50 protein-coding genes are annotated in these 45615 nt (G+C 69.7%); 38 read left to right on the top strand and 12 right to left on the bottom strand.

Translation table 11 applies throughout. The features are described from left to right. Positions 1 to 443 precede the first annotated feature (443 nt). From EIP85_RS19160 to EIP85_RS19140, 5 genes are all read left to right on the top strand, one after another. Complete coding sequence (locus EIP85_RS19160; RefSeq protein ID WP_127903825.1) at positions 444 to 893, top strand: RbsD/FucU family protein; 450 nt, start codon at positions 444 to 446, stop codon at positions 891 to 893. Further along, complete coding sequence (locus EIP85_RS19155) at positions 893 to 2128, top strand: ROK family transcriptional regulator (protein ID WP_206615590.1); 1236 nt, start codon at positions 893 to 895, stop codon at positions 2126 to 2128. The genes EIP85_RS19160 and EIP85_RS19155 overlap by 1 nt, the downstream gene beginning before the upstream one ends. 110 nt (positions 2129 to 2238) lie before the next feature. Then, positions 2239 to 3549 (top strand): sodium:proton antiporter NhaD, encoded by a 1311-nt coding sequence (nhaD, locus tag EIP85_RS19150; protein ID WP_127903823.1) that lies wholly within the window; start codon positions 2239 to 2241, stop codon positions 3547 to 3549. Positions 3550 to 3692: 143 nt separating this feature from the next. Continuing rightward, positions 3693 to 4679: a deoxyribose-phosphate aldolase gene (deoC, locus tag EIP85_RS19145; RefSeq protein ID WP_127903828.1), complete on the top strand. Its 987-nt coding sequence runs from the start codon at positions 3693 to 3695 to the stop codon at positions 4677 to 4679. Positions 4680 to 4682: 3 nt separating this feature from the next. Next, positions 4683 to 7016 (top strand): aldehyde dehydrogenase family protein, encoded by a 2334-nt coding sequence (locus EIP85_RS19140; protein ID WP_127903822.1) that lies wholly within the window; start codon positions 4683 to 4685, stop codon positions 7014 to 7016. A 352-nt stretch (positions 7017 to 7368) separates the two neighbouring features. Here the strand turns inward: EIP85_RS19140 and argE are convergent, their stop codons facing one another. Beyond that, positions 7369 to 8523 carry an acetylornithine deacetylase gene (gene argE, locus EIP85_RS19135; protein WP_127903821.1) on the bottom strand — a complete coding sequence of 385 codons (1155 nt, stop codon included), beginning with the start codon at positions 8521 to 8523 and terminating at the stop codon, positions 7369 to 7371. A gap of 156 nt (positions 8524 to 8679) precedes the next feature. On the opposite strand from argE, the gene EIP85_RS19130 reads away from it, so the two are divergent. The 8 genes from EIP85_RS19130 to hypE all read left to right on the top strand — a co-directional run bounded on the left by EIP85_RS19130 (position 8680) and on the right by hypE (position 17731). Next, a complete protein-coding gene (locus tag EIP85_RS19130; protein WP_127903820.1) occupies positions 8680 to 11121 on the top strand; it encodes a heavy metal translocating P-type ATPase in 2442 nt (813 codons plus the stop codon). Continuing rightward, positions 11118 to 11513 (top strand): Cu(I)-responsive transcriptional regulator, encoded by a 396-nt coding sequence (cueR, locus tag EIP85_RS19125; RefSeq protein ID WP_127903819.1) that lies wholly within the window; start codon positions 11118 to 11120, stop codon positions 11511 to 11513. The genes EIP85_RS19130 and cueR overlap by 4 nt, the downstream gene beginning before the upstream one ends. 113 nt (positions 11514 to 11626) lie before the next feature. Beyond that, positions 11627 to 13876 (top strand): carbamoyltransferase HypF, encoded by a 2250-nt coding sequence (gene hypF, locus EIP85_RS19120; RefSeq protein WP_127903818.1) that lies wholly within the window; start codon positions 11627 to 11629, stop codon positions 13874 to 13876. A gap of 116 nt (positions 13877 to 13992) precedes the next feature. Further along, the gene (gene hypA, locus EIP85_RS19115; RefSeq protein WP_127903817.1) at positions 13993 to 14334 is read left to right on the top strand and encodes a hydrogenase maturation nickel metallochaperone HypA; all 342 of its coding nucleotides are present in this window, start codon (positions 13993 to 13995) and stop codon (positions 14332 to 14334) included. Next, complete coding sequence (hypB, locus tag EIP85_RS19110) at positions 14334 to 15197, top strand: hydrogenase nickel incorporation protein HypB (RefSeq protein WP_127903816.1); 864 nt, start codon at positions 14334 to 14336, stop codon at positions 15195 to 15197. Before hypA ends, hypB begins: the two co-directional genes overlap by 1 nt. Before the next feature lies 1 nt (position 15198). Then, on the top strand, positions 15199 to 15507 hold the full coding sequence (hypC, locus tag EIP85_RS19105) for a HypC/HybG/HupF family hydrogenase formation chaperone (RefSeq protein ID WP_127903815.1): 309 nt from the start codon (positions 15199 to 15201) through the stop codon (positions 15505 to 15507). Further along, the gene (gene hypD / locus EIP85_RS19100) at positions 15504 to 16640 is read left to right on the top strand and encodes a hydrogenase formation protein HypD (RefSeq protein WP_127903814.1); all 1137 of its coding nucleotides are present in this window, start codon (positions 15504 to 15506) and stop codon (positions 16638 to 16640) included. Before hypC ends, hypD begins: the two co-directional genes overlap by 4 nt. A 68-nt stretch (positions 16641 to 16708) precedes the next feature. Beyond that, on the top strand, positions 16709 to 17731 hold the full coding sequence (gene hypE / locus EIP85_RS19095) for a hydrogenase expression/formation protein HypE (protein ID WP_127903813.1): 1023 nt from the start codon (positions 16709 to 16711) through the stop codon (positions 17729 to 17731). Between the two features lie 3 nt (positions 17732 to 17734). On the opposite strand, the gene iolG is transcribed toward hypE, so the two are convergent. Together iolG and EIP85_RS19085 are read right to left on the bottom strand one after the other, a co-directional pair. After that, positions 17735 to 18739, bottom strand: coding sequence for an inositol 2-dehydrogenase (gene iolG, locus EIP85_RS19090; protein WP_127903812.1), 1005 nt, complete (start codon positions 18737 to 18739; stop codon positions 17735 to 17737). Between the two features lie 101 nt (positions 18740 to 18840). Next, positions 18841 to 19671 (bottom strand): putative nucleotide-diphospho-sugar transferase, encoded by an 831-nt coding sequence (locus EIP85_RS19085; protein ID WP_127903811.1) that lies wholly within the window; start codon positions 19669 to 19671, stop codon positions 18841 to 18843. Between the two features lie 148 nt (positions 19672 to 19819). Here EIP85_RS19085 and EIP85_RS19080 point away from each other — a divergent pair, with 148 nt between their 5' ends. From EIP85_RS19080 to galE, 22 genes are all read left to right on the top strand, one after another. Continuing rightward, positions 19820 to 20152 carry an SMR family transporter gene (locus EIP85_RS19080; protein ID WP_127903810.1) on the top strand — a complete coding sequence of 111 codons (333 nt, stop codon included), beginning with the start codon at positions 19820 to 19822 and terminating at the stop codon, positions 20150 to 20152. 73 nt (positions 20153 to 20225) lie between these two features. Then, positions 20226 to 20540 (top strand): NIPSNAP family protein, encoded by a 315-nt coding sequence (locus tag EIP85_RS19075; RefSeq protein ID WP_127903809.1) that lies wholly within the window; start codon positions 20226 to 20228, stop codon positions 20538 to 20540. Between the two features lie 133 nt (positions 20541 to 20673). After that, positions 20674 to 21018 carry an antibiotic biosynthesis monooxygenase family protein gene (locus EIP85_RS19070; RefSeq protein ID WP_127903808.1) on the top strand — a complete coding sequence of 115 codons (345 nt, stop codon included), beginning with the start codon at positions 20674 to 20676 and terminating at the stop codon, positions 21016 to 21018. Between the two features lie 141 nt (positions 21019 to 21159). Next, on the top strand, positions 21160 to 21573 hold the full coding sequence (locus EIP85_RS19065; RefSeq protein ID WP_127903807.1) for a GFA family protein: 414 nt from the start codon (positions 21160 to 21162) through the stop codon (positions 21571 to 21573). 185 nt (positions 21574 to 21758) lie between these two features. After that, on the top strand, positions 21759 to 23303 hold the full coding sequence (gene ffh, locus EIP85_RS19060; RefSeq protein WP_127903806.1) for a signal recognition particle protein: 1545 nt from the start codon (positions 21759 to 21761) through the stop codon (positions 23301 to 23303). After that, the gene (locus EIP85_RS19055) at positions 23300 to 23848 is read left to right on the top strand and encodes a GNAT family N-acetyltransferase (RefSeq protein ID WP_127903805.1); all 549 of its coding nucleotides are present in this window, start codon (positions 23300 to 23302) and stop codon (positions 23846 to 23848) included. Before ffh ends, EIP85_RS19055 begins: the two co-directional genes overlap by 4 nt. Then, positions 23845 to 24357, top strand: coding sequence for a GNAT family N-acetyltransferase (locus EIP85_RS19050; RefSeq protein ID WP_127903804.1), 513 nt, complete (start codon positions 23845 to 23847; stop codon positions 24355 to 24357). Before EIP85_RS19055 ends, EIP85_RS19050 begins: the two co-directional genes overlap by 4 nt. After that, on the top strand, positions 24354 to 24887 hold the full coding sequence (locus tag EIP85_RS19045; protein WP_127903803.1) for a GNAT family N-acetyltransferase: 534 nt from the start codon (positions 24354 to 24356) through the stop codon (positions 24885 to 24887). The genes EIP85_RS19050 and EIP85_RS19045 overlap by 4 nt, the downstream gene beginning before the upstream one ends. Continuing rightward, positions 24884 to 25405 (top strand): GNAT family N-acetyltransferase, encoded by a 522-nt coding sequence (locus EIP85_RS19040; protein WP_127903802.1) that lies wholly within the window; start codon positions 24884 to 24886, stop codon positions 25403 to 25405. The genes EIP85_RS19045 and EIP85_RS19040 overlap by 4 nt, the downstream gene beginning before the upstream one ends. Positions 25406 to 25534: 129 nt before the next feature. Then, positions 25535 to 25843: a chorismate mutase gene (locus EIP85_RS19035; RefSeq protein ID WP_422067224.1), complete on the top strand. Its 309-nt coding sequence runs from the start codon at positions 25535 to 25537 to the stop codon at positions 25841 to 25843. A 56-nt stretch (positions 25844 to 25899) separates the two neighbouring features. Beyond that, positions 25900 to 26274, top strand: a complete 375-nt coding sequence (gene rpsP / locus EIP85_RS19030; protein WP_127903801.1) for a 30S ribosomal protein S16 — start codon at positions 25900 to 25902, stop codon at positions 26272 to 26274. Between the two features lie 61 nt (positions 26275 to 26335). After that, positions 26336 to 26848: a ribosome maturation factor RimM gene (gene rimM, locus EIP85_RS19025; protein WP_127903800.1), complete on the top strand. Its 513-nt coding sequence runs from the start codon at positions 26336 to 26338 to the stop codon at positions 26846 to 26848. Continuing rightward, complete coding sequence (locus tag EIP85_RS19020) at positions 26848 to 27264, top strand: hypothetical protein (protein ID WP_127903799.1); 417 nt, start codon at positions 26848 to 26850, stop codon at positions 27262 to 27264. The genes rimM and EIP85_RS19020 overlap by 1 nt, the downstream gene beginning before the upstream one ends. Before the next feature lie 77 nt (positions 27265 to 27341). After that, on the top strand, positions 27342 to 28106 hold the full coding sequence (trmD, locus tag EIP85_RS19015) for a tRNA (guanosine(37)-N1)-methyltransferase TrmD (RefSeq protein ID WP_127903826.1): 765 nt from the start codon (positions 27342 to 27344) through the stop codon (positions 28104 to 28106). A 47-nt stretch (positions 28107 to 28153) separates the two neighbouring features. Beyond that, complete coding sequence (gene rplS / locus EIP85_RS19010) at positions 28154 to 28537, top strand: 50S ribosomal protein L19 (RefSeq protein WP_127903798.1); 384 nt, start codon at positions 28154 to 28156, stop codon at positions 28535 to 28537. A gap of 11 nt (positions 28538 to 28548) precedes the next feature. Further along, complete coding sequence (rpmE, locus tag EIP85_RS19005) at positions 28549 to 28770, top strand: 50S ribosomal protein L31 (protein ID WP_127903797.1); 222 nt, start codon at positions 28549 to 28551, stop codon at positions 28768 to 28770. A gap of 404 nt (positions 28771 to 29174) precedes the next feature. Further along, positions 29175 to 29984: a division plane positioning ATPase MipZ gene (locus tag EIP85_RS19000; protein WP_127903796.1), complete on the top strand. Its 810-nt coding sequence runs from the start codon at positions 29175 to 29177 to the stop codon at positions 29982 to 29984. A gap of 424 nt (positions 29985 to 30408) precedes the next feature. Beyond that, on the top strand, positions 30409 to 31452 hold the full coding sequence (locus tag EIP85_RS18995) for an ABC transporter substrate-binding protein (protein ID WP_241560101.1): 1044 nt from the start codon (positions 30409 to 30411) through the stop codon (positions 31450 to 31452). A gap of 73 nt (positions 31453 to 31525) precedes the next feature. After that, complete coding sequence (locus EIP85_RS18990) at positions 31526 to 32416, top strand: ABC transporter permease (protein WP_127903794.1); 891 nt, start codon at positions 31526 to 31528, stop codon at positions 32414 to 32416. Next, positions 32413 to 33198 (top strand): ABC transporter permease, encoded by a 786-nt coding sequence (locus tag EIP85_RS18985; RefSeq protein WP_127903793.1) that lies wholly within the window; start codon positions 32413 to 32415, stop codon positions 33196 to 33198. The genes EIP85_RS18990 and EIP85_RS18985 overlap by 4 nt, the downstream gene beginning before the upstream one ends. Positions 33199 to 33201: 3 nt before the next feature. Continuing rightward, positions 33202 to 34257, top strand: coding sequence for an ABC transporter ATP-binding protein (locus EIP85_RS18980; protein WP_127903792.1), 1056 nt, complete (start codon positions 33202 to 33204; stop codon positions 34255 to 34257). Positions 34258 to 34304: 47 nt separating this feature from the next. Then, on the top strand, positions 34305 to 35324 hold the full coding sequence (gene galE / locus EIP85_RS18975) for a UDP-glucose 4-epimerase GalE (RefSeq protein ID WP_127903791.1): 1020 nt from the start codon (positions 34305 to 34307) through the stop codon (positions 35322 to 35324). Positions 35325 to 35632: 308 nt separating this feature from the next. Here the strand turns inward: galE and EIP85_RS18970 are convergent, their stop codons facing one another. The 6 genes from EIP85_RS18970 to EIP85_RS18945 form a co-directional block, all read right to left on the bottom strand. After that, the gene (locus EIP85_RS18970) at positions 35633 to 35842 is read right to left on the bottom strand and encodes a Trm112 family protein (RefSeq protein ID WP_127903790.1); all 210 of its coding nucleotides are present in this window, start codon (positions 35840 to 35842) and stop codon (positions 35633 to 35635) included. Further along, positions 35839 to 36480, bottom strand: coding sequence for an LON peptidase substrate-binding domain-containing protein (locus EIP85_RS18965; protein ID WP_127903789.1), 642 nt, complete (start codon positions 36478 to 36480; stop codon positions 35839 to 35841). Before EIP85_RS18965 ends, EIP85_RS18970 begins: the two co-directional genes overlap by 4 nt. 26 nt (positions 36481 to 36506) lie before the next feature. Further along, positions 36507 to 37418 carry a thioredoxin family protein gene (locus EIP85_RS18960; RefSeq protein ID WP_127903788.1) on the bottom strand — a complete coding sequence of 304 codons (912 nt, stop codon included), beginning with the start codon at positions 37416 to 37418 and terminating at the stop codon, positions 36507 to 36509. A 168-nt stretch (positions 37419 to 37586) separates the two neighbouring features. Beyond that, positions 37587 to 38150, bottom strand: a complete 564-nt coding sequence (locus EIP85_RS18955) for a hypothetical protein (protein ID WP_127903787.1) — start codon at positions 38148 to 38150, stop codon at positions 37587 to 37589. Between the two features lie 399 nt (positions 38151 to 38549). Further along, entirely contained in the window at positions 38550 to 39053 is a 504-nt protein-coding gene (locus EIP85_RS18950) for a hypothetical protein (RefSeq protein ID WP_127903786.1), read from the bottom strand. A 191-nt stretch (positions 39054 to 39244) separates the two neighbouring features. After that, entirely contained in the window at positions 39245 to 40033 is a 789-nt protein-coding gene (locus EIP85_RS18945) for an exodeoxyribonuclease III (RefSeq protein ID WP_127903785.1), read from the bottom strand. A gap of 96 nt (positions 40034 to 40129) precedes the next feature. Between EIP85_RS18945 and EIP85_RS18940 the strand changes: the two genes are divergently transcribed. Beyond that, positions 40130 to 41389 carry an MFS transporter gene (locus EIP85_RS18940; RefSeq protein WP_127903784.1) on the top strand — a complete coding sequence of 420 codons (1260 nt, stop codon included), beginning with the start codon at positions 40130 to 40132 and terminating at the stop codon, positions 41387 to 41389. 468 nt (positions 41390 to 41857) lie between these two features. Here the strand turns inward: EIP85_RS18940 and EIP85_RS18935 are convergent, their stop codons facing one another. Further along, entirely contained in the window at positions 41858 to 42544 is a 687-nt protein-coding gene (locus tag EIP85_RS18935; RefSeq protein WP_127903783.1) for a response regulator transcription factor, read from the bottom strand. A 170-nt stretch (positions 42545 to 42714) separates the two neighbouring features. Between EIP85_RS18935 and ribA the strand changes: the two genes are divergently transcribed. Together ribA and EIP85_RS18925 are read left to right on the top strand one after the other, a co-directional pair. Then, complete coding sequence (ribA, locus tag EIP85_RS18930; protein ID WP_127903782.1) at positions 42715 to 43818, top strand: GTP cyclohydrolase II; 1104 nt, start codon at positions 42715 to 42717, stop codon at positions 43816 to 43818. Continuing rightward, the gene (locus EIP85_RS18925) at positions 43815 to 44312 is read left to right on the top strand and encodes a L,D-transpeptidase family protein (protein WP_127903781.1); all 498 of its coding nucleotides are present in this window, start codon (positions 43815 to 43817) and stop codon (positions 44310 to 44312) included. Before ribA ends, EIP85_RS18925 begins: the two co-directional genes overlap by 4 nt. 19 nt (positions 44313 to 44331) lie before the next feature. On the opposite strand, the gene EIP85_RS18920 is transcribed toward EIP85_RS18925, so the two are convergent. Continuing rightward, positions 44332 to 44985, bottom strand: coding sequence for a YggS family pyridoxal phosphate-dependent enzyme (locus EIP85_RS18920; RefSeq protein ID WP_127903780.1), 654 nt, complete (start codon positions 44983 to 44985; stop codon positions 44332 to 44334). Positions 44986 to 45071: 86 nt separating this feature from the next. Continuing rightward, a partial coding sequence (locus EIP85_RS18915; RefSeq protein WP_127903779.1) for a porin occupies positions 45072 to 45615 on the bottom strand: 544 nt, incomplete at its 5' end.

Here is a 45615-nt window from a genome sequence, read left to right as displayed (position 1 = left end):
TCGGTCTTGGTGATCAGGCAGGCCTTCACGGGCGCCGCCATCGCAGGCGCGGCCGACATAAGCGCGATCGCCGTCGCGCCCATCAGCGCGCTGGTGGTGAATTTCGTCACGATAGTCCTCCCAAGGTCAGGCCGGGCCACCCTCGGGTCCCCGGCATTTTGGTCGCGGGCAGAACGCATTCCCCTCCCGCGATACTGGCAGGTAAGCCGATTCGGTCAAACCCGTCAATCTAAATAAATCACTCTGATTTATTATTGACAGTCCGCCCAATCCCGCACAGTCTTCCCACAGGGTCCCGGCGTCGCGGGGCCAGGCGGGGCGGGACGCAACCCGCGCCGGGAGGAGATGGCGAAACCGCCCAGGCCGTACCGCTGCCCCGCGCAGCGCGCGGCGGGGGCCGCCCTCTGCCCCGGCGCCCCCGCGGGAGGCAGGGGAACACCAGCATGCTGATCGGATTGCCTGCGCTGCTCGGCCCCGACCTGCTCTATACGCTGCGCGCCATGGGCCACGGCGACGAGATCGCGATCGTGGATGGCAACTATCCCGCGCAGGAACACGCCCGCCGCCTGATCCGCGCCGACGGCCACCGGCTGCTGCCGGTGCTGGAGGCGGTGCTTCAGGTACTGCCGCTCGACCGCGCCGTGGACCGGGCGATCTTCCGCGCCTCGGACCAGGGCGACCCCGCCCGCGCCGCCCCCATTCATGCCGAGATCGACCGCTGCTGCGCCGCCCGCGCCCCGGGCTTCGCCGTCACGCCGCTCTCCGGCGAGGCCCTTTACCCCCGCATCCGCGCCGCGCATACAGTCGTCGCGACCAGCGAACCGGCCCTGTTCGCCAATGTCATCCTCCGCAAGGGCGTGATCCTGCCGCCCGGCGAACCCGAAAGCGCATGATGCCGGCGACAGAGCCCACGCCCCTTTCCCCATCGGCCTCCGAGCGCCCCGCCGAGGGCGGCCTGCGCGGCTCCAACCAGGCCGGCATCCGCGCGCATAACGAGCGGCTGGTGCTCTCTATCCTCCGCCGCCAGGGCGCGCTTGCCAAATCCGACATCGCCCGCATCACCGGGCTTTCCGCGCAGACCGTCTCGGTCATCATGCGCGCGCTGGAGGCCGACGGCCTCCTGATCCGGGGCGAGCCGGTGCGCGGCCGCATCGGCCAGCCCTCGGTGCCGATGTCGCTCAATCCCGAGGGCGCCTTCTTCTTCGGGCTGAAGATCGGCCGGCGCAGCGTCGACCTGGTGCTGACCGACTTCCTCGGCCGCATCACCGCCCAGCGCCGCCAGACCTACCGCTACCCGACCCATGACGCGGTGGTGGATTTCGTCGCCCGCGCCCTGCCGGAGATGATCGCGGCGCTGCCGCCGCCGCTGCGCGCCCGCGTCGGCGGGCTCGGCATCGCCATGCCGTTCCAGCTCTGGAACTGGGCCCAATACCTCGGCGCGCCCCAGGCCGAGATGGACGACTGGCGCAACCGCGACATCCAGGCCGAGATCGCCGCCTTCTCTCCCGTGCCGGTCTATGTCCGCAACGACGCCACCGCCGCCTGCGGGGCGGAGCTTGTCTTCGGTACCGGCGAGCGGCCGAAGGATTTCCTCTACTTCTTCATCGCCTATTTCATCGGCGGCGGGCTGGTGCTGAACGGCCAGCTGTTCACCGGGCGGACCGGCAACGCCGGCGCGCTCGGCTCCATGCCGGTGCCCGGGCCGGACGGGGCGATGCGCCAGCTGATCTCGGTCGCCTCCATGGCCTCGCTCGAAACCTACCTGTCCGAGGCCGGCCTCTCCTCGGACGCGCTCTGGGACACGCCGCCCGACTGGACCATGCCCGAGGCGATCCTCGACCGCTGGCTGACCGAGGTCGCCGCCGGCCTCGCCCACGCCACGCTGGCTGCCGCGAGCGTCGTCGATGTCGAGGCCGCGCTGATCGACGGCTGGATGCCGCCCGAGGTGCGCGCAAGGCTGGTCGAGCGCACCCGCAGGGCGCTTGCCCGGCTCGATGTCGCGGGGATCGAGCCGCCCCCGATCCGCGAGGGCAGCGTCGGCGCCCAGGCCCGCTCGCTCGGCGCCGCCTCGATCCCGCTCTCGCAGCGCTACCTTGTCGACCAGAACGCCTTCCTGAAGGAGGGCTGAGCCCACCTCCCCCCGCGCCCCCGCACGCCGACAGCGCCAGGCCGGCCAAAGGGCCTGTGACTTCCCGCCCCCGTGGTGTAAGCGAAGGCACGACCAAGGGGAGGGACTACATGCTCGATCTGACCGGCCACTGGGCAGGCCTGCTGTCACTGGTGATCTTCGTGGGCGCCTATATCCTCGTGATCTTCGAGGAAAGCACCCAGATGCGGAAGTCGAAGCCGGTGCTGATGGCGGCGGGGCTGATCTGGGGGCTGATCGGGGTCGCCTATGCCATGGCCGGCCACCAGGCGGACCTCCATGCCGAGGCGACCGGCGTGATCGAGGAATACGGCGAGCTGTTCCTCTTCCTCCTCGTCGCGATCACCTACGTCAACACGCTGGAGGAGCGCCGCGTCTTCGACGTGCTGCGCGCCAAGCTGGTGGCCCTCGGCCTCAGCTACCGCCAGCTTTTCTGGCTGACCGGGATCCTCGCCTTCTTCCTCTCCTCCATGCTCGACAACCTGACCACGGCGCTGATCATGGGCGCGGTGGTGGTGACGGTGGGCCGGCGCTCCACCCGCTTCGTGACGATCGGCTGCATCTCCATCGTCGTCGCGGCCAATGCAGGTGGCGCCTTCTCACCCTTCGGCGACATCACCACGCTGATGGTCTGGCAGAAGGGTAAGCTCGACTTCACCCAGTTCTTCGACCTCTTCCTGCCCTCGCTGGTGAACTGGCTGGTGCCGGCGCTGATCATGTCCTTCGCCCTGCCGAAGACCCGGCCGGAACCGGCGGCGGAACGCGTGCGCCTGAAACCCGGGGCGCAGGGCGTGATCCTGCTCTTCGCCGCGACCATCGTGACGGCGGTCTGCTACAAGAACTTCCTCTCCCTCCCCCCGGCCGTCGGCATGATGACCGGCCTTGGTTACCTGCAGATCTGGTCCTACTACCTGCAGATCCGCGGCAAGCGGCGCGACGACGCCGACATGGTCCTCGACAGCTTCGCCCAGGTCGCGCGGGTCGAATGGGACACGCTCTTGTTCTTCTTCGGCATCATCTTTGCGGTCGGCGGGCTCGGCGTGCTGGGCTATCTCGCGCTCAGCTCGCAGGTGCTCTACGCCGGCCTCGGCCCGACGGCCGCCAACACGATCATCGGCGTGCTGTCCTCCATCGTCGACAACATCCCGCTGATGTTCGCGGTGCTCACGATGGACCCGGCCATGTCGCATGGCCAGTGGCTGATGATCACGCTGACCGCCGGCACCGGCGGCTCGATCCTCTCCATCGGCTCGGCCGCCGGGGTGGCGCTGATGGGCCAGGCGCGCGGCACCTATACCTTCATGAGCCACATGAAATGGGCCTGGGCCATCGCGCTCGGCTATGCCGCGGCGATCGCCGTCCACATGCTGGTCAACGCGCCCCTGTTCCTCAAGCCGGTCTGAGGCCGCAGGCGGGGGCGCCAGCCCCCTCCCCCGCGCCCTCCGGCAATTCCTGACCAAACGGTCAAAACGCCTTGCGCGCTCCCATCCGCCATGCGAGGGTCGCGCCAGCCCTGCGACGGGAGGAGCCCTTGCAGACCGACAGCCTGAGCCCGGCGAAGACCGCGGCGCATCAGCTACCGCAACTCGCCCATGCCCGGAACCCCGGCACCGGGCTCGATCTCGACTGGGTCGCCTCGGTCCAGGCCAACACCTCGGCGATCGAGCGCCGCGCGGCCACGCTGCCCGGCCGGCGCTCGGTGAAAAAGGCCTATCAGGCCGCCTGGCTCTGCAAGGCGATCAGCCTGATCGACCTCACCACGCTCTCCGGCGACGATACCGAGGGCCGGGTGAAGCGCCTCTGCGCCAAGGCGCGCCAGCCGGTCCGCGCCGACCTGCTGGAGGCGCTCGGGATGGAGGGCCTGACCACCGCAGCCATCTGCGTCTACCACGAGATGGTGCCCACCGCGGTCGCAGCCCTCGAAGGCACGAATATCCCCGTCGCCGCCGTCTCCACCGGCTTTCCCGCCGGCCTCTCGCCCCTGAAGACCCGGATCGCCGAGATCGGCGAAAGCGTCCGCGCCGGCGCGCGAGAGATCGACATCGTCATCTCCCGCCGGCACGTGCTGACCCAGAACTGGCAGGCCCTCTACGACGAGACCCGCGCCATGCGCGAGGCCTGCGGCGAGGCGCATATGAAGACGATCCTCGCCACGGGAGAGCTCGGCACGCTGAGGAACGTCGCCCGCGCCTCCCTCGTCTGCATGATGGGCGGGGCGGATTTCATCAAGACCTCCACCGGCAAGGAATCCGTCAACGCCACGCTCCCGGTCTCGCTGACGATGATCCGCGCGATCCGCGACTACGAGGCGGCGACCGGCTTCAAGGTCGGCTACAAACCCGCCGGCGGCATCTCCAAGGCCAAGGACGCGCTGACCTACCTTGCCCTGATGAAGGACGAGCTGGGACACCCCTGGCTTCAGCCGGACCTCTTCCGCTTCGGCGCCTCCTCGCTTCTGGGCGATATCGAGCGCCAGCTGGAGCATCACGTCACCGGCCGCTATTCCGCCGCCAACCGCCATGCGATGGGCTGAGCCATGACCACCCGAGAAATCTTCGACGCCATGTCCTACGGTCCCGCCCCCGAATCCGCAGCCGAGGCCATGGCCTGGCTGGACAAGCACGACCGCCGCTTCGGCCCCTTCATCAACGGCGCCTTCGCCGCGCCGGGCGAGACCTTCGCCACGAAGAACCCCGCCACGGGCGAGGAGCTGGCCCAGGTCACCCAGTCGACCGGCGGGGACATCGCCGCCGCCGTCGCCGCCGCCCGCCGCGCCCAGCCGAAATGGGCGAAGCTCGCCGGGCACGAGCGCGCCAAATACCTCTACGCCCTGGCGCGGCTGGTCCAGAAGCATTCCCGCCTCTTCGCCACGCTGGAAACGCTCGACAACGGCAAGCCGATCCGCGAAAGCCGCGACATCGACATCCCCCTCGTCGCGCGCCATTTCTACTATCACGCCGGCCTCGCCCAGCTGCTGGAGGCCGAACAGCCCGGCATGGAACCGCAGGGCGTCTGCGGCCAGATCATCCCGTGGAACTTCCCCCTCCTCATGCTCGCCTGGAAGGTGGCCCCCGCGCTTGCCGCCGGCAACACGGTGGTGCTGAAGCCTGCGGAATACACCTCCCTCACCGCCCTCCTCTTCGCCGAGATCTCGCGCGAAGCCGGCCTGCCGAAGGGCGTGCTGAACATCGTCACCGGCGACGGCCGCACCGGCGCCGCCCTCGTGGGCGCAGATGTCGACAAGATCGCCTTCACCGGCTCGACCGAGGTCGGCCGCCGCATCCGTCAGGACACCGCCGGCCGCGGCATCGCCCTGACGCTCGAGCTTGGCGGCAAGTCCCCCTACATCGTCTTCGACGATGCCGATCTGGACTCGGCCGTCGAGGGCCTGGTCGACGCGATCTGGTTCAACCAGGGCCAGGTCTGCTGCGCCGGCTCCCGCCTTCTGGTTCAGGAGGGCGTCGCCCCCCGCTTCCACGAGAAGCTGAAGCGCCGGATGGACGGGCTGCGCATGGGCGACCCGCTCGACAAATGCATCGACATCGGCGCCGTGGTCGATCCCGTCCAGCTCGAGACCATCACCCGCATGGTCGACGCCAATACGGAAGGCGAGACCTACCGCGCCGCCACGCCCGTCCCCTCGGGCTGCTTCTACCCGCCGACGCTGATAACCGGCCTCTCCCCCGCCGCGCGCCTGATGCAGGAGGAGATCTTCGGCCCTGTCCTCGTCTCCACCACCTTCCGCACGCCGGCCGAGGCGGTGGAGCTCGCCAACAACACCCGCTACGGCCTCGCCGCCTCGGTCTGGACCGAGAACGTGAACCTCGCGCTCGACATGGCGCCGAAGGTGAAGGCGGGCGTGGTCTGGGTGAACGGCACCAACATGTTCGACGCCGCCGCCGGCTTCGGCGGCATCCGCGAAAGCGGGTTCGGCCGCGAGGGCGGATGGGAGGGCCTGCTGGCCTATCTGAAACCCGCCGGCAAGGCGAAGCCCGCGGTGGCGATCGCGCCCGTAGCCGAGCCCGCTAACCCCGAGGCCACGGGCCTCGACCGCACCGCGAAGCTCTACATCGGCGGCAAGCAGGCCCGGCCCGACGGCGGCTATTCACGCGCCGTCTGGTCGGCCAGGGGCAGGCTTCTCGGCCATGCCGGGATCGGCAACCGCAAGGACATCCGCAACGCGGTGGAGGCCGCACACAAGGCCTCCGGCTGGGCCAAAGCCCCGGCCCACAACCGCGCGCAGGTGATCTATTACATCGCCGAGAACCTCTCCGCCCGGGCCGAGGAATTCGCCGCCCGCCTTCAGGCCATGACCGGCAAGCCCGGCAAGGCGGAGGTGGAGGCCGCGATCCGCCGCCTCTTCACCTATGCCGCCTGGGCCGACAAGTTCGACGGCGCGGCCAAGTCGGTGCCGCTGCGCGGCGTCGCGCTGGCGATGAACGAGCCGGTCGGCGTGATCGGCGCCCTCTGCCCCGACGAGGCGCCACTTCTCGGCCTCGTCTCGCTGATGGGCCCGGCGATCGCGATGGGCAACGCGGTGGTGCTGGTGCCCTCGCAGGCCTATCCGCTGGCGGCGACGGACCTCTATCAGGTCCTCGACACCTCGGATGTGCCCGCGGGCGTGGTCAACATCGTCACCGGCGATCCGGCGGAGCTGGCGAAGACGCTGGCCGGGCATCTCGACGTCGATGCGGTCTGGTCCTTCGCCGGGGCGGATCTGGCGAAGCTGATCGAGACCGAGAGCGCCGCGAACCTCAAGCGCACCTGGATCGGCGGCGCGCGGGACTGGACCGGCCCGTCGGGCGAGGGCCGCGAGTTCCTGCGCCAGGCAACCGAGGTGAAGACCGTCTGGGTACCTTACGGGGAATAGGTCCCAGGACCCGCCCGGCCCCGTGGGGTGCGCATTCATTGCGCACCACCGGGCGATGCCCAACCACCCACTCCTTTCGGCCCGAAACGGCGGTGCGCAGCACCGCCGGGCCAGCGCCCGTCCGCCCCCAACGGCGGGCGCTTCTTGGGCCTCACCACCCCGGCAAGTCGAAGGGGGTCTTTAAACCATAAACGGACAGACCCGCGCCGCCGCCGGGCCCCACCCGCGGACGGCCTCTGGCCCTCCTCTCGCCCGCAGCCGCACCCCGGTTAACGCAGCCTTGCCCGGCCGCGCCGAAATACGGTGCTTTTACGGTGCGAAAGCGGTGCCAAATCGGTCCCCGCCCGTGACCTCAGATCCCGGCCTCCAGCCGGTCCACCAGCCGGGCCAGCATCGCCTCGCAGCGCGCCATCTGCTCGAGGCTGACGAACTCGTCCGGCTTGTGCCCCTGCGCCATCGACCCCGGCCCGCAGATCACCGTCGGGATCCCCAGCGCCTTGGTGAAAAGGCCCCCTTCCGTCCCGAAGGCGACCTTGATCGTCCCGTTCGCGCCGGTCAGCCCCTTGACGAAATTCACCACCCGCGCGTCCGAGGGCGTGCCGAGCCCCGGGTAATCCCAGAGCCGCTCGATCCGGATCGCGGCTTCCGGGAACGCGTCCCTCAGCGGCGCCACGATCCCCTCCGCCGCCGCCTCCAGCCGCGCGATCAGGGCGGCCGGGTCGTCCTCTGCCAGACTGCGGATCTCGAAATCGATAACGCATTGGTTCGGAACGATATTAACCTGCACGCCGCCCTGCATCTTGCCGACGTGGATGGTGGTGTAGGCCACGTCGTAATCGCCGTCCTTCAGGCCCGTTTCCGCCACCTCGGCCTGCAGGTCCCTGACCGCGCCGATGAACTCCGCCCCAAGGTGCAGCGCGTTCAGCGCCAGCGGCGCCAGCGCCGAATGCCCCTCGCGCCCGATGCAGGTCGCCCGAAGCGCCACCTTCCCCTTGTGGCCGGTCGCCACCTGCATCGCCGTCGGCTCCCCCACGATGCACATCGCGGGCCGCACCGGCGCCCCCTCCAGCATCCCGATCAGCGAGCGCACGCCGAGGCACCCCACCTCCTCGTCATGGCTGAAGGCGAGGTGCAAAGGCACCTTCAGATCCCGCTTCGCCGCCGCCAGCCCGGCCGAGATCGCGCAGGCCACGAACCCCTTCATGTCCGTCGTGCCCCGCCCGTAATAGCGCCCCTCCGCCTCCACCATCCGGAACGGGTCCCGGCTCCAGTCCTGGCCCTCGACCGGCACCACGTCGGTATGGCCGGAAAGCATGACGCCCGGCACGTCCTTCGGCCCTATGGTCGCGTAAAGATTGGCCTTCTTCCCGCTCTCGTCGGGGATCAGCACCGCCTCGATCCCCGCCTGACCAAGGAGATCCCGCACCCATTCCATCAGCGCCATGTTGGGTTCGCTGCTTACCGTGGGAAAGCCGATGAGCCGGTCGAGGATACTGCGGGTGTCCATGAAGAAGCCTCCGGAATTTGCGCCCAAGGAACTCCAAATCCGCGGCAGAGGAAACCCCGCCCGGGCGCAATCTCGTACTCCCCCCCTTGACCTTCCCGTAACTGGAAACCTTATCTCACACTCGGGCACCACCAGACGGGCCCGGGAAGGACCGCCATGACCACCACCACGCTCGAAGTCGAAGGCATGACCTGCGCCTCCTGCGCCGGCCGCGTCGAACGCGCCGCCAAGGCGGTGCCCGGTGTCACCGAGGCCTCCGTCAACCTCGCCATGAAGACCCTGCGCGCCGATTTCTCCTCCGGGGCCGATCCGGCGGCTCTGGCCGCGGCGGTCAAGAAGGCGGGCTACGACATCGGCAATACCGACACCCGGCTGAATGTCGAGGGGATGACCTGCGCCTCCTGCGTCGGCCGGATCGAGCGCGCGCTGAAGGCCTGGCCCGGCGTCACCGGGGCAGAGGTCAACCTCGCCACGGGCGATGCCCTCGTCCACCACCTCGCCGGTTCCGTCACGCCCTCGGAACTGGCCGCCGTGGTGAAGAAGGCGGGCTACGAGGCGACGCCCGTCCACAAGACCGCGACCGCCCCCGCCGCCCGCCACGACGCCGAGGCGAAGCGGCTGAGGGCCTCGTTCATCTGGTCGCTCGTGCTGACTCTGCCGGTGTTCCTCGTCGTCATGTCGGAACACATGATCCCCGGCGCCCACGCCTTCATCGCCGCCACGATCGGAGAGCGGACCAGCTGGATCATCCAGTTCCTGCTGACGACCGCCGTCCTCGCCTTCCCCGGGCGGCAGTTCCTGACCCACGGCGTCCCAACGCTCCTGCGCGCGGCGCCCGACATGAATTCGCTCGTCGCCCTCGGCGCCTCCGCCGCCTGGGCTTATTCGACGGTCGCGACCTTCGCACCCGGCCTGCTGCCCCCCGGCTCGGTCCATGTGTATTTCGAGGCGGCCGCCACGATCTGCACGCTGATCCTGCTCGGCCGCATGCTCGAGGCCCGCGCCAAGGGCCGCGCCGGCGAGGCCATCGCCCATCTCCTGTCCCTCGCCCCCGCCGTGGCTCATACCCGCCGGGGCGGCACCGTCATCGACCTTCCGGTCGAGGAACTCCGCGCCGGCGACGTGATCGAGGTCCGCCCCGGCGAACGCATCGCCGCCGATGGCGCGGTGGTCGAGGGGACGTCCTACATCGACCGCTCCATGCTGACGGGCGAGCCCCAGCCGGTAGAGGCCGGCCCGGGCGATGAGGCGATCGGCGGGACTGTCAACGGACAGGGCGCGCTGGCGCTGCGCGTCACCCGCACCGGCGACGACGCGACGCTGGCGCGCATCATCCGCATGGTCTCGGACGCGCAGGGCGCCAAGCTGCCGATCCAGGCGCTGGTCGACCGGATAACGCTCTGGTTCGTGCCCGCCGTCATGGCCGTGGCCCTGCTGACGGTGCTGGCCTGGCTGGTCTTCGGCCCCGCGCCGGTCCTTGGCCATGCGCTGGTCGCCGGTGTCTCGGTCCTGATCATCGCCTGCCCCTGCGCCATGGGCCTCGCCACGCCGACCTCCATCATGGTCGGCACCGGCCGGGGGGCGGAGCTGGGCCTTCTGTTCCGCAAGGGCGACGCCCTGCAGCGGCTGGAGGCCGCCCGCGTGATCGCCTTCGACAAGACCGGCACGCTGACCCTCGGCCACCCGACGCTGGTCGAGTTCACCACGGCCCCCGGGGCGAACCTGAACGAAACCCTCACCCTCGTCGCCGCGGCCGAGGCGCGCTCCGAACACCCGATCGCGCGCGCCATCCTGGCAGAGACCGAAGGCCGCGGCCTGGCCCTGCCCGAGGCCTCCGACGCCGCCGCCCGCCCCGGCCTCGGGCTGCTGGCGACGGTCGAGGGCCGACGCCTGGCCATCGGCACCTCCCGGCTGATGGAGGCCGAGGGGATCAACACCACTCCCCTGGCCGAACGCGCGAAGACCCTCGCCGCGGAGGGCAAGACCACGGTGCTCGCCGCCATCGACGGCAAGATCGCCGCCGTGCTCGCCGTGACCGACCCGCCGAAGGACAGCGCCGCAAGCGCCATCGCCGCGCTGCACAAGGCCGGGGTGAAGACCGCGCTGATCACCGGCGACAGCCGGGCCACGGCAGAGCGCGTCGCCGCCACCCTCGGCATCGACCATGTCGTGGCCGAGGTGCTGCCCGAGGGCAAGCTCGCCGCCATCGAGGAACTGCGCGCGGCCCACGGCCCCACCGCCTTCGTCGGTGACGGCATCAACGACGCCCCCGCGCTTGCCGCGGCGGATGTCGGGCTGGCCATCGGCACCGGCACGGATGTTGCCATCGAGACGGCCGACCTCGTGCTGATGTCGGGCGACCCGCAGGGGGTGGCCTCGGCGCTTGAGCTTTCACGCGCGACGATGCGCAACATCCGCCAGAACCTGGGCTGGGCCTTCGGCTACAACGTGGTGCTGATCCCGGTCGCGGCGGGGGTGCTCTATCCCTTCGGCGGCCCACTCCTGTCACCCATGCTCGCCGCCGGGGCGATGGCCGCCTCCTCGGTGATCGTAGTCTCGAACGCCCTGCGCCTGCGCCGCTACGGGAGACGGACATGAACATCGCCGAAGTCGCCCGCCGCTCGGGCCTGCCGCCCAAGACGATCCGCTATTACGAGGAGATCGGCCTGATCCGCCCCGCGCGATCCGGAAACGGCTACCGCGCCTTCGCAGAGGCCGATCTCCACAAGCTCGCCTTCCTCGGCCGCGCCCGCTCCCTCGGCTTTTCGATCGAGGAATGCCGGACGCTTCTGGCGCTCTGGGAAGACCGCGCCCGCGCCTCGGCGGACGTCAAGCGCATCGCCCGACAGCACCTTTCCGCAATCGACGCGAAGATCGCGGAACTGGAGGGGATGCGGGCGACGCTTGCCAACCTCGTCTCCTGCTGCGCGGGGGACGACCGGCCGGATTGCCCGATCCTCGCCGATCTGGCGGGGGAAGCGACCAGTTGATACCGTCGGACCGGGGCTCTGCCGTCGCCATTGATTTCTAGAACCAATGGCGCAACCAATGGCGGCCCCCGGGATATTTCCGGACGGAAAGTGAGGGGGCACGAGGGAAACCCATGCCGGCGGGACGACGCATCCGGGTGCGCGGGCAGGTGCAGGGCGTGGGCTTCCGCCCCTTCGTCTGGCAGCTCGCGCAGCGGATGGGGATCGCGGGAGAGGTCTTCAACGACGCCGAGGGCGTGCTGATCCTCGCAACCGGCCGCGCGCTCGACCCTTTCGAGGCCGCGCTCTCGACCGAGGCGCCCCCCCTCGCCCGCGTCGAGCAAATCGAAAGCACGCCCGCGACCGTCGCCGCCACGGACGGTTTCCACATCACCGCCTCGCGCGGCGCGGGGGCCGAGACCGGCGTCGCACCGGATGCCGCGACCTGCCCGGACTGCTTGGCCGAGATCCGCGACCCGGCCGCCCGCCGCTTCGGCTATGCCTTCACCAACTGCACCCGCTGCGGCCCGCGCTTCTCGATCCTGAAGGCCCTGCCCTACGACCGCGCGCAGACGGCGATGGCGGTCTTTCCCATGTGCCCCGCCTGCCGCGCCGAATACGAGGATCCGGCCGACCGCCGCTTCCACGCCCAGCCCATCGCCTGCCCCGCCTGCGGCCCGCAGCTCTGGCTGGAGGTCGCGGGCCAGGAGGTCCCCGCCGATCCCATCCCCGAGGCCGCCACCCGGCTGCACGCCGGCGAGATCCTGGCGATAAAGGGCCTCGGCGGCTTTCACCTCGCCTGCGACGCGCGCAACGCCGGGGCGGTCGCCCGCCTCCGCGCGCGCAAGCACAGGCCCGCCAAGCCCTTCGCCCTCATGGGCACGCTGGCGATGATCCGCGCCCACGCCCGGCTGACAGAGGCAGAGGCCGCCCGTCTCGCCGCCCCCGCCGCACCGATCCTGCTTCTCCCCCGCGCCGGAGCGCCGTTGGCCGAGGCCGTCGCCCCGGGCCAGCCCACGCTCGGCTGGATGCTGCCCGCGACGCCGCTCCACCACCTCCTGCTCGACGCCTTTGCCGGGCCGCTGGTGATGACCTCCGGCAACCGCTCAGGCGAGCCGCAGGCCTTCGCGAATGACGAGGCCCGCGCCCGCCTCGTCCCCATCGCCGACGCCTTCCTGATGCACGACCGCGACGTTCTCCGCCGCCTCGACGACGGCGTCGAGCGGCTCCTGCCCTCCGGCCCGCTGATCCTGCGCCGCGCCCGTGGCCGCGCGCCGGAAGCGCTGGCCCTGCCCGAGGGCTTCGAGGCCGCCCCCCGGGTGCTGTCCCTCGGCGGCCAGATGAAGGGCGCGCTCTGCCTCGTCAAATCCGGCCGCGCGCTCCTCTCCCACCACCTCGGCGACCTCGACGCGCCCGAGGCGTGGGACGCCTTCCTGCAGGCCGAGGCCGACTACGCCGCCCTCTTCGACCACGCACCCGAGGCGCTGGCCTGCGACCTGCACCCCGGCTACCGCGCCACGGCCCATGCAAAGGCGCGGGCGGCGGCCGAGGGCCTGCCGCTGATCGAGGTCCAGCACCACCACGCCCATCTCGCGGCCACGCTCGCCGATGCCGGCTGGCCCCGCTCGGCGCCGCCGGTCGCAGGCGTGATCCTCGACGGCCTCGGCCTCGGTACGGACGGCACGATCTGGGGCGGCGAGCTGCTGCTGGGGTCCTACGCCAGTGCCGGGCGCATCGCCCATCTCGCCCCGGCCCCCCTGCCCGGCGGCGATGCCGCGAACCGGGAGCCCTGGCGCAACCTCCTCGCCCGGCTCGACGCGGCGGACCTTGCCGCCGAAGCCGACACACTGCTGCCGGAACGGCCCCGCGCGCTCCTCCGCCAGGCGATCGCGGCCGGGGTGAACGCGCCCCTCTCTTCCTCCGCCGGGCGGCTCTTCGATGCCGTCGCCGCGGCCCTCGGCCTCGCCCCCGGCGCGCAGAGCTTCGAGGGCGAGGCCGCCATGGCGCTGGAGGCGCTGGCGGGGCAGACCCGCGCCGCCCCCTATCCCTTCGCCCAGAACGGCCCACGCATCGACCCGGCCCCGATGTTCCGCGCCCTGCTGGCCGACCGCGCCACCGGCCGCCCGGCGGCAGAGATCGCCGCCGCCTTCCACGCCGGCCTCGCCCGCGCCGTCTGCGCCCCCGCCCGCGCGCTGGTCGAGGAGGGGCAGGCCGGGGCCGTCGCCCTCTCTGGCGGCTGTTTCCAGAACGCGACCCTGCTGGCGCTCTGCCGGGAGGAACTGGCGGGGCTGACGGTCCTCCTGCCCCACCGCACGCCCCCGAACGACGGCGGCCTCGCGCTTGGCCAGGCGCTGGTCGCCGCCGCGCGCCTCTCGCCCGCCTGACCCGCCGCGCAAAGCGCACTGGCCCGAACCCCGCCGCGCGCCTATCATCGCTCCCGGGGCAGGCCCCACCCGGCCCGCAGCCCACTTGATCCACGTCATGGAATCCGGGATCGAAGATGCATGAAATGTCGCTGGCAGAAGGGATCCGGCAGATCGTCGAGAATCAGGCCCGCCAGCACGGCTTCACCGCCGTCCGCAGCCTGCGCCTGGAGATCGGCCGTTTCGCCGGGGTGGAGAAATCTGCCCTCGCCTTCTGCTTCGACATCGCCATGCGGGGCAGCCCCGCCGAGGGCGCAAGGCTGGAAATGATCGACCTGCCCGGCCGCGCCCTCTGCCACGACTGCAACCGCGAGGTCGAGATCGAGGATCGCCTGGATCCCTGCCCCCTCTGCGGCGGCGGGCGGCTGGTGCCGGTGGCGGGAAGCGAGATGCGGGTGAAGGACATGGAGGTGGCCTGATGTGTACGGTCTGCGGATGCGGAGAGGGAAAACTGGCGGGCGAGGACCACGGCCACCATCACGACCATGACCATGCCCACGGTCATCACCACCACCCTCGCGGCCATAGCCATGACCACTCCCACGGCCACCTGCATTTCGGCACCGGCCCGGCCGGCACCTCCGTCCCCGGGCTCTCGCAATCCCGGCTGATCGAGGTCGAGACCGACATCCTCGCCCGGAACGACGCCCTCGCGCTCGGCAACCGCCGGGTGCTGGCGGCGCTCGGCGCCTATGCCGTCAACCTCGTCTCCTCCCCCGGCTCGGGCAAGACGACGCTGCTGGTCAAGACGATCGAGGCGCTCTCCGCCACCCCCCTCGCCGTGATCGAGGGCGACCAGCAGACCGAGAACGACGCCGACCGCATCCGCGCCACGGGCGCGCCCGCGGTGCAGATCAACACCGGCAAGGGCTGCCACCTCGACGCGCATATGGTCGGCAATGCGATGGACCGGCTGGCGCTGAAACCCGGCAGCCTCCTTTTCATCGAGAATGTCGGCAACCTCGTCTGCCCCGCCGCCTTCGACCTCGGCGAGGATGCCAAGGTGGCCATCCTCTCGGTCACCGAAGGCGAGGACAAGCCGCTGAAATACCCCGACATGTTCACCGCCGCCTCGCTCGCCATCCTCAACAAGACCGACCTCGCCCCGCATTGCGACGCCGACCTCGCGGCCTACGAGGCGAACCTGAAACGGGTCAATCCGGCGATCGAGATCCTGCGCCTCTCCGCCCGCACCGGCGAGGGGATGGGAGCGTGGATCGCCTGGCTCCGTGCCCGCCACGCTGCCAAGACGCTGGCCCAGACCAGTGCGAAGGCAGGCTGAGATGTGCCTCGGCATCCCCGGTCAGATCCTCGCCATCACCGACGAGGCCCGCCAGCTCGCCCTTGCCGACGTCTCCGGCGTCCGGCGCGAGGTCAACGTCACCTGCATCGCCGAGGGGCCGCTGGAGGACCTCGTCGGCTGCTGGACGCTGATCCATGTCGGCTTCGCCATGAGCCGGATCGACGCGGAGGAGGCCGAGGCAACCCTCCGCGCGCTCCGCGAGATGGGCGAGGCCCAGGCCGCGCTGGAGGAAATGGAAGCCGGCCGCGCGGCGCTGACGGAGGGCACCGCCCCGGGGCCCACGCGATGAAATACGCCAGCGAATTCCGCGATCCGGTCGCCGCCAAAGCCGTCCTCGCCGCCATCGCGCGCACGGCGGAGGGCATCGGCGCCACCCGTGAAAAACCCCTCCACATCATGGAGATCTGCGGCGGCCACACCCACGCGATCTTCCGCTACGGGCTCGACAAGCTGGTGCATGAGGGGGTGGAGTTCATCCACGGCCCCGGCTGCCCCGTCTGCGTCCTGCCGATGTCGCGCGTCGACGAAGCGCTTCAGATCGCGGCCCGGCCGGAGGTGATCTTCACCACCTTCGGCGACGCGATGCGGGTGCCCGGAACGCAGGGCTCCCTGCTGCAGGCCAAGGCCAGCGGCGCCGATATCCGCATGGTTTACTCCCCCCTCGACGCGCTGGAAATTGCCCGCCGCACGCCGGGGCGCGAGGTGGTCTTCTTCGGCCTCGGCTTCGAGACCACGACGCCCTCCACCGCCCTCTCCATCCAGCAGGCGGCACGCGAGGGGCTGGGGAATTTCTCCGTCTTCTGTAACCACATCACCGTGCCGGAACCGATCCGGGCGCTGCTTGACGACCCCGACATGCGGCTCGACGGCTTCATCGGACCGGGCCATGTCTCCATGGTCATCGGCACCCATCCCTACGATTTCATCGCCCGGGACTATGGCAAGCCGATCGTCGTCGCGGGCTTCGAGCCGCTGGACCTGCTGCAATCCGTGCTGATGGTCCTCAGCCAGATCGCCGAGGGCCGGGCGGAGGTGGAAAACCAGTACGCCCGCGTCGTGCCCGAGCACGGCAACCAGGTCAGCCTCGCCGCCATCGCCGATGTCTACGAGCGCCGGCCCAGCTTCGAATGGCGCGGGCTGGGCGAGATCGACGCCTCTGGCCTCAGGATCCGCGCACCCTACCGCGCCTTCGACGCGGAGGCGAAATTCGGCGTGGGCTACGGCGCCGGGCCGCGGCAGGTGGCGGAACCGGAGGGCTGCGCCTGCGGGGCGGTGATGACGGGGAAGATCAAGCCCACGGCCTGCCCACAGTTCGGGCGAGGGTGTACGCCGGAGCGGCCGCTGGGGGCGCTGATGGTGTCTTCCGAAGGGGCCTGCGCGGCCTATTGGCAATACGGCGGCGCCCGGGCGGCGGCGGAGTGATGGGGGGCGCTGCCCCCCGGCCTGCGGCCTCCCCCCGGGATATTTAGGGACAGAAAAAGTAAGGCATCATGGCGCTGCGCGATACTCATGTGACCCTGGCCCATGGCGGCGGCGGCAAGGCGATGCGCGACCTGGTGGAGGAGGTCTTCGCCCGCGTCTTCGAGCCGCCGGGTATGGAGGATCAGGCGCGCCTGATGGATGCCGCCTTGGCCGAGCCCGGCGCGCGGCTCGCCTTCACCACCGACAGTTTCGTGGTCACCCCTCTGGAGTTTCCCGGCGGAGACATCGGCAAGCTCGCGGTCTGCGGCACGCTGAACGACCTCGCCGTGGGGGGCGCGCGGCCGCTCTGGCTCTCCGCCGCCTTCATCATCGAGGAGGGCTGCGAGATCGCGCTGCTCGCCCGCGTGGCCGGGACCATGGCGCGCGAGGCAGCGGCGGCGGGCGCGCGGATCGTCACCGGGGATACCAAGGTCGTCGGCCGCGGCGCGGCGGACGGGCTTTTCGTCACCACCGCCGGCATCGGGGTGATCCCGCCGGGCCGCGACCTCGGCGCGGCGCGGATCCGGCCGGGCGACGTGGCGATCGTCAGCGGCAGGCTGGGCGACCACGGCGCCGCGATCCTCGCCGCGCGCGGGGACCTGGCGCTCTCGACCGATCTCATCTCCGACTGCCGGTCCCTCGCCGGGCTGATGGAGGCGGTGATCCGCGCCGCCCCCGGCACAAGCGCCGCGCGCGACGCCACGCGGGGCGGCCTCGCCGCCGCCCTGAACGAGATGGCGGAGGCGGCCGGCGTCGGGGTGGAGATCGAAGAGAACGCCCTGCCGATGGCCGAGGAGGTACGCGGCCTCTGCGAGATACTCGGCCTCGACCCGCTCTACCTCGCCAACGAGGGCACGCTGGTGGCCTTCGTGCCGGAAGATCAGGCCGAAGCCGCGCTCGCCGCCATGCGCGGCACCGAGGCCGGGCGCGGCGCGGTCATCATCGGCCGGGCGGTGTCGGCCCATCCCGGCCGCGTCACCATGACCACGCTTTTCGGCGGCAGCCGCATCGTCGACATGCTCGTGGGCGAGCAGCTGCCGCGGATCTGCTAGGCCTCAGCCCGCGACCTCCGAAAGCTTCACCACCCGCCCCTCGGCCACGGAGCGCACCGCCGCCTCGGCCAGTGCCAGCGCCGCCAGCCCGTCCTCGCCAGAGGGCGCGGCCTTGCCCTTGCCGGAGACGGCCGCGACGAAGGCCGCGATCTCGGCCGCATAGGCCTCGGTGTAGCGCGTCATGAAGAAATCGTGCAGCGGCGGGCGGGTGTAGCCCAGCGAAGAGGCGATCTCGATCGAGACGGGCCGCTGGTTCTCCGCCGCCACCAGCCCGTTCGATCCATGCACCTCGATCCGCTGATCGTAGCCATAGGTCGCCCGGCGCGAGTTGGAGATCATCGCCTGCTTGCCGCTGGCGGTCTTCAGCATCACCTGGACCGAGTCGTAATCCCCTGCCTTGCCGATCGCGGGATCCACCAGCACCGAGGCCATGGCGGAAACTTCCGCCACCTCCTCGCCCAGCAGGAACCGCGCCATGTCGAAGTCATGGATCGTCATGTCGCGGAAGATGCCGCCGGATCGGGCGATATAGTCCAGCGGCGGCGCCCCGGGGTCGCGCGAGATGATGGTGACCATCTCGACCGTGCCGATCGCGCCCTTGTCGATCTCGGCGCGGACGGCCGCGAAATGCGGGTCGAACCGGCGGTTGAAGCCGACCATCAGCGTGGCCTTCGTGTCCCGCACCACCTTCAGGCAGGCCTTGACGCGGTCGAGCGAGAGGTCGATCGGCTTCTCGCAGAAGATCGCCTTGCCGGCCCGCGCGAAACGCTCGATCAGCTCGGCATGGGTGTCGGTCGGCGTGCAGATCACCACCGCGTCGATGTCGGAGGCCGCCTCGATCTCCTCGATCGTGCGAATGGCGCAGCCGTATTGCTCGGCGATGGCACCCGACGCCGCCGGCATCGCATCCGCCACCGCGACAAGGCTGGCCGCCGGATCGCCCGTGATCGCCTTTGCATGGACCTTGCCGATCCGCCCCGCCCCAAGAAGTCCGAACCTGACTGTCATGTCTTCCTCGATGATCTGCCGGGCCCGGCCCGACTCGCTGCGGAATTAATATTCCAATATATGCCGCACTCAATTGGAAAATTCCACCGCCCGAACGCACGTCAGGCCCGATCGCGCAGCTCGCCCCGGGCGCGCTCGCGCTCCGCATCGCGGCCGGCGGCGGCCTCGGCGGCATGGAAGGGGGCGGCGGGCTCCGCCCCCGGCGCCTCGATCCCCACCGCGCGCCATTCCTCCAGACGCGCCTGCCGCTCCGCCGCCATGATCGCCGGCAGATCGTCCAGCCGCGCCTCCGCGCCGCGCAGATGCTGCAGCAGGCGGTGCGAATGCAGGATCGTCGGCCGCGCGTCCAGCGGCTCCCAGGCGTCCATCATCGTCACCCGGCGCAGGTTGAACTCCGGCGGCAGCACGTAGAAGCGGATATCGCTCTGCCAGAGCAGGTCGCGGAAGCTCACCTGGTCCCGCCCCACGCCCGCCGCGCGGTACCGCCGCTGCCAGTCGGCGAGGAAGGCCGCCACCGCGGGCGAGCTGCGGTAGAGCATCACCCCGCAGTTCATCTGCGGAAAGGCATAGGGCGGATCGACCGCATGCCCCTCCCGGATCAGCGCCGAGGTCCGGCGCACGTCATGCGCTACCGCCAGCTCGAACCGGTCCAGCACGTCGAAGAGATCGTCGAAGGGTGCCAGCACCAGCGTGTCGCAGTCGAGGTACAGCGTGCGCTCGAACGGGCTTTCGGGCAGGCTGGCGAGCTTCGGTGTCGGTCCGCCCTCCGGGATCGGCAGGACCGCGTCGAAAAGCCCCGGCGCCACCGCCGCCTGGTCGGTGAAAAGCGCAACACCCACCCCCGGGGCCCGCGCCCTCAGCGACATCGCCGACCGGATGGCGAGGTCGAGGTAATCCGCCCCGCGCGCCACATAGATCACCCCGTCCCGCATAAGCGCCCCCCGCGCGTTCCGGCCCGCTCGCAAGGCCCCCACCGCATTCTAGGCCCGCCCTTCGATCCGTCCAGCGCCGCCGTGCGCGCCCGATTGCGTCCGCCCGCCCCGCGTGGCAGGGAGGAACCGCCAGCCGGAGTCCCGCCCCATGCGCATCCACCTCATCCTCACCGCGGCGATCATCGCCGAGGTCATCGCCACCACCGCGCTGGCGCGCAGCGCGGCGCTGACCCGCCTTGCCCCGAGCCTGCTGGCCGGCGTCGGCTACATCATCGCCTTCTGGCTGCTCTCGATCGCGCTGAAAGCGATCCCGACGGGCATCGTCTACGCCGTCTGGTCGGGGCTCGGCATCGTCTTCATCACCGCGGTCGCCTGGATCTTCTACCGCCAGCGGCTCGACGCCCCGGCGCTGATCGGCCTAGGGCTGATCGTGGCCGGCGTGCTGGTGATCAACCTCTTCTCCGGCACCGTCAGCCACTGACGTTTCGGCCCCGGCCGTAACATCCGGCGCCCGCCGCCTGCTATCCCGGCCCCGCACCCCAACGGAGGCCACCATGCTCACCTGCATCATCCGCTACCGGATAGACCCCTACAAACACGCCGAATTCGCCCGCTACGCCCGCATCTGGGGCGAGGCGATCCCGCGCTGCGGCGCCAGCCTCACCGGCTATTTCGCCCCGGCGGAGGGCTCCGCGACGCTGGCCTACGGCATCTACGACATCGAGAGCCTCGCGGCTTACGAGGCCTACCGCGCCCGTCTCGCCGCCGACCCGGCGGGGCAGGAGAACTACGCCTTTGCCGCCCGCGAGCGCTTCATCCTGCGCGAGGACCGCACCTTCCTGCGCCGCGTCGACCGCCCGGAAGGCTGATCCCCCTTCCCTTCCCCCGATTTCCCATCTTCAAATATCCCCGGGGGCGAATGCGTGCCCCCGGCGCGCAGAGGGAGCAGGCCGCCCCCATCCCTGTCCCGCCGTCCACACCAGCCCGAAAGGCCCATCCGCCATGATCGCCGTCATCTTCGAAGTCACCCCCGCCGAGGGCCGGATGGAGGCCTATCTCGACATCGCCGCCCGCCTGAAACCCGAGCTTGAAGAGATCGACGGCTTCCTCTCGGTCGAGCGCTTCCAGTCCCTCACCGATCCGAAGAAACTGCTGTCGCTCTCCTTCTGGCGCGACGAGGCCGCGGTGGCCGACTGGCGCGCCCGCACCCATCACCGCGCGGCGCAGGCGGCAGGCCGCTCCGGCACCTTCGCGGGCTACCGCCTTCGCGTCGCCCATGTCCTGCGCGACTACGGCCTGACCGACCGCGCCGAAGCCCCCGAGGACAGCCGCGCCGCCCACGGTTGACCGGGACGCGGCCCGCGTCTAGACCGGAAAGCGACCTCAGCGGGCCACGGCCCCGAAGTCGTCCCCTCCCCCCCGATCCCGGCAGCCCTTGCGCGGCGCCCGCCGTCCGGCTGCCCGCGCGCCAATCCAGGAGTCCGCCTCATGGCCAATGCCCAATGCAGCTGCGGCGCCCTAACGCTCTCGCTGGACGCCCCGCCAGAGTTCACCGTCGCCTGCCACTGCCGCGCCTGCCAGCGCCGCACCGGCGCGCCCTTCGGGGTCGGCGTCTTCTATCCCGCCGGGGCCGTGACCGTCTCAGGGGAAGCGGGGGAATACGTCCGCGCCGGCGACAGCGGCGGACGCGTGCACAACCGCTTCTGCCCGCACTGCGGCTCCACGGTCTGCTGGACGGCCGATGCGCTGCCCGGCCTCGTCGGCGTTGCCGCGGGGGCCCTCATGGCGGCCGACTATCCCCCGCCGGCCCTCTCGATCTTCGAGCACTCGATGCATGGCTGGGTCGCGGTCGACTGTGCACTGAGACATTTCCCAGGTGGCAGCCGCCCCGCCCCCGGCTGACTTGACCCCGCCCCGGCTTGGGCCTATACGCCCAGCAATCCACCGGAAGCAGTCCGTCTTCCGGTCCCTTGGGCTTGTCCCGGGATCGCCATCCGCCAGCGCGTCGCGCCCGCGGGTGACGTTGGCGTTTGGAGCGTTCCGTCTTACATGGCGGGGCAGGCAGCAACAGGTCGAAGGAGGCCAATATGTTCGAGACCCTCTCCGCCCGCCTCGGTGGCGTCTTCGACCGCTTGACCAAGCAGGGCGCGCTCAGCGACGCCGACGTGGCCACCGCCCTGCGCGAGGTCCGCACCGCGCTTCTGGAAGCCGACGTCTCCCTCCCCGTCGCCCGCGATTTCGTCAAGCGCGTGCAGGACCAGGCCACAGGCCAGGCCGTCACGAAATCCGTCACCCCAGGCCAGCAGGTCGTCAAGATCGTCCATGACGCGCTGGTCGACGTGCTGACCGGCGACGCCGACCCCGGCGCGCTGAAGATCGACAACCCGCCCGCGCCGATCCTGATGGTCGGCCTGCAGGGCTCGGGCAAGACGACGACGACCGCCAAGCTCGCCAAGCGGCTGAGCGAGAAGAACGGCAAGCGCGTCCTGATGGCCTCGCTCGACACCAACCGTCCGGCGGCGATGGAGCAGCTGCAGATCCTCGGCGCCCAGATCGGCGTCGACACGCTGCCGATCGTGAAGGGCGAAAGCGCCGTCCAGATCGCCAAGCGCGCCAAGACCCAGGCGAGCCTCGGCGGCTACGACGTCTACATGCTCGACACCGCCGGGCGTCTGCATATCGACGAAGTCCTGATGGACGAGGTGCAGGCCGTCCGCGACGCCGTGAACCCGCGCGAGACGCTCCTCGTGGTCGACGGGCTGACCGGCCAGGACGCGGTGAACGTCGCGACCGAGTTCGACGGCAAGGTGGGGGTCACCGGCGTCGTGCTGACCCGGATGGACGGCGACGGCCGCGGCGGCGCCGCGCTTTCCATGCGCGCGGTCACCGGCAAGCCGATCCGCTTCGTCGGCGCCGGCGAGAAGATGGACGCGCTCGAAACCTTCGAGCCGGACCGCGTCGCCGGCCGCATCCTCGGCATGGGCGACATCGTGGCGCTGGTCGAGAAGGCGCAGGAGACGCTGGAAGCGGAACAGATGGAACGCGCGATGAAGCGCTTCCAGAAGGGCCTCTTCAATATGAACGACCTGAAGGGCCAGCTCGACCAGATGATGAAGATGGGCGGCATGCAGTCGGTCATGGGGATGCTGCCCGGCATGGGCAAGATCTCCAAGCAGGCCGATGCCGCAGGGCTGAACGACGCGATGCTGCGCCGCCAGATCGCGCTGATCAACTCGATGACCAAGAAGGAGCGCGCCCACCCCGAGCTGCTGCAGGCCTCCCGCAAGCGCCGCATCGCGGCGGGGGCGGGGCTCGAGGTCTCAGAGCTGAACAAGCTCCTGAAGATGCACCGCCAGATGGCCGACACGATGAAGAAGCTCGGCAAGGGCGGGATGCTGAAGCAGGCGATGAAGGGGATGTTCGGCAAGGGCGGCGCCGGCGCCGGCATGCCCGACATGGCCAACATGGACCCCGAGCAGCTGAAGGCCGCGGCCGATCTCGCAAAGGGCAAGATGCCCAAGGGCCTGCCGCCCGGCATGGGCGGAATGGGTGGCATGGGCGGGGGGCTTCCCGGCCTCGGCGGCGGCATGAAGCTGCCCTCCGGCCTCTCTGGTTTCGGAAAGAAGAAATGAACGCGCGCACCCCGGGCAACGCCCTCATCCACGCCCCCGTCCTGACCACCGAGCGGCTGATCCTGCGCGCGCCCGAAACGCAGGACTTCGACAGCGCCGCCGCCTTCTGGGCGACGGAGCGCTCGCGCCACATGGGCGGCCCGCTCGCCCGCGCCGCCGCCTGGCGCGCCTTCGCGGCCGAGCTTGGCCACTGGCTGCTGAAGGGCTACGGCCTGTTCCATATTCTGGAGCGCAGGACCGGCGCCCATGTCGGCCATGCCGGCTTCTGGAACCCCGAGGGCTGGCCGGAGGTCGAGCTTGGCTGGGCCGTCTACGAAGGCTTCGAGGGACGCGGCTTCGCGTCCGAGGCCGCGCTGCGGCTGCGCGCCTATGCCTATGACACGCTCGGCTGGGGGCCGCTGACCTCCGTCATCGCGCCCGACAACGCCCGCTCCATCGCGCTGGCCGAACGCCTCGGCGCGACGCACGAACGCGACTGGATCTCGCCCGCCGGCAAGCCCGCGCTGATCTACCGCCACCCCGGCCCGGCCGTGGCTGCCGCATGACGATCGCGCCCACCCTCTCCACCGAGCGGCTGACGCTGCGGATGCCGAGGCTCGAGGATTTCGAGCCCCGCGCCGCATTCTTCGCCACGCCCCGCTCGGTCCACGAGGGCGGGCCGCTCGACCGCCGCGCCGCCTGGCGCCTCTTCGCCTCCGAAGTCGGGCAATGGCCGCTGATGGGCTACGGCCCCTTCGCGGTCGAGGACCGCGCCACCGGCGCCTATCTCGGCGAGGTCGGCATCTACCACGCCGCCGATTACCCTGAGGCCGAACTCGGCTGGTTCGTCACCCCCGAGGCAGAGGGCAAGGGCGTGGCCCACGAGGCCGCCCGCGCCGTCATGGGCTGGGTCGTAACCGACCTCGGCTGGACCCGGCTGGTGAATTACATCGCGCCGGAAAACGAACGCTCCATCGCGCTCGGCCTGCGCCTCGGCGGCCGGATCGACCCGAACCTGCCGGGCACCGACCCGGGCGATGTCGTCATCGTCCACGACCTCGGGAGGGCGGCATGACACCGGCCCTCGCCAATATTCCCGTGCTGGAAACCGAGCGGCTCGTGCTGCGCGCGCCGGAGGCCGGCGACCTCGACGCCGTCGCGGCGTTCTACGCCAGCCCGCGCTCCGCCTTCGCGGGCGGCCCGCTCGATCCGGCCCATGCCTGGCGCCAGCTCGCCATCGAGATCGGCCATTGGCCGATGCGCGGCTACGGCCGCTGGACGGTGGTCCGCCGCGATACCGGGGCCAGGGCCGGGCTCGTCGGCATCATCCATCCGCCCGCATGGCCCGAACCGGAACTGGGCTGGGATCTCTTCGACGGGCACGAGGGCCAGGGCCTTGCGTCCGAAGCCGCCCGCGCCGTGCGCGACCATTGCTACCGGACCCTTGGCTGGACCACGCTGATCAGCCTTATCGCCCCGGACAACACCCGCTCGGCCGCCCTCGCCCGCCGGCTCGGCGCCCGGATCGACGGGCGGTTCGACCATATCCGCCACGGCAGCCTCGACATCTGGCGTCACCCCGCGCCGGAGGAGATCGCCGCATGACCCCGATCCCGACGCTGACCACGGACAGGCTGATCCTTCGCGCGCCCGAGGCGCGCGACTTCCCGCCCTTCGCCGCCTTCTACGCCGGCCCCCGCTCGCATTTCGTTGGCGGCCCGCTGACGCGGGAACTCGCCTGGCGGATGCTGGCGATGGAGATCGGGCAATGGCAGCTCAACGGCTTCGGCCGCTGGATCGTGGCGCGCCGCGACAGCGATGAACCCGTCGGCCTCGTCGGCCCCTACATGCCCGACGGCTGGCCGGAGGGCGAACTCGGCTGGGATCTCTTCGACGGCCACGAGGGCCAGGGCTACGCCACCGAGGCGGCGCTCGCCGCCCGCGCCTTCGCCTACGGCCCGCTCGGCTGGACCACCGCGATCAGCCTGGTGAAGCCCGCCAACACCGGCTCCATGGCCGTCTGCCGCCGCCTCGGCGCCCGGCACGAGGGCGAGTTTACCCACGAACGCCACGGCACCATGCAGGTCTGGCGCCACCCGGGACCGTCGGAGCTTGCGGCATGACGATCCTTAAGATTCATACCGCCCGCCCCGTGCGGGTGATGCCGGTGCCAAAGCGGTGCCAAAGCGGTGCGAATACGGTGCGTTTGCGGTATCCACCGCACGCCGCCTTAACACATTCGGGAGGACGCCATGACGGCAGAGCTGACAGAGGACGCCCGCCGCGCCCAGGTGCTGCTGAAAGAGCATCGCGAGTCGATCGACCGGCTCGACGCGATCCTCGTCTACACCCTGGCCGAGCGCTTCAAGCACACCCAGTCGGTGGGCCGCCTGAAGGCGGAACACGACCTGCCGCCCTCCGATCCGGCGCGCGAAAGCCGCCAGATCGAGCGGCTGGAGGCGCTGAGCAGGGAAAGCGGCCTCGACCCCGAATTCGCCAAAAAATTCCTGGCGTTCATCATCTCCGAAGTGATCCGACACCACGAGAAACTGCAGAAATAGGCGGCCATCCCCAAGCCTGAACGCCGCCCCAACCCAAACCCAAGGAGACCAGAAACATGTCCATGAAAATCCGCCTCGCCCGCGGTGGCTCGAAGAAGCGCCCGCACTACGCCATCGTCGCCACCGACTCGCGCATGCCGCGCGACGGCCGCTTCCTTGAGAAGCTCGGCACCTACAACCCGATGCTGCCGAAGGGCGACGAGAACCGCGTGAAGATGAACATGGAGCGCGTGCAGTACTGGCTCGGCCAGGGCGCCCAGCCGACCGACCGCGTCGCCCGCTTCCTCGAAGCCTCGGGCGACCGCCCGAAGGCCGAGCGCGCCAACCTGAAGGCCGGCGCCCCGGGCAAGAAGGCGCAGGAGCGCGCCGCGGAGAAGGCCAAGAAGGCCGAAGCCGCCGCCGCCCCGGCCGAGGCCGCCGCGGAGGAATAATCCTTCCACCACAGGGGTTTGCCTGGGCGCTATCCGGCGCCCGGGCTGTCCCGGAGGGATCATGACAGAGCCGGAACGCATCATGGTCGGTGCCATCGCCGGGGCCTTCGGGGTCCAGGGCGAGGTGCGGCTGAAAAGTTTCTGCGCCGACCCGGAGGCGATCGCCTCCTACGGCCCCCTCTTCACCGAGGACGGGTCGCGGAGTTTTGACGTCACGCTGACGCGGCAGATCCCCCAGGGCTTCGCGGCCCGGCTGTCGGGGGTGCGCGGCCGCGAGGCGGCGGAGGCGCTGAAGGGCACCGCCCTCTACGCCGGCCGCGATGCCCTGCCCGCGCTCGGCGACGACGAATTCTACCATGCCGACCTGATCGGCCTGACGGTCTACGACACCGGCGGCGCGCCCGTCGGCAAGGTCACGGCCGTCCACAACCACGGCGCCGGAGACCTCCTCGAGGTGACCCGGCCGGGCCCGAAAGGTGCCGCACTTCTGCCCTTTACGCGTGCGATCGTCCCGACCGTGGATCTGGCCTCTGGCCGGATCGTCGCGGATATACCGGAGGGACTGATCGAATGATGATCGGGTTGATAAAGCACCGCATTTCCATGGCCTGCACCGGACTGCTCTATATCGGCGCCATGCTGGCCGGCCTTGCCGGCTTCGGCTGGGGGCTGATCCTCGCCTTTACGGTGATCTTCTTCATCGGCCTCGCGGCCCAGTCGCCCGACATCTGGCCCGAACGCGCCGCCGACTGGCTGCGCGGCGAGACGCTCTCGCGCAATGGCCTCCGGATCCTGATCCAGCTCCTGCTGGTGACATTCTGCTTCTCCGTCGGCCGTGGCATCGGCGGGATCGCCGGAACCGTCGCGCCGTTGCCGCTGGGCGTGCCCCTCGGCCTTGCGCTCCTGGCGCTGCCGATCACCCGCCTGCTGCGCGGCGATGCCGGCAGCCCCGGCGCACCGGCCCCCGACACCGGAGCAAAGGAAGCGTGACGGAACGGAAGCCGGATCTCCCCGCCAAATCCCATGGCCGCCTGTCGATTTCGGCTTCCGCCAAACCCCGCGACCTGATGGGCGAAAGGCCCCGGCTCAAAGGGGCCTGGACCGCGCGCATCATCACTCTCTTCCCCGAGGCCTTCCCCGGCACCCTCGGTCTGTCGCTGACCGGCAAGGCGCTCGAGCTCGGCCTCTGGGCGCTCGAGACGATCGACCTGCGCCCCTTCGGCGAGGGCCGCCACAAGAACGTCGACGACAATCCCGCCGGCGGCGGCGCCGGCATGGTGCTGCGGGCCGACATCGTCGGCAAGGCGCTGACCGAGGCCGCCCAGGGCACGCCGAAGGACCGCGCCCGCTGGCCCGTCGTCTACCTCTCGCCCCGCGGCAAGCCCTTCGACCAGGCCATGGCCCGGCGCTTCTCCGGGGCCGAGGGGATCACCCTGCTCTGCGGCCGGTTCGAGGGCGTCGACCAGCGCGCGCTCGACGCCTTCGAGGTCGAGGAGGTCAGCCTCGGCGATTTCGTCCTCACCGGCGGCGAGATCGCCGCGCAGGCCTTGATCGATGCCACCGTCCGGCTTATACCGCGCGTGCTCGGGAATCAGGCGTCGGCCGAGGAGGAATCCTTCTCGGACGGCCTTCTTGAATTTCCGCAGTACACAAGACCCTCGGTCTGGGACGGCCGCGCGATACCGGAAGTGCTTCAATCCGGCCATCACGCGAAGATCGCCACCTGGCGCCGGGGGATGGCCGAAAGGCTGACAAGGGAACGCAGGCCTGATCTCTGGCGGGCTTACTGTGCAGCGCACGGTAGGGACCCGGACGAAGACCGAGAGCTCTGAGGCGGCATCACACCGGGGCTGAAACCCCGCCCGTTAGAGGATTTGCGATGGATATTATCGCGCAACTCGAGGCCGAGCAGATTGCTTCGCTCGCCAAGACCATCCCCGATTTCAAGGCCGGCGACACCGTGCGCGTCGGCTACAAGGTGACGGAAGGCACCCGTTCGCGGGTGCAGGCCTATGAAGGCGTCTGCATCTCCCGCAAGGGCGGCTCGACCCTCGCGGCCTCCTTCACCGTCCGCAAGATTTCCTTCGGCGAAGGCGTGGAACGGGTGTTCCCGCTCTACTCGACCAACATCGACTCGATCGAGGTTGTCCGCCGTGGCCGTGTCCGCCGTGCGAAGCTCTACTACCTGCGCGAGCGTCGCGGCAAGTCGGCCCGGATCGCCGAGAAGACGAACTACAAGCCCAAGAACGGCGCTGAGGCCTGAGGAGCTGGACGATGAAAAAAGACATCCATCCCAATTATCACACGATCGAAGTGAAGCTGACCGACGGCACCGTCTTCCAGACCCGCTCCACCTGGGGCAAGGAAGGCGAGCAGATGGCGCTCGAGATCGACCCCTCCGTCCACCCGGCCTGGACCGGCGGCAACGCCAAGCTGATGGACACCGGCGGGCGCGTGTCGAAGTTCAAGAACAAGTACGCCGGCCTCGGCTTCTGAGCCCGAGCGACAGCGAACTGGCAAAGGGCGCGCCACCGTCGCGCCCTTTTGCGTTGGCTCGGAGGGCGGGACGCCCGGCTGGGGCCGATTTCCGGGGAATATCGCCCCGCACGGCAGTCACCCGATGACTGTACCGCCCCCGTCCGATGCCGGGCGCCGCCGAAACGCGTCGTGACCCCTGCGGCAGAAGGGACCCATCACCCCGCTCCAGCCCGCGCAGGGCCACCCGGCGGCCGGGTTCCATCGCCCGGCTACGGCTTCGCTCCTGACCCACCCGTGCCCTTCCTGCGACGCCCCGGGATTTTGCTCCGGCCTCTTGCACGGTCGGCTTCCAAAGGGTAGCCCCACCACATATGGTCGAACGGCGCCTGGGACGGCGCGCCTCTTGTGATCGGAGCCGGGCTGTGGCGCATATCATCGTTGTCGGAAACGAGAAGGGCGGATCGGGCAAATCCACCACCTGCATGCATGTGGCGACCGCGCTTGTGCGCATGGGCCATACCGTGGGCGCGCTCGACCTCGACCTGCGCCAGCAAAGCTTCGGCCGCTACATCGAGAACCGCCGCGCTTTCGCTGCCCAGAACGGCCTCGACCTGCCGATGCCCGAGATTCGAGCCCTGCCCGAGGTCGACCGCGCCACGCTCGCGCCGGAGGAGAACGTCTACGACCAACGCCTCTCCGCCGCGGTGACGGAGCTGGAGCCGGCCTGCGACTTCATCATCATCGACTGCCCCGGCTCGCACACCCGCCTCAGCCAGGTGGCGCATTCGCTGGCCGACACGCTGATCACGCCGCTGAACGACAGCTTCATCGACTTCGACCTGCTGGCCCGGATCGACGCCGAGACCAACAAGGTCAAGGGCCCCTCGATCTATTCCGAGATGGTCTGGCACGCCCGCCAGCTGCGCGCCCAGGCCGGGCTGAAGCCGATCGACTGGATCGTGGTCAGGAACCGCCTCGGCGCGCAGCAGATGCACAACAAGCGCAAGGTCGGCGCCGCGCTGGAGGATCTCTCCCGCCGCATCGGCTTCCGCGTCGCGCCGGGCTTCTCCGAACGGGTCATCTTCCGCGAGCTTTTCCCGCGAGGGTTGACGCTGCTGGACCTGAAGCATGTCGGCGTGGAGCATCTGAACATCTCCAACGTCGCCGCCCGCCAGGAACTGCGCGACCTGATGACCGAGCTGAAGCTGCCCGGCGTCTCGGTCGACTTCTGAGCCGGCATCCCCGGCCCGCCGTCCGGACCGATCTTCCAGACCCACCTTCCCGGCCCGCGCCCGGTCCCCATAAGGGCGCGCCCGGGCCGGGGTGATTCGCCCCGATCCGGCCCGATCCGGCCCGACGACCGCCAATTTTCGGTCCCGTTCGTTTTGTCACCCTACCGTCACAAAACGTCGCAAATCCTTCAATCACTGGTGATACCGACGCCGCGACTGAAGCGGCGTCCTCCTCGCTTGCCATGCGCTCGATTTGGCCCTTAGCTGGGTCTGCTCGGGCGAACCGAACGGCAAGACGCGGTTCGCGGACCCGCCGCACACGCGGCTTCAGCCGAGCCAACACCGATGGGGAGCGACCCGAATGAAAGTGACCAATCGACTCTTGATCACGGCAGGCGCGCTGGCGCTTTACGCCACGGCCAACATGGCCGCGGCCGCCGACATGAACGCCCTTTACGCCGCCGCGAAGAAGGAAGGCGAACTGACCACGATCGCCCTGCCGCATGACTGGTGCGGCTACGGCAACGTCATCGCCAACTTCAAGAAGAAGTACCCCGGCATCAAGGTGAACGAGCTGAACCCGGATGCGGGCTCTGGCGACGAGATCCAGGCGATCAAGGCCAACGAGAACAACAAGGGCCCGCAGGCGCCGGACGTGATTGACGTCGGCCTGGCCTTCGGCCCGGCGGCCAAGAAGGAAGGCCTGATCCAGCCCTACAAGGTCTCGACCTGGGCCTCGATCCCGGATTCGGCCAAGGATGCCGACGGCTACTGGTACGGCGACTACTACGGCGTGATGGCCTTCGGCGTGAACAAGGACATCATCAAGAACACGCCGAAGGACTGGTCGGACCTGCTGAAGCCGGAATACGCCAATGCCGTCGCGCTCGCGGGTGACCCGCGTTCCGCGAACCAGGCGATCCTCGGCGTGATGGCCGCGGGCATGGCCACCGGCGCCGCGCCGGGCAAGGCCTCCGGCGATGCCGGTCTGAAGTTCTTCGCCGAGATGAACAAGAAGGGCAACTTCGTGCCCGTCGTCGCCAAGTCGGGCACCATCGCCCAGGGCGCGACGCCGATCGCGATCGCCTGGGACTACAACCTGCTGGCGTGGAAGGACAGCCTGAAGGGCAACCCGCCGATGGACGTGGTTGTGCCGAAGTCTGGCGTCGTGGCCGGTGTCTATGTGCAGGCGATCTCCAAGTTCGCGCCGCACCCGGAAGCCGCCAAGCTCTGGATGGAGTACCTCTACTCCGACGAGGGCCAGCTCGGCTGGCTCGCCGGCTACTGCCACCCGATCCGCTTCAACGACATGGCGAAGCGCAAGGTGATCCCGCAGAAGCTGATGGACGCGCTGCCGCCGGCCGAAGGCTACGCCAAGGCCGTCTTCCCGACGCTGGATGAGCAGGCCGCCTCCAAGACCGCCGTCGTCGGCGGCTGGGACGGCGTCGTCGGTGCCAACGTGAAGTAAGCCGCAAGGCGCAACACCGGGCCGCCCCGCGCTTCCGCGGGGCGGTCCCGCTTCCTCTGCCGGATCCGCGAGCATGGCCTCCCTCTCCTCCAGCGTGATGACCCAAGCACGCCCGCAGCGCCGCGAGGCCTGGCTCAAATGGGTCGGGATCATCCCCTTCGCGATCTTCTCGGTGATGTTCCTGATCCTGCCGACGCTCTACATCGTCTTCGGCGCCTTCCAGACACAGGCCGGCGCCTTCACGCTTCAGAACATCCGCGACCTGAACACGGACCTGATCCGCGCGGCCTATGCGATCTCGATCAAGATCAGCCTGGCCTCCGCGTTGATTGGCTGTGTCGTGGGCTTCGCCATTTCCGCCGCCGTCGTCTTCGGCGGACTGCCGAAATGGGTGCGCGGCCCGATCATGACCTTTTCCGGCGTCGCCTCGAACTTCGCCGGCGTGCCGCTGGCCTTCGCCTTCATCGCGACGCTCGGCCCCGTCGGCATCGTCACCGTGCTTCTGCGCGACTACGGCATCAACCTGCGGGTGCTGGGCTTCAACCTGCTGACCTATTACGGCCTCGTCATCGTCTATCTCTTCTTCGAGATCCCGCTGATGATCCTCATCATCACCCCGGCGCTCGACGGGATGAAGAAGGAATGGCGCGAGGCGGCCTCGATGCTCGGCGCGAACACGCGGCAGTACTGGCAATATGTCGCGCTGCCGATCCTCTTTCCCTCGCTTCTGGGCACCTTCGCGCTTCTCTTCGCCAACGCCTTCGGCGCGGTGGCCACGGCCTATGCGCTGGCCGGCCCCGCCTTCACGCTGGTCCCGATCACGCTCTTCTCGCAGATCCGGGGCGACGTTCTCGGCAATCCCCAGCTCGGCTTCGCGCTGGCCTTCGGGATGATCGTCATCACCGGCATCGCCAACGTGATCTACATCGTGCTCAGAACCCGCGCGGAAAGGTGGATGCAATGACCCGCCGCCTCGTCTCCTGGATCATCCTCGTCCTGGGCGCGACCTATTTCATCCTGCCGCTTTTCGGGATGTTCAACTTCTCGCTGAAGATGAAGCGCGGCGTGCTGAGCTTCGAGGCGTACCGCGTCGTCCTCAACGATCCGCAGTTCCAGCAGACCTTCGGCTATTCGGTGATCCTGGCGCTGCTGACGATCGTTCTCGGCGTGCTGATCGTCGTGCCCACCGCCTACTGGGTGCGCCTGCGCCTGCCCGGCGTCCGTCCCTATGTCGAGTTCATCACCCTCCTGCCGCTGGTCATCCCGCCGATCGTCATCGTCTTCGGCTACATCCGGCTCTACAACACCTCGTCGATCCTGCCGCTGACCGGCAGTTGGATGGGCACCAACATCCTGATCCTCTTCGGCTACGCGGCGCTGGCGCTGCCCTACATGTACCGCGCGGTAGACACTGGCTTGCGCACCATAGACGTCGCCACGCTGACCGAGGCCGCGCAGAGCCTGGGCGCCGGCTGGACCCGCATCCTCGCCACCGTGATCCTGCCGAACGTGCTGGTCTCGGTCCTCTCCGGCGCGTTTCTGACCTTCGCCATCGTCATCGGCGAATACGTCTACGCGGCGCTGCTGAACCTCAACACCTTCGGGCCCTACATGGTCTGGATGGGCGGTAACCGGGCCTACGAGCCCTCGGCACTCGCCGTGATCGCCTTCGGCATCACCTGGGCCTGCATGGGCCTCATCAATCTCTTCACCCGCTTTTCGAAGCACACCAAGGCACAGAAGTAGCGCATGGGCTTCCTCGATCTCTCCCACCTCGAAAAGTCCTTCGGCACGACCCGCGTGGTGAAGGACTTCAACCTCTCCGTCGAGCAGGGGGAGTTCGTCTCCTTCCTCGGCCCCTCCGGCTGCGGCAAGACCACGGTCCTGCGCATGGTCGCGGGGTTCGAGACGCCAAGCTCCGGCTCGATCCGCATCGACGGGCAGGAGGTCACGGGCCTCCGCCCCAACCAGCGCAACATCGGCATGGTGTTCCAAGCCTACGCGCTGTTTCCCAACCTGACCGTCGCAGGCAACGTCGGCTTCGGCCTGCGCGTCGCCGGCCACCCCAAGGCCGAGATCGCCGCCCGGGTGGAGGAAATGCTGTCCCTCATCGGCCTGCCGGAGCTGGGCGAACGCTACCCGTTCCAGCTTTCCGGCGGCCAGCAGCAGCGCGTGGCGCTGGCCCGGGCGCTCGCCCCCCGCCCGCGTGTGCTTCTGCTCGACGAACCGCTCTCGGCGCTCGACGCCAAGATCCGCGTTTCGCTTCGCGAGGAGATCAAGCAGATCCAGCGCAAGCTCGGCATCACCACGATCTTCGTCACCCATGACCAGGAAGAGGCGCTCTCGATCTCCGACCGCATCGTGGTCATGCACCAGGGCATCGCCGACCAGACCGGCACGCCGTTCGAGATCTACAACACCCCCACGACCCGCTTCGTGGCGCAGTTCGTGGGCACGCTGAACACGCTCGACGCCAAGGTGCTCGACGCCGCCACCGGCCAGATCCAGATCGGCGAGGTGCCGGTGGCGCTGAACCGCGCGCTGCCCGGCGCGAACGGCGCGATCAGCCTCGCGCTTCGCCCCGAGGTCGTGGCCCTCGGCCGGCGCGAGGGGCATGGCGTGGTGCTCGAGGGCCGGATCTCCGAGGTCCACTTCCTCGGCTCCGTGATCCGCATCCGGGTCGACGTGGCCGGCCATATCGTCTCGCTCGACACATTCAACCGCCCCGACGCGCCGCCACCCGCCGTGGGGTCCACGGCCGAGATCAGCGTCTCGGCCCGCGATCTTCTGGTTTTGGCGGACTGAGCGGTGTAGAACCGGCCGCAGCGGGCAGATCCCATGTAAAGGCGGGCATGACGGGCAGAATCCTCCTCACCGGCGGCGCCGGCTATATCGGGTCGCACACCTATGCCGCGCTGTCAGAGGCCGGCTACGAGGTCGAGATCCTCGACAACTTCTCCAACGCCCGCCTCGACGTGCCCGACCGGCTGGAGATGATCACCGGCAGGCCCGTGACCGTCCACCGCTGCGACGTGCTGGACCCCGAGGGCCTCGCCCGCGTCTTCGCCTCCAACCGCTTCGACGGGGTGGTGCATTTCGCCGCGAAGAAGGCCGTGGGCGAAAGCCAGAAGATTCCGCTCGACTATATCGAGACCAACTGCACCGGCCTCGTGAATCTGATGAAGGCGATGCGCGCCGCCGGCTGCTTCCGCCTCGTCTTCTCCTCCTCGGCCACGGTCTATGCCCCGACCCTCGACTGGCCGATCCCGGAGGAGGCGGCGCTCGGCTACGCCTCCACCTACGCGCTGACGAAGCTCATGGGCGAGCAGATCATCCGCGCCACGGCCGAGGGCGATCCGCGCTGGCGCTTCGGCATCCTGCGCTACTTCAACCCGGCGGGCGCCCACCCCTCGGCGCTGATCGGGGAAGACCCCTCCGACATCCCCAACAACCTGATGCCCTATATCGCCAAGGTCGCGACCGGCGAGCTGCCGTACCTGAACGTCTTCGGCGACGACTACCCGACGCCCGACGGCACCGGCGTGCGCGACTACATCCATGTCGTCGACCTCGCAAGGGGCCATGTCCTCTCGCTCGACGCGCTGATGCGGGGGGACGAAAGCCACATCGTCAACCTCGGCACCGGCCAGGGCTATTCGGTGATGGACATGCTGAAGGCTTACGAGCGTGCCTGCGGCAAGCCCCTGCCCCATCGCGTGGCCCCCCGGCGGGAGGGCGACCTCGCCTGCTACTACGGCGATCCGGCGAAGGCGAAAACGCTTCTGGGCTTCCAGGCAGAGCGGGGGCTGGAGGACATGTGCCAAACCAGCTGGGCCTGGGTCTCGCGCGCCTCGAACAGCCGGCAGGGCTAGTCCGGGGCCGGGCCGCGTGCTGTCTCCAGCGGAGAAATTTCGTCCAAACTGAACGGACGGGGGCGTTTGCGACCGGATTTCCGGGTTTTTGCGCCGCATTGACGCGCTACGCAGGCCCCGGGCACGGGTCGGTTAATCGTGGGTTAATGTTACTTGTGGTTACGTAGGGGGGCTTGTGATCCCCGAATAATTGCAAGCATTCCGGGGGCCCCACCTCCCGGACAGGGCGCGCCTGCAGCGAGGCGCGCCCATTTAATTTCCAGCCAGGCGGTGACGGCACACGCGGGCGAAGCCCGCGGCGCGTCGCGCTATTCGATCTCGCGGGCTTCGCTGACCAGCATGATCGGGATGCCGCCGCGGATCGGGAAGGCCAGATGCGCCGCGCGCGAGACCAGTTCCTGCGCCTCCACGTCGTATTGCAGCGGACCCTGGGTCACCGGGCAGACCAGCGCCTCCAGCATCCGCCGATCGAAAAGCGGCGCCTCGGCCGGTTTGGCCGCAGCGGTCTCGGTCGTCATTGCATTCTCTCCTCTTCCCCGCCGCGCAGGGCGAATTCGAACAGCGTCACCAGCGTCTCGCGCCGGGTCGCCAGCGTCGGCGCCTCCAGCAGGGCCTGCCGGTCCTCCGGCAGGAACGGGCAGAGCATGGAAAGCGAGTTGATCAGAAGCTCGTCATCGGCCTCTTTCAGGCTGCCCCAGTCCGTCGACAGCTCCATGGCAGAGAAATACCGCCCGAGAAGGTCGAGGAAAGGTTTCCGCCGGAAGTCGGGATCGCATTCGCAAGGGCCACGGTCGCGTTCGAAGCCGCCCCAGTCGATCTCGGCCCGCCGGTAGGGGGCGAAGCCCGCGATCTCCTTCGAGATCCGGAACCGCGAGGTTCCGGTCAGGGTGATCATGTACCGCCCGTCCTCGGTCTCCGAAAAGGCGGTGACGCGCCCGGCACAGCCGATGCTGTGCAGACGCTTGGCGCAGGCTTCGGGAACCTGGCAGGGCTGGATCATCCCGATCAGCCGCTCCGGCGTCTTCAGCACGTCGTCGAGCATGGCCAGGTAGCGCGGCTCGAACAGGTGCAGCGGAAGTCGGGCCCGGGGCAGCAGAAGTGCCCCGGGCAGCGGGAAGAGCGGGATCGTGCTCGGCAAATCGGCGCGCTTGTTCATGGCCGATATTTAGGCCGCCCCAACCGTTATGCAAATATCATCGACGAGAGCCGCCGGCGGCCGCGCTGGCCCAGCGGGTCCTGCGGCTTCAGCGTGTCGAAGATCTTCAGAAGCTGGACCTTTGCGGCCCCCTCGTTCCATTCGCGGTCGCGCCGGAACAGCTCCAGCAGCTCGTCCACGGCCTCCTCGACAAGGCCCTGGGCATGCAGCGCCAGCGCCAGGTCGTAGCGCGCCTGGCTGTCCGACGGATCTGCCGCGACGGCGGCGCGCAGCGCGTCCGCCGGGCCCGCGGCCTCGGCCTGGCGCGCAAGGTCCACCGCGGCGCGCGCGGCCTCGATCTCCTTGGCAGTGGCGATCTCCGCCGGCACGCCCTTCAGAAGCGCCTCGGCCTGCTCCAGGCTGCCGCCCGCAAGCTCGGCCCGTACCAGCCCACTGTAGGCGGCGGCATTGGCGGGCTCCTGTTCGAGGATCGCCGCGAAGGTCTCGGCGGCATCGACCGCGGCCCCCTCGGCCAGCATCGTCTCGGCCGCCTCGAGCGCGGCGCCAAGGCCCCCGTCATCGCCGCCCATCTCGCTGAGCTTGGACACGAACTTGTTGACCTCCGAGGCCGGCAGCGCGCCCTGGAAGCCGTCGACGGGCTTGCCGTCGAAGAAGGCATAGACCGTGGGGATCGACTGGATGCGAAGCTGCCCGGCGATCCCGGGGTTCTCGTCCACGTTGATCTTGACCATGCGCACCTTGCCGCGCGCGGCCTGCACCGCAGCTTCCAGCGCCGGGCCCAGCTGCTTGCACGGCCCGCACCAGGGTGCCCAGAAATCGACGATCACCGGCACCTCGCGCGAGGCGTCGATGACATCGGACATAAAGGTCGCATCGGACCCGTCGGTGACCAGGGCGCCAGCCGGCGCCTCCTTCGGTTTCGCGTTCAGTTCCAGCATTTGTTCCCCCGATCATTGGGCTTTCGCCCTATATGTGCCCGCCGGCCCCAAAGGCCAAGGGGAAAGCGCCGGGGCGGACGGAGATGCCGCAGCCCCGGCGCTCGAGGAGGGGAGGAGGAACGGGAGGAGGGCGGGGCGCGGCAACCGCCGCGCACGCGCCGGGCGCCGTCACAGGTGCTGGACGACGTAATCGGCGAAGGCGTTGACCAGCGCGTTCTGGTACTGGTGGCTGTTCGGCGTCATCACCACCACGTTGGTGCCCGCGGGCGCCGTGGCCGGCGGGGCGGAGGCGACGCTCAGCCGGTAGACCGTTTTGACCGAGGTCGCGCCTTTCCCGGCGGGGGAGGGCTTCTCGACGAAGACCACGCCGGTCAGCACCGCGCGCTCCTGCTGGCTCGACTGCGGCGAAGGCGGCAGCACTTCGGAGGCGATCTTCACCCGCAGCACCTGGCCCTGAGCCTGCAGCCGGTCGCCCAGCCGCGCCGCCAGCGCGCGCTTCAGAAGACCCGGCAGAACCGTCGCCTGATCCGGCGCCGCGCGGAACGCGTCGAGCTTGGCGGAGACGGTGATATCCTTGATCGCGCCGGGCGCGGCCGTGGCCGCAGCCGTTCCCGTGGCCGCAGCCGTTCCCTGCGCCAGGGCGAACCCGGGCGCCACGGCGACCGACAGGGCGAGCAGAGACACCGGAAGAAGGCGGCGCGGGGCAAGACGCTTGGCTTGGAGCTTTGCCATGATTTCCTCCATCGCTACGACGGCCATCGCTCGGCCGACGCAACACAGCTGTCCCCTCGCGGCCCGCATACAAGTCCATGCCCCCCGGGAAAGCGCGGTCACGGTGCCCGAATACCCCAAAGCGGTCAGCTTCGGCCGAACCGATTGGGCGATATCAGCGACCCGCCGCCGGTTCCCTCGCGGGACCGGAACTTGGCCCGCCTGTTGCCGATCTGCATGGGGCGGGTGGGGAAAGAAAGATTAAGGGAGGCTGGGCGATGGCGGGGTCCCGATACGACCGCGCCGCCCGGCCTGGGACGGCGGGGCGGCGCGGATTGTGCCCGGCCGGGGGACGCCTCGCGGCCGGAACGGGGCTGGGCGCGGGGCGCGCGGGGCGCGCGCACCGCGCCGGTCAGCGGGTCAGAGATGGGCCACGACGTAATCGGCGAAAGACTTCACCATCGCCTGGCGCAGCATCCGGTCATGATGCGGCTCCATTCCCGTCTCGCCGTGCTCCATGTAGGCCGCGGCATCCTGCGGCGTGACCGTCAGCCGATAGGCCTTCGACACCGAAGTGGTGTGATCGATCCCGGCGCCCGGATCGGCATAGAGCGGCCGCTCCACCAGCACCGTGCCGGCAAGGGCCGGCCCCTTCATCCCGTTATGCGTATGAACAGCGGCATCCGAAAGCCGGACCTCGACGGTCATCCCTCCGGCCGCGCGCCGCCCGCCAAGCCGCTGCGCAATGGCCGAGGAAAGCTCCGTCTTCACCTGTGGCCATTGCGCCTGGCCCTGCACGGCGGCGGCGGCGCCATCCTCGACACGGACCGCCTGCATCATCGGCGTGGCTGCAAGGCTGGGCCCCGCGGCCAGCGCCGTCAGAACCGCGGCGAGCCCGGCGGAAAGTCGGATCGAGCGTTGCATCTTAACCTCCTGATCTGCGGCGCCCCGGCATGGGCGTCGTTCAGAAGAGCTGGGATCGGACGGCGCGGCGCACAACGCACGGGCCTTCGAAACCCCGTGCCCGGCCGTGAGGACGCCGTGAGGGTCCCGTGAGACGGCCGTGAGGCGCCCGCGCGCCTTGCGCCGGGTGCCAGACGGATCGGGGTTCGGGCCTAGAGGTCGAAGCTCGCGAAGACCGGCGCGTGGTCAGAGGGCTGCTCCCACCCGCGCGCGTCGCGCAGGACGCGGCTGCCATGGGCCGCCCCGGCGATATCCGGCGTCGCCCAGACATGGTCGAGCCTGCGGCCCTTGTCGGCCGCGTCCCAGTCCTTCGCCCGGTAGGACCACCAGGAGTACAGCAGCCCCTCGGGGATATCCGCCCGCGTCACGTCCACCCAGGCGCCCGCCTCCTGCGCCTCGGCCAGATGCGCCACCTCCACCGGCGTATGGCTGACGATCTTCAGCAGCGCCTTGTGGTTCCAGACGTCGTCCTCCCTGGGGGCGATGTTCAGATCGCCCACCAGGATCGACTTCGCCGGAGCCTCGGCGCGGAAGTGGTCGCGCATCTGGGTCAGCACGTCGAGCTTCTGGCCGAACTTCTCGTTCGCCTCGCGGTCCGGCACGTCGCCGCCCGCGGGGATGTAGTAGTTGTGGATGGTCACGCCGTTCTCCAGCCGCGCCGCGACATGGCGGGCGTGCCCCATGCCGATCAGGTCGCGCCCGCCGGCATCCTCAAGCGGCAGCTTCGACAGGATCGCCACGCCGTTGTAGCCCTTCTGGCCGCGCGCAACCATGTGGGTGTAGCCGAGCGCCTGGAAGGTCTCGACCGGGATCTTCTCCACCGGGCTCTTGCATTCCTGCAGGCAGAGCACGTCCGGCCCCTCCTCCCGCATAAGCCGGGCGACGAGCCCCTCGCGCAGGCGAACCGAATTGATGTTCCAGGTGGCAAGGGTGAAGGGCATGAGGGTCTCCGATTGACGCCGGCGGAGATTAGCCAGACTGTTCGGCAGAGGCCACCCGCAAAGCCGCCTGAAGGCCCCTCACCGAAAGCATTCCCGATGACCGCCCCGCTGATCCGCGCCAACCGCAACTACAGGCTGCTCATCCTTTCCTCGACCGTGTCGCGCTTCGGCGACGGGGCGACCGCGGTGGCGCTGCCCTGGCTCGCCACGCTCCTGACCCGAGACCCGGTGCTGATCTCGCTCGTCGCCATGGCCGGGCGGCTGCCGTGGTTCCTGTTCTCGCTGCCCGCCGGGGTCTGGACCGACCGGGCCGACCGGCAGCGCCTGATGGTGCGGGCCGATCTCGCCCGCATGGTGCTGACGCTGATGATCGTGGCGCTGATCCTGTCCACCCCCGGCCTCTCCGGCCCGGCCCTGCTCTTCCCCGGCGCCGGCGGCGCGGCGCCCGTGCTGGCGCTCGCCGCGCTTTCCTTCCTGATCGGCGCGGCCGAGGTGCTGCACGACAACGCGGCGCAGACGCTGCTGCCCTCGGTGGTGGCGCCGTCGGACCTGGAGCGCGCCAACGGCCAGATGTGGTCGGCCAACACCATCATGGAGCGGTTCCTCGGCCCGCCGGTGGCGGGGCTGCTGATTGCGGCCGGCATCGCGCTGCCCTTCGGCTTCGATGCCACAAGCTTCGCGCTCGCCGCCGCGCTGGTCTGGCTGATGCTGATCCCGCCGGTGCCGCTGCGCCCCCGCGCGCCCTTCCTCAAGGAGCTGCGCGAGGGGGTGGACTGGCTGCGGGGCAACCGGCTGATCCTGCGGCTGGCGGTGATGCTGGGGCTGCTGAACGCTTCCTACATGGCGATCTTCACCGTGCTGGTGCTCTACGCGCAGGAGATCCTGCACCTGGACTCGCTCGGCTACGGGCTGATGATGGCGGCCGGGGCCTGCGGCGGCGTGCTGGGCGGGCTCGCCTCGCCCCGGCTCTGCGCCCGGCTCGGCCTGCGCCGCAGCCTGATCGTGGCGCTCGCAGCCTTCACCGCCTCCTATGCCGTCTTCGCGCTCACCGGCTCGCCCGTCGTGGCAGGACTGGCCGAGGCCGTAAGCGCGGCGGGCTCGATGCTCTGGAACGTCGCCACCGTCTCGTTCCGGCAGCGGCTGATCCCGCCGCGCATCCTCGGCCGGGTGAACAGCCTCTACCGCTTCCTCGGCTGGGGCTCGATGCCGCTCGGCGCGCTGGCGGGGGGTGCGATGGTCTCTCTGCTCGAAGGGCCGGTGGGCCGGGCCGACGCGCTGCGCGCGCCCTTCGCGCTGGCGGCGTTCGGAACGCTCCTGATGCTCGTCTATGCCGCCCGCCGGCTGCGCATCGACTAGGCCGGCCGCCGCCCTCCGCCCTCCGGCGGGCCGGCCGGATCACATCGCCCCGGCAGTCCCGACGCCGGGCAGGCCCCGCCGCAAAAGAAAGGCCCGGCCGGAGGCCGGGCCAGTCCAACAGGGAGGATCCGCATCATTACCCCGACGCGGCCAGGGGGTTCCGTCAAATCGGCCCATGGGCCACTCAACTGTAGATATAGTAATTTATCTTCGCACTGTTTCCATGGAATGCCAGCGTTTTTCAGGCCCAACCCAAAAGCACAGCTAATGGTGTCTCCCGCCCGCCACAGCATTGCGGCGGGACTCCGCCGAAGATCCGCCCGGACCCAGCAAAAAAAGGCCCGGCGCGAGGCCGGGCCAGTCCAACAGGGAGGAGCCGCGTCTTCACCCCGACGCGGCGAGGGGAACTTGTACCGGATCTTGCACTACAGCTGACATTTTACGTTCAGAATCCGGCAACAATGTGTCCTAGGCGACGAGGCGGTAACCGCCCGATTCAGTCACCAGCAGACGCGCGTTCGAGGGATCGGGCTCGATCTTCTGACGCAGCCGGTAGATGTGGGTTTCCAGCGTGTGCGTGGTCACGCCGGCGTTGTAGCCCCAGACCTCGTGCAGAAGCACCTCGCGCGGCACGACGCCCTCGGTCGCGCGGTAGAGGAACTTCAGGATGTTGGTCTCCTTCTCCGTCAGCCGGATCTTCCGGTCGCGGTCGTCCACCAGCACCTTCTGGGCCGGGCGGAACGTGTAGGGGCCAAGCTGGAAGACGGCGTCTTCCGATTGCTCGTGCTGGCGCAGCTGCGCCCGGATCCGGGCCAGAAGCACGGGGAACTTGAACGGCTTCGTCACGTAGTCGTTCGCCCCGGAGTCGAGGCCGAGGATCGTGTCGCTGTCCGTGTCGTGGCCGGTCAGCATCAGCACCGGGCATTTCACGCCCTGCTTGCGCATCCGGCGGCACAGTTCGCGCCCGTCCGTATCCGGCAGGCCGACATCGAGGATGATCAGGTCGTAGTGACCGCCTTTGAGACGATCCATCGCGCCATGTCCGTCGCCGGCTTCGAAAACGTCGAAGTCTTCGGTCATCACCAGCTGTTCGGACAGCGCCTCACGCAGGTCTTCTTCGTCGTCTACGAGCAGGATTTTCTTAAGGTTTGCCATGCACTGGGTCTCCGTCACGGTCTTGCATGCCTATCGCAGATGCGCCCTGCCCCACGCGCTGACAAGCCTTGTGGTGTTTTTTTCACGCGGACGTGTCGCGCCCGGGGAAATTGTTTCAATTTGCCGCCCGCCGCCCTAGATAGACGTGATCCATCGCTCTGGCCCCGCCCATGACCCTGCGCCCGACCCTTGCCGAAACCCTCTCCCGCGCCCGCGCAGACATGCGCATGGGCCTTCCGGTCGTTCTGACCGGCCCGGGCGAGGCGATCCTCGCCGCGGCGGCCGAGACGCTGTCGGCCGAGCGGCTGGCGGACCTGCGCGCGCTCGGGCAGCCCTTTGGCGAGGCCCCGGCCCTGGCGGTAACGGCCTGGCGGGCAGAGACGCTGAAGGCCCGCGCCTATGACGGCGACATCGCCCGCCTCGCCGTTCCGGCAGAGGCGGACCTGGCCTGGATTCGCGCCACGGCGGATCCTTCGGGCGACCTGATGACGCCGATGAAGGGCCCCTTCCGGTCGCTGCGCGGCGGGGATCCGTCCCTGAGCGCGACCGCGATCCAGCTTGCCAAGACCGCGCATCTGCTGCCCGCCGCCGTCACCCTGCCGGTGGCGGACGGCGCCGCGCTGGCCGAGGCCGAGGGGCTGACCCTGGTCCCGGTGACGGCCGCCTGCCACGCACTTCTCGCCGCCCCCGAGCTGCACCCCGTCGCCGCCGCCCGCCTGCCAATGCAGGCCGCGAGTGCCGGGCGTGTCCATATCTTCCGCCCCGAGGACGGGGGCGAGGAGCATTACGCCATCGAGATCGGCCGCCCCGACCGCTCCAAACCCGTGCTGACCCGGCTCCACTCCGCCTGCTTCACCGGTGACGTGCTGGGCTCGCTGAAATGCGACTGCGGCCCGCAGCTCCGCGCGGCGCTTGGACAGATGGGGGCAGAGGGCGCCGGGATCCTCCTCTACCTCAACCAGGAGGGCCGCGGCATCGGGCTCGCCAACAAGATGCGGGCCTATTCGCTGCAGGACCAGGGCTTCGATACGGTCGAGGCCAACCACCGCCTGGGCTTCGAGGATGACGAGCGCGACTTCCGCATCGGCGCCGGGATCCTGCGCAAGATGGGCGTCTCGAAACTGCGGCTTCTTACCAACAACCCGGCGAAGCTCCGCATGATGCAGGCGATGGGGCTGGAGGTGGCCGAGCGCGTGCCCCTGAAGGTCGGCCGCACGCCCGAGAACGCGGCCTATCTCGCCACCAAGGCCGCGAAATCCGGCCACCTGCTGTGAGTACGCTCCTGGTGACCCGCTGGGGCGCGCGGCTTGGCTCCCGCCGGATGCCCTGCGCGCTGGGGCGCGGCGGGATGACGCGCGACAAGCACGAGGGCGATGGCGCGACGCCTGCGGGCCTCTGGCGCGTCACTGGCCTCCTGTACCGGCCGGACCGCCTGCCGGCCTCCGCCGTGCCGCCCTGGGCGCGGCCGATCAGCCCGCGCGACCTCTGGTCCGACGACCCCGCCGACCCGGCCTACAACCACGCCACCCGTGCGCCGCACGCCTTCAGCCACGAGCGCCTGCGCCGCGCCGATCCGCTTTACGATCTGGTGCTGACGAGCGATGTGAACTGGCCCGAGGCGGTGCCCGGCAAAGGCTCCGCCCTGTTCCTCCACCGCTGGCGCAAGCCGCGCCACCCGACGGCAGGCTGCATCGCCTTCGCGCCCGCGGATATCTTGTGGCTCGCCTGGGCCATGCCCCCCGGCGCCAAGGTCTTCGTCAGGGACTGAGCGCCCCCCCTGCCCGACCTCAACGCACCACGCGCGCCCCGAAGATCGCCGAGCCTACGCGCACATGCGTCGCCCCCTCGGCGATTGCCACCTCGAAATCAGAGCTCATGCCCATCGAGAGCCCGGACAGCCCGTTGCGTTCCGCGATCTCGCGAAGCGCCCGGAAATGCGGCCGCGCGTCCTCGCCGTCGGGCGGGATGCACATCAGCCCGGCCAAGGGCAGGTCCATCCCCCGGCAGGTGGCGATGAAATCATCGGCAGCCTCGGGCAGCACGCCCGCCTTCTGCGGCTCGGCTCCGGTGTTGACCTGCACGAACAGCTCCGGGCAGCCGCCCCGCGCCTGCACCTGGCGCGCCAGCTTCTCGGCCAGGCTCGGCCGGTCCAGCGTATGGATCGCCTCGAACAGCTCCACCGCTTGCTTGGCCTTGTTGGATTGCAGCGGCCCGATCATGTGGACGGCCAGCCCCGGGAAGCGGTCGCGCCAGGCCGGCCATTTGGCGCCCGCCTCCTGCACGTAATTCTCGCCGAAAAGCCGATGGCCCGCCTGCAGCACCGCCTCGACCCGCTCCGGCGGCTGCAGCTTAGACACCGCGATCAGCTGCACCGAGCCTTCCGGCCGTCCCGCCGCCCGTTCCGCTGCCGCGATCCTCGCCACGATGTCTTCAAGCGCCATCCGCCCACTCCCTGCCGATGACCCTTGCTCGCAAATGAAAAGAGCGGGCACAAGGCCCGCTCTTCCCATGCACTGTCCGTCTCGTATTAGAACGAGAACTTCACGCCGAGGTCGGCGTACATCTTCTTGGAGTACTGCTGGCGAACCGAGCCGACGACCGCGGCACCCGAGCCCAGGTCGTAGGACGCGCCCACACCGTAGGTGGTCTTGGTGCCGGTCGCGATCGCGAGCTTGCTCGAGTGCGACACGAAGGCCTGCACGGTGGTCGCGCCGAACTTGGTGTTCCCGTAGAGGGTCACGATGTTGCCGTAGGGGTTGGCCCCCGCAGCCATATCGATGGTGTCGGAGTTGTGGCCATAAGCAAGGCCGATGTTCGAGTTGCCAAGGGCGTACTCGACCACCGCGGTCTCTTCGGAACCGCCGTTCGCGCCGTTCTGGTGCAGACCACCGAGTTCGAACGACAGGGCGCCAGCCTTGTAGGCAACGCTCAGCGACGATTCGTGGTTGGAAGCCGAGGTGTTACCCTTCGTCTGGTAGCCGGCACGGACGACCAGGCCGCCCATGGTGTAGGTGGCCAGAACGCCGTTGTTGCCAGCGCCGGTCGAGGAGTAGCCGACGATGCCGTTTTGC

It is taken from the genome of Solirhodobacter olei, from assembly GCF_004010155.1.
Taxonomy (GTDB): Bacteria; Pseudomonadota; Alphaproteobacteria; order Rhodobacterales; family Rhodobacteraceae; genus Solirhodobacter; species Solirhodobacter olei.
The sequence above is the reverse complement of the archived record's forward strand: the minus strand, read 5'-3'. Positions and strand labels throughout refer to the sequence as shown.

What these genes read in the sequence shown, in the direction of transcription:
- EIP85_RS19160 (WP_127903825.1), top strand. Translation starts at nt 444, where the DNA reads ATGCTGATCGGATTGCCTGCGCTGCTCGGCCCCGACCTGCTCTATACG.
- EIP85_RS19155 (WP_206615590.1), top strand. Translation starts at nt 893, where the DNA reads ATGCCGGCGACAGAGCCCACGCCCCTTTCCCCATCGGCCTCCGAGCGC.
- nhaD (WP_127903823.1), top strand. Translation starts at nt 2,239, where the DNA reads ATGCTCGATCTGACCGGCCACTGGGCAGGCCTGCTGTCACTGGTGATC.
- EIP85_RS19140 (WP_127903822.1), top strand. Translation starts at nt 4,683, where the DNA reads ATGACCACCCGAGAAATCTTCGACGCCATGTCCTACGGTCCCGCCCCC.
- argE (WP_127903821.1), bottom strand. Translation starts at nt 8,523, where the DNA reads ATGGACACCCGCAGTATCCTCGACCGGCTCATCGGCTTTCCCACGGTA.
- EIP85_RS19130 (WP_127903820.1), top strand. Translation starts at nt 8,680, where the DNA reads ATGACCACCACCACGCTCGAAGTCGAAGGCATGACCTGCGCCTCCTGC.
- cueR (WP_127903819.1), top strand. Translation starts at nt 11,118, where the DNA reads ATGAACATCGCCGAAGTCGCCCGCCGCTCGGGCCTGCCGCCCAAGACG.
- hypF (WP_127903818.1), top strand. Translation starts at nt 11,627, where the DNA reads ATGCCGGCGGGACGACGCATCCGGGTGCGCGGGCAGGTGCAGGGCGTG.
- hypA (WP_127903817.1), top strand. Translation starts at nt 13,993, where the DNA reads ATGCATGAAATGTCGCTGGCAGAAGGGATCCGGCAGATCGTCGAGAAT.
- hypB (WP_127903816.1), top strand. Translation starts at nt 14,334, where the DNA reads ATGTGTACGGTCTGCGGATGCGGAGAGGGAAAACTGGCGGGCGAGGAC.
- hypC (WP_127903815.1), top strand. Translation starts at nt 15,199, where the DNA reads ATGTGCCTCGGCATCCCCGGTCAGATCCTCGCCATCACCGACGAGGCC.
- hypD (WP_127903814.1), top strand. Translation starts at nt 15,504, where the DNA reads ATGAAATACGCCAGCGAATTCCGCGATCCGGTCGCCGCCAAAGCCGTC.
- hypE (WP_127903813.1), top strand. Translation starts at nt 16,709, where the DNA reads ATGGCGCTGCGCGATACTCATGTGACCCTGGCCCATGGCGGCGGCGGC.
- iolG (WP_127903812.1), bottom strand. Translation starts at nt 18,739, where the DNA reads ATGACAGTCAGGTTCGGACTTCTTGGGGCGGGGCGGATCGGCAAGGTC.
- EIP85_RS19085 (WP_127903811.1), bottom strand. Translation starts at nt 19,671, where the DNA reads ATGCGGGACGGGGTGATCTATGTGGCGCGCGGGGCGGATTACCTCGAC.
- EIP85_RS19080 (WP_127903810.1), top strand. Translation starts at nt 19,820, where the DNA reads ATGCGCATCCACCTCATCCTCACCGCGGCGATCATCGCCGAGGTCATC.
- EIP85_RS19075 (WP_127903809.1), top strand. Translation starts at nt 20,226, where the DNA reads ATGCTCACCTGCATCATCCGCTACCGGATAGACCCCTACAAACACGCC.
- EIP85_RS19070 (WP_127903808.1), top strand. Translation starts at nt 20,674, where the DNA reads ATGATCGCCGTCATCTTCGAAGTCACCCCCGCCGAGGGCCGGATGGAG.
- EIP85_RS19065 (WP_127903807.1), top strand. Translation starts at nt 21,160, where the DNA reads ATGGCCAATGCCCAATGCAGCTGCGGCGCCCTAACGCTCTCGCTGGAC.
- ffh (WP_127903806.1), top strand. Translation starts at nt 21,759, where the DNA reads ATGTTCGAGACCCTCTCCGCCCGCCTCGGTGGCGTCTTCGACCGCTTG.
- EIP85_RS19055 (WP_127903805.1), top strand. Translation starts at nt 23,300, where the DNA reads ATGAACGCGCGCACCCCGGGCAACGCCCTCATCCACGCCCCCGTCCTG.
- EIP85_RS19050 (WP_127903804.1), top strand. Translation starts at nt 23,845, where the DNA reads ATGACGATCGCGCCCACCCTCTCCACCGAGCGGCTGACGCTGCGGATG.
- EIP85_RS19045 (WP_127903803.1), top strand. Translation starts at nt 24,354, where the DNA reads ATGACACCGGCCCTCGCCAATATTCCCGTGCTGGAAACCGAGCGGCTC.
- EIP85_RS19040 (WP_127903802.1), top strand. Translation starts at nt 24,884, where the DNA reads ATGACCCCGATCCCGACGCTGACCACGGACAGGCTGATCCTTCGCGCG.
- EIP85_RS19035 (WP_422067224.1), top strand. Translation starts at nt 25,535, where the DNA reads ATGACGGCAGAGCTGACAGAGGACGCCCGCCGCGCCCAGGTGCTGCTG.
- rpsP (WP_127903801.1), top strand. Translation starts at nt 25,900, where the DNA reads ATGTCCATGAAAATCCGCCTCGCCCGCGGTGGCTCGAAGAAGCGCCCG.
- rimM (WP_127903800.1), top strand. Translation starts at nt 26,336, where the DNA reads ATGACAGAGCCGGAACGCATCATGGTCGGTGCCATCGCCGGGGCCTTC.
- EIP85_RS19020 (WP_127903799.1), top strand. Translation starts at nt 26,848, where the DNA reads ATGATCGGGTTGATAAAGCACCGCATTTCCATGGCCTGCACCGGACTG.
- trmD (WP_127903826.1), top strand. Translation starts at nt 27,342, where the DNA reads ATGGGCGAAAGGCCCCGGCTCAAAGGGGCCTGGACCGCGCGCATCATC.
- rplS (WP_127903798.1), top strand. Translation starts at nt 28,154, where the DNA reads ATGGATATTATCGCGCAACTCGAGGCCGAGCAGATTGCTTCGCTCGCC.
- rpmE (WP_127903797.1), top strand. Translation starts at nt 28,549, where the DNA reads ATGAAAAAAGACATCCATCCCAATTATCACACGATCGAAGTGAAGCTG.
- EIP85_RS18995 (WP_241560101.1), top strand. Translation starts at nt 30,409, where the DNA reads ATGGCCGCGGCCGCCGACATGAACGCCCTTTACGCCGCCGCGAAGAAG.
- EIP85_RS18990 (WP_127903794.1), top strand. Translation starts at nt 31,526, where the DNA reads ATGGCCTCCCTCTCCTCCAGCGTGATGACCCAAGCACGCCCGCAGCGC.
- EIP85_RS18985 (WP_127903793.1), top strand. Translation starts at nt 32,413, where the DNA reads ATGACCCGCCGCCTCGTCTCCTGGATCATCCTCGTCCTGGGCGCGACC.
- EIP85_RS18980 (WP_127903792.1), top strand. Translation starts at nt 33,202, where the DNA reads ATGGGCTTCCTCGATCTCTCCCACCTCGAAAAGTCCTTCGGCACGACC.
- galE (WP_127903791.1), top strand. Translation starts at nt 34,305, where the DNA reads ATGACGGGCAGAATCCTCCTCACCGGCGGCGCCGGCTATATCGGGTCG.
- EIP85_RS18970 (WP_127903790.1), bottom strand. Translation starts at nt 35,842, where the DNA reads ATGACGACCGAGACCGCTGCGGCCAAACCGGCCGAGGCGCCGCTTTTC.
- EIP85_RS18965 (WP_127903789.1), bottom strand. Translation starts at nt 36,480, where the DNA reads ATGAACAAGCGCGCCGATTTGCCGAGCACGATCCCGCTCTTCCCGCTG.
- EIP85_RS18960 (WP_127903788.1), bottom strand. Translation starts at nt 37,418, where the DNA reads ATGCTGGAACTGAACGCGAAACCGAAGGAGGCGCCGGCTGGCGCCCTG.
- EIP85_RS18955 (WP_127903787.1), bottom strand. Translation starts at nt 38,150, where the DNA reads ATGGCAAAGCTCCAAGCCAAGCGTCTTGCCCCGCGCCGCCTTCTTCCG.
- EIP85_RS18950 (WP_127903786.1), bottom strand. Translation starts at nt 39,053, where the DNA reads ATGCAACGCTCGATCCGACTTTCCGCCGGGCTCGCCGCGGTTCTGACG.
- EIP85_RS18945 (WP_127903785.1), bottom strand. Translation starts at nt 40,033, where the DNA reads ATGCCCTTCACCCTTGCCACCTGGAACATCAATTCGGTTCGCCTGCGC.
- EIP85_RS18940 (WP_127903784.1), top strand. Translation starts at nt 40,130, where the DNA reads ATGACCGCCCCGCTGATCCGCGCCAACCGCAACTACAGGCTGCTCATC.
- EIP85_RS18935 (WP_127903783.1), bottom strand. Translation starts at nt 42,544, where the DNA reads ATGGCAAACCTTAAGAAAATCCTGCTCGTAGACGACGAAGAAGACCTG.
- ribA (WP_127903782.1), top strand. Translation starts at nt 42,715, where the DNA reads ATGACCCTGCGCCCGACCCTTGCCGAAACCCTCTCCCGCGCCCGCGCA.
- EIP85_RS18920 (WP_127903780.1), bottom strand. Translation starts at nt 44,985, where the DNA reads ATGGCGCTTGAAGACATCGTGGCGAGGATCGCGGCAGCGGAACGGGCG.